Source organism: Sphingobacterium siyangense (assembly GCF_007830445.1).
GTDB classification, from domain to species: Bacteria; Bacteroidota; Bacteroidia; order Sphingobacteriales; family Sphingobacteriaceae; genus Sphingobacterium; species Sphingobacterium siyangense.
In genome coordinates this window covers 1-57671 of sequence record NZ_VLKR01000001.1, presented here as the reverse complement: position 1 = coordinate 57671, position 57671 = coordinate 1, and the positions used below count along the sequence as shown (strand labels likewise).

The following is a 57671-nucleotide window of genomic DNA, read 5'->3' as shown; positions in this document are numbered from 1 at the left end:
CAGGTATTCTGCCAAAGCAGCTGAACCATACCAAGGGTAAAATGAAGCTTCTAAGAGACCATTCTTTATCGCTGGATCGTTTTCTAAAATATGCTTTGCCGCATCAATAGAAGCCATGTTATTTAAGATAAAAAGCCCCCGGAAGTTATTGTCATTTTTCCCAAACGGGCCAGCAACAATCAGTTGCCCATTTTTTACGAGAAGATTGATATTTTCCATGTGACCTTTGAAACATTCATTAATAAATTGTTTGTCTGTTGTTTTATTCTCGCCAGTTTTCAGGAGGACAAAGATGTAGGATTTCATTCCATAATCATCGGCCCCTAATTTTTTTGCGAGTTCCTGATCGTAATTTGGGTTCGCTACGGTCGGTGTGGGTACGATTTTCGTCGCATAAAAAGATCTGACTTTTCCCGATTTTCCTTCCACTACAATATGAAGTCGGTTTGTAGCGACGCGTGTATATCGAATGTAATTAGGGAAATCATGGGCCTCATTGACAAAAGAATAGGTACTATCCCGATAATTTAGCTCAAAATTGACTTCTTTCCCATTGTTTTGTCCGATGACTAGTGCTGTATATATGATTTTATCCTTTATTTTGGTCAATTTTAGGTATTCACTAACTATCTTTTGGCCATTTTTCAACGCATAGGAAAGGCCTTTTAATTCATGTTCGTTTATACGATCCCATTGTTCGTATTCCTCTTTATTGTCCACCTTCCACGTCCCTTCCAAGAAAGAAGGAAAAGATACTTGTGAAAAAAGGGGTTGAGCAGCTCCCAAGCAAAAGAGTAGGGTGGCGATTAAAATTGTTTTCATATAGGTTTTATATTATGATGCTTAAGTGCTTTTATTTAAAGAAAAAGTATGGCACGAAAGCCCCGTGCCGCATAATAGGAGATCGCGCCATTATGATAGGTGAAAACTTGGTTGTAACGTCTGTCACCAAATAAGGCGCCACCAAGCTTACGAATACCCGCTGGAGTTTGTATCCAGCTGGAAGTTTTTAAATCAAATTCACCTAACATTTGGAGTTGGCGATATTGTTGTTCAGAAAGCAGCTCGGTCCCCATTTTTTTAGCTTCTTCGACAGCGCTTCCAATAGGCTTGTTTTCCTTCCTGTCATCTAAGGCTTTTTGGTCAAAACAGAGACTTCTTCTTCCTTTGGGACTTTCTTCTGTACAATCCACAAAAGCATACTGCTTTTTGTTTGGATCAATAATAACAAGGTCGGGCTCGCCACCGCTCTTTTCCATTTGGAACAAACTCCATAATTTTTGGGGGCTTTCAAGCAATTTATGCACTACTTCGTCCCAGCTGACCTGTGGGTGTCGTTTGGGGAATTTCTGAAACCTTTCTTTTAGCGTTTCAAGTAGCATTGACTGTTCCTCTTGTGTAAGCAAATTTTTCATAATGGTTGTCCTTGTGGTATTAAAATTACGTATTTAATTCAAAAGTAATGTAGCTTGATATTGCAAATGGATTAAATTCCTTATTTCAAAATTGAATTAAATTTATATTTTTACGTTCAATTTTTATATAAATATGGCTTCAGGAATATTTGCAATTCTAGATGATATTGCAGCGTTGATGGATGATGTGGCAGTAGCGAGTAAAATCGCAACAAAAAAAACTGCTGGAATCTTAGGTGACGATTTAGCGGTTAATGCCGAGAAAGCGACTGGCTTTTTAGCTTCACGCGAGCTCCCGGTTTTATGGGCAATTACAAAGGGCTCACTGCTCAATAAGTTGATAATTGTACCAATAGCATTATTACTGAATGTCTTTTTTCCAATTGCCATCAAATATATTTTAATCTTGGGAGGTTTCTATCTTGCTTTTGAGGGTGTTGAGAAGATTATTGAATACCTGTTCCATCGCAAACATCCTACGGAGGAAACAAAAGTGGAGATTGTCGTTGCTGAAAACTCAGTTGCCGCTGAAAAAGCGAAGGTAAAATCGGCTATTACTACAGACTTTATTCTTTCTGTGGAAATCGTCATTATTGCTTTGGGAACGGTTCTGGGAAAAAGCTTGTCCTTACAAATTATTACGGTTTCGGTTGTTGCTTTTCTGGCCACAGTCGGAGTCTATGGTATTGTAGCACTTATCGTTCGTATGGACGATGCAGGTTATAAATTAATTAAAACCTCCCGTGAAAAAGGTCCTGTTGCGAGCCTAGGTCGGTTTTTAGTCCGTGCGCTACCCTTCGTTATCAAATTATTGGCTGTTGTAGGTACATTTGCTTTAATTCTGGTTTCAGGCGGAATATTTGCGCATTATATTGATTTCTTACACCATGCGCTACCAGCCCTGCCAGGAATGATAAAAGAGCTGTTGTTTGGCCTAGGAGGAGGTATTATCGTGGTGATTTTATTTACGATTGGCAAAAAGCTGTTTAAAAGGAAAAAATAAACTCCTATTGATCTTTGATGATCGGCAACCGTATACCAAAAAAGGCAGCAGATATATCTGCTGCCTTTTTTGGTTTCTGGTTCTTAAATTGTATCTGTTGCCTCTGCCGCGGCATCTATTTCTACACGTTCACCTTTTGTATTAATCAAAATTACATCGTCCGAATCCGCTAATGAGACAGAAGCTACACCATCACTGAAAGAGGTGGCCCCGCTGTATATAAACGGTATGGCCACTTTTCCCTGGCCATCTAAATAACCATATTTTCCATCTTTACTAGCAAGGAAAAGATTAGGTTCTTCTGTAACTGAAATCAAATCGTAGTCGGGAGCAACGATTTTATTGGTTTTTATTTCGGTAAGATTATACGTGTCGTTTTCAATACTGATGAAATGCGTTGAATTATTTTCAGAAATATAGCTATAGGTCGCCGGGACAATTATTTTGCCCGCCTGATTCAATATACCATATTTATTTTTCTGCTGAAATACGGCATAACCACCGTTAATGAACGATATCATATCATAATTTGCGGAAATTAAAATTTTGCCAGATTTATCCATGACCCCATATTTTTCGTTTAGTCCAAAAACCAGTTGTCCAAGGTGATCATCGTATCCTAAATAATCGTATTGGAAGGGAATGATTGGTTTACCGGCCAGATTAATGGCACCATATTTTTCATTTTTATATTGAACTATACTAATATCGCCAACAAATGGTGCGATGTATAGATATTGTGCTGGTACAATTGTTTTTTCTTCACCGTCTTGTACCCCTAGGAGATTAGTTGCAGCATCTTCAAATAAATACAGGTTTTCAGCAATCTGGTTGCTTTCTTCCGAATCTTCCTCGTCGTCATAAATGGATGCTACTTGCTCATAATCCTCAGGAACGATAAAATCTTTATCGTCCAGTTGGCTATCGGCGATGTTCTGGGCAATCATATCCATTCCAAGAGGTGTTGTTAACTGCAGCACCGCCCCGGGGATTTTTTTAAACAGATCAAATCCCTCCCAATAGGTGGCTGGCAATTTATCGCTATACCAGATCGATAAGGTGCTGTTTTCGTCGTTATCTTCTGAAATAGGAATTTCGACCTGAGCTAGTTTGCAGGGATAACCGGCAATCATTTTCGTCTGGTTAGGGACGAATTTGATCGCATGTGGGCTGAGCGCATTTTCTTTAACGACGTATTTTGCCAGTCCTGGGTACAATATAATTGATTGCTCTTCATTTTTTTTAATGAGAAAGATTGACTCTTCGCCGTCTCCGGAAGCCGATATGACTTTTATTTTATCATTGTTAACATACGCTTCGTACACAGAAACTGGAGCTGCTTGTGCTTCTTCACTGGGATCGACAGCATACGTAATAGCATAGTTGATCTTGAATGCTTTATTGATCTGTGCAAACGACATTGTGCTGGCCGCTAAGATAGCTGCGAATGATAGGGATATTTTTTTCATCTTCTTAAACTTTGAATGACAAATATCCTGATTCAAAGTGGGGAGTTTTATCCCTGAAATCCGTTATTTAACGATAAATCAAAATGTTTCAAATGAATACATTGATTTGGGGAGTTAGTTGAACGGTCTTCCCCATATTTAATCAATAACCAGCTGATATTTAAGTAGTAGGCCAGGCAGTTGTTCCGGGCCAAATTTACTTTTTTTCATACGATTGACCTCTGGATCTAGCTGGATATTGATCGAAGACCGAAAATCGCAGCCCTCGAGATTGCATTGTACAAAGCGGGCATTTAGCAAATTCGTTTTTTTAAACAGCACCTGTTGAAGATTGGCCCGTTCAAAATCCACATGTTGCAAAGAGCATTGTTCAAACTGGAACTTCTTTATATTTCTTTCAAAAAAAGAGGAGTAATCCAGAACTGAGTTGCTGAAATTGGCATGAAAGGAAAATGAACTACATTCATTAAAGTGTATGCCGAGCATTTTGCAGTCATTAAAAACAACATGATCTAATTGTGTGCCCTTTAGACTGACATTAGAAAGATTACATGATTTAAATTCACAATTTGTGAATAGTAGATCTACGAGTTCTGCGTTCTGGAAATCACATTGCTCAAAGGTGCATTTGTAGAATTCCTGAACTTGCTTCAGTTCAGCTGTAAATGTTTGTTTAGTGATTGTTTGTTCGACAAGTTCTTCCATTCTGTATCGTGTTAGCATTGATTTTAGCGAAAATAAGCAATTCTGCCGAATGATTTTACTTTAAAATATAGTCAAAGGCGCTATTTCCGCTTGCGAACAAAATACCTGATTTCAGGGATAAAAAGGAGGATTTTTTATAGCTATTTTTGGCATAGCCATAAAACATAATTCTTGGGGTGCTGGGGGTAAGACTGATGTATTGTAGAACTCTGGTAGGTTTTTATATAGTTTGTTAAAGGGCACTGATCAGTGCCCTTTACTTTTTTAGATATTTCGATGCGCTAATTTGGACAATGTTAGTTGTTCTTTAAATACTGACGCAGCACATATTGTAGAATACCGTCATTCTTAAAGTACTCTATTTCAATGGCTGAATCGAATCTTGCTTTCACTTGAAATGTGGTTACTGTTCCATTGTCATGTACCGCCTTTACCGAGAGAAGTTTATGGGGTGTTAAATCGTTCTCAAGTCCCGAGATGCTATAGACTTCTGTTCCATCTAGTCCTAATTTCTCTGCGTTTTCGTCATTGATAAAAACAAGAGGTGCGACGCCCATACCGACAAGATTACTTCGGTGAATACGCTCGAAACTTTCAGCAATAACCGCGCGTACGCCAAGGAGGAATGTTCCCTTTGCCGCCCAATCTCTGGAGGAACCCGAACCATACTCTTTTCCTGCCAGTACGATGAGCGCTGTGTTGTTTTTGCGATATTCCATTGCGGTTTCATATACCGTCTTCACCTCATTGGTGGGGAAGTAACGGCTAAATCCACCTTCACGATCGGTAATTTTGTTTTTAATACGCACATTGGCAAATGTTCCGCGCATCATGACTTCGTGATTCCCACGTCTAGATCCATAAGAATTGAAATCTTCTTTACTTACCTGATGTGATCTGAGGTATTGTCCAGCTGCAGTTTCTTCTTTGAATGAACCAGCGGGTGAGATATGATCTGTTGTCACCGAGTCACCGAGATAAAGTAATACTCGTGCATTCTGAATATCCTGTATTGGATTAGGAATTGCTTGTAAATTTTCAAAAAATGGCGATTCTTTTATGTAGGTGGACGTATTGTCCCACTGGTAATTTTGATCAAGATTCACTTCAAGTTCTTGCCAGTCTGTCGACCCGTCGAAGATGACATCATAGACTTCTTGGAAATCCGATTGTTTGACACAGGCATTGACGGTTTCGATAATATCCTCGCGGCTTGGCCAAATATCTTTCAGATATACGGGCTGACCGTTAGGGTCGTAATCCAATGGTTCCTCCAAGAGATTAATATCCACTCTTCCCACCAGTGCATAGGCAACAACAAGCATCGGCGACATTAAGAAGTTCATTTTTACCTGTGGATGCACACGGGCCTCAAAATTTCGGTTACCGGATAATACCGAGGCAACAATCAGTTCACCTTTTTCTACCGCTTCTGCTATCTGTGGTGGAAGAGGACCGGAGTTTCCAATACAGGAGGTACAACCGTAACCTACAGTGTGAAAACGCAGGGCATCAAGATCAGCACTAAGTCCTGATCTTTCAAGGTATTGTGTGACGACTTTTGAGCCAGGTGCTAAAGAGGTCTTGACCCAGGATTTGGTGCGAAGTCCGCGCTCGATGGCGTTACGGGCCAATAATCCTGCACCGATCATGACAGTCGGGTTCGAGGTATTGGTACAGCTTGTTATAGCTGCAATCGCAATACTGCCATCACTGACTATATACTCCTTATGATTGTGTTTGATGCGAACGGCATGAATAGACTCTTGAATAACTTCATGAGGTGAATCATGTTCGACAGGTACCTTACCAAAGGTAAACTCTGTTCCTGAACCGCCGTCAGCAAGCCAGGCAGATTCCGATCGCTGCAAAACAGGGACATATTGTCGATGGTGTTCGCTGTCTAAGAGTTGTGAAAATGTGGTTTTTAAATCCTTCACTAGAATTTTATCCTGAGGCCTTTTGGGGCCAGATACAGTTGGTTCTAGGCTTGATAAATTGAATTCAACCACCGACGAATATTGAATTTCTTCCTTGCCCGTGCGCCAGAGTAAGTTGCTTTTACAATAATCTTCAACAATTTTAATCTGCTCTGCGCTTCGATTGGTGCTATGCATGTATTCAAGGGTTCGGTCATCAATCGGAAAATAGGTAACCGTACAGCCAAATTCTGGGGACATGTTGGATATTGTCGCGCGGTCTGTCACCGAAAGGCTGTCCAATCCTTCGCCAAATACTTCAACAAATTTGCCCACAACACCTTTATCGCGAAGTATTTTTGTTATCGAAAGGACCATGTCTGTCGCGGTGCAAGTCGCGGGTATTTTGCCGATAAGTTTAAGGCCGATAACTTCAGGACAGGTGAAAAAGATGGGTTGTCCAAGCATGGCAGCTTCAGCCTCAATACCACCAACTCCCCAACCCAGTACACCAATACCATTCACCATTGGTGTATGAGAATCCGTCCCTACTAAGGTATCCGGAAAAAGCCAATTGTCGCGTTCAATTACTCCTTTGGCAAGATATTCCAAATTAACCTGATGGCAGATACCCATACCCGGAGGAACAACAGTGAAATTTTTCAATCCTTTCTGTGCCCATTTAAGGAGTTCATAACGCTCGCGGTTGCGTTCATATTCCAACTCGACATTCCTGTCATACGAGTAGTCTGTGCCAAAGTAATCGACTTGAACGGAATGATCAATAACTAGATCCACAGGTATAGCTGGATTTATTTTTTGTCCATCCTTGCCATGACGGATAAATTCGGCACGTAGGGAAGCCATATCGACTACAGCAGGTACTCCGGTAAAGTCCTGCATTAAAATTCTAGCCGGCTTGAAGGGTATATCTTTGTCAACAGGTTGCGGAGTCCAATGAATCAGGGTATTGACATGCTCGTCCGTGATACTGAATCCATCATGGTTACGCAATACATTTTCCAGTAATATCCGGATGCTGAATGGTAGGTGCGTGATATTACCTTCAGGAAGATCTTTAATAGAACTATACTGGTAAATTTTTCCGTTAATTTCAATTTCTCGTATTGATTTCTCTTTGCTCATATTCATTTACTTATTTTCATACTATATAATACACATATCCCCAAATTTGTTTGTAATATCTTTTACACATATCTTTCCGCTTTTGTATTCCAAAACGGAATTTATGCCTATATCGGCGCTAAAAAATGAATTAAAAAACAGAATAAAAAAAAGATTGTTTTTTCTGATTTAGAGACAATCAAATTAGGATGCAAACGTTATGTTAATGTTTATGCTTAGAAACAGTGTTGTATGAGAATAAGAGTAAATTATAGTGTCCTTTTCTTGATTAGTTTGTTGTTTTGCAGCCCATTTCCGGGTAAAGCAAATACGCTTTCTGTTACCAAAGGGGAGGGTAATGGCTGGACCGAAGGGTATGATCTTAGCTTTAGGGACAGTAAAAACAATGTGTTGAGCCTAAATCAATTCAAGGGGAAAGTTGTGGTTATTAATTTATGGGCAACATGGTGTCCACCTTGTCTTGCTGAGATGCCTTCATTGGATCAACTCTATCAGGATTTTAAAAGCAACGATAGGATTATTATTTTGTCTGTCGATATTGATGGAAATCTTAGTGCTTCGAGGAAATTTATGGCGAAAAGAAAATATAGTCTACCTGTGTATCAGTTAAATTCGGCGTTGCCGAATGAATTGAGTACCACAAGCATACCCACAACAATTATTTTGGACAAGGCTGGTAAGCTGGTCATTAAGCATGTAGGTGGAATGAATTTTGGGTCGCAGAAATTCAGAAAATCCCTATTGGATTTAAGTAAGGAATAGATTTTGGTGTTGGAGATTATAACAATATAATGGAAGATAATTTATGTTTCATTTAGCATTTATGGCATTTTCTTGCTAATTTTGCATGCTAATTGTATAAGGAGAAATTATCTATGCCGGTCAAACTTCCTAATAACCTTCCTGCCATTGAGCTGTTGAAAAAGGAGAATATATTTGTCATGAGTGATTTAAGAGCAAATGAGCAGGACATTAGACCGCTTCGCGTTTTAGTACTGAACTTGATGCCGCTTAAAATCACGACAGAGACAGATTTTATTCGTTTGCTGTCAAATAATCCTTTGCAGGTGGAAATGGAATTTTTGCGACTTGAAACGCATGTTTCAAAGAACACTCCCGAAGAGCATTTGGAGATGTTTTATAAGAGCTTGACTGAGGTTAAGGAGAATTTCTACGACGGGATGATTATTACGGGGGCTCCAGTTGAAATGGTTGCATTCGAGGAAGTGACCTACTGGGCAGAAATTCAGACCATCTTCGATTGGGCACGAACCCATGTAACATCAAGTTTGTATATCTGTTGGGCGTCTCAAGCTGCATTGTATCATTTCTATGGTGTAGAGAAGAAGCCACTAGCGGAAAAGCTTTTTGGTGTATTTAAGCATACTACGTTAAACAAAAGACATCCGCTATTCCGTGGATTTGATGATGAGTTCTTTATACCGCACAGCCGCCATACAACCATTGAGAAGGATGATCTACTGGCGAAAGAGGGTTTGGAAATTCTTTCGGAATCGCCGGAAGCAGGTATTGCTATTGTTTCTTCACGAGGTGGACGAGAATTTTATTTGACGGGACATTCAGAATATGCTCCTTTTACATTGGATGAAGAGTATAAAAGAGACTTAGAAAAGGGGCAGGAGATTGCTATGCCAGCAAATTATTATGTCGATGACAATCCCGAAAACCGTCCTCTAGTGCGCTGGACAAGCCATGCGAACCTGCTTTTCAATAACTGGTTGAATTACTTCGTGTATCAAGAAACTCCTTTTGATCTAAAAGATGTGGTTTACTTAGGCGAAATCAAACAAGGATAATTTAATTCATTTCAAACAAAAACGGCTAAAAAAGCATTCTATTCATGTTAAGTGATTAAATATGAAAAAGACTGCTTTACTAGTTGGTTCTGTTCTTTCATTTTTTTTATTGAAAGCACAGGTTACGCTAGAAGAAAATCAAAAACTGAAAGAAGCGAATGGTACTTTATGGTATGCTAATCCGTGGATCTGGATCGCAGGTATTGCCTTGTTCTTACTGATTTTTATCCTTGTACTACGTAAATCAACCCGCAATAAAGCATAGACCCAACTATGCTTCTTAATTTTGGTTGTCATTAGAACCATATTTGTTGCATCAACAATAGAAGAACTTTTCTTAAGTTTGTGTATAGCGATAAACAAACTAAATTTTTATATGAAGAAAAATCTACTTTTTGCAGCCTTGTTAGCCTGTGGCTCATTGACAGGCCATGCGCAAAACAATGCAATCAATGTGAGTTACATGGATAAGAGTGTTCGTCCTCAAGATGACTTTTATAACTTTGTGAACGGGCAATGGATGAAAACAGTCAAAATACCTTCCGATAAAGCACGTTGGGGTTCTTTTGACGAATTACGTGAAAATACTGATATTGCTACTTTGAAGGTTTTGCAAGAATCATTATCTGGACAGTTCCAAAAGGGTACAGACAATCAGAAGATAGGTGATTTGTATAAATCATTTGTGGATATGAAAACGCGCAATAAGCTTGGTTTAGCGCCTGTTAAACCTTATCTTACTAAAATTGCAGCCATTAAGAATTTCGATGATTTATATAAATATCTTGTTGAGGTAGCACCCATTGGTGGAAATCCTTTTTTTAGTGGCTATGTATATGCGCATCTTAAAAATTCCGATGTTAATACGGTATACCTTGGTGGCGGAAGTCTAGGTTTAGGACGTTCATATTATCAAGTAAAAGACAAGAAGAACGAAGAAACCTTAACTGACTATTCAAATTATATTTCTGCACTTTATGCTAAATCTGGCCAAGTTACGAAGGATTTAAAAGGTCAAAAAATTGTTGCCTTTGAAAAGCAGATGGCCGCAAACCTTAAAACTGTTGAGCAATCACGTGATGCTAATGGTCGATATAATCCGATCGCTGTAGCTGATCTAAAAAAAATGGTGAAAAACGTGGATATTGCAAAGTACCTAAAGGATGTCGGTTTTAAGGCCGATACTGTGATTGTGCCGGAAATAAAGTATTATGAAAATTTGGATCGAGTTTTCAATCCTGAAAATTTACCGGTAATCAAAGAGCTATTGACATTTCATATTTTAAATAATGCAGCGTCATATACTACACAGGAGCTTAATGATCTGTATTTTGACTTCTGGGGTCGTAAGTTAAAAGGACAAAAGGAGCAGCGTGCTTTAGATAAGCGTGGTGTGGAATTTGTCAATTCGATCGCAGGGGAGCTATTGGGGAAATTATATGTGAAAGAAAACTTTCCTCCGAAGGCCAAAGCTGAAGCTGAAGAACTTGTAAGCTATCTTGTTAAAGCTTTCGGGCAGCATATCAAGGGATTAACTTGGATGTCGGATGAAACGAAAGTAAAGGCATTAGACAAACTGGCTAAGTTTAAAGTTAAAATTGGTTATCCGGATAAATGGAAAGATTATAGCAAACTTGATGTTGGTACATCGTTGTATGAAAATGTATTGGCTTCGAGTAAATGGGCATTTTACCAAAATTTGGCGAAGCAAGATAAGCCAGTAGATAAGTCAGAATGGGGGATGACTCCACAAACTGTAAACGCTTATTATAGCCCATTGTTTAACGAGATTGTCTTTCCGGCAGCGATTCTTCAGCCACCATTCTATGATTATAAGGCTGATGCTGCAGTTAATTTTGGTGGTATCGGTGCGGTAATTGGTCATGAACTTTCACATGGATTTGACGACCAGGGTGCGAAATACGATGGAAACGGAAACCTGAACAACTGGTGGAGCGACAGTGATAAGGCGAAATTTGAAGCAGCGGCTGATGCTTTGGTACGTCAATTTGAATCCTATGAACCTGTACCAGGCGTTTTTGTGAACGGTCGCTTTACATTAGGGGAGAATATTGGGGATTTGGGAGGTTCATCAGTTGCTTTTGATGCATTGCAACTTTATCTGAAAGATAAGGGAAATCCTGGATTAATAGATGGTTTTACGCAGGACCAGCGCTTTTTCCTTTCCTGGGCTACAATATGGAGAACGAAGACAACAGACGAGTTTGTGGTCAATCAAGTGAAAACTGATCCGCATTCTCCGGCACAGTACCGTGCTTTTGCGCCGATCATTAACCTAGATGCTTTCCATAAAGCTTGGGATACAAAGAACGGTGACAAAATGTTTGTTCCGGTCGATAAACGTATCAAAATTTGGTAGTTTATCAATCATTTTACAAAAAGCGGGTGTATTTAAAATTAAATACACCCGCTTTTTTTTATTTAGTTTATACTATTTCATCCATTTTAGAACCAAATAGAACCCGATTGCTGTTGCAGATAAGGTCAATGCCGTCGCCCACCATAGTGTTGTAAAACCAAAGGAGTCGACTATGCTTGTTCCTAAAAGTGGTGAAAATATATTTGCTGCTGAAAAAGCAAGGGAATTGAAGCCCATGTATGCTCCTTGTGTTTTGGGTGTCGAGCGGTTAACAGAAACCGTTGCCATGAAAGGTAATGTCAGCATCTCACCTAAACCAAAAATAAAGAATGTGAAATATAACCAACCGAGCCCGCCTGTAAAATTTAGCATGGCATAAGAGCTGGCGCATAAAAATGTTCCAAAGACGAGCGTGCTAATTAACGAGAATCTTTTTTCAGCTATATGGACAATAAACATCTCCAGCAATACAATAACGAAACCACTCCAACCGAGTAGAAATCCGATTTGATGGTCGTTCAAATGATGAACCTCACGGTAGAAAAGCGGTAAAGTCGTAATCAACTGAAAGAAACAAAAAGAGAAAATACAACAAAAGATATTGAATAAGACAAATGGTAAGTCTGTATAAGGGTTTCGTCCTTTTTAAGGCAATTCGTTTTCAGGAATAATCTCTTTTTTTGATTTGATATCGCTTCTTTTTTCTCGTTTATGAAAAAAGACAAAGAAAATCACTGCAGCGCAAAGGACGGCAAAAGAATTTCCATAAAAGATCCAATTGAATGAGATGGTGGCCAAAAAGCCAGCAACCGCTGGGCCGATTGAAAATCCCAAATTTATCGCTAGGCGATTCAATGAAAAAGCACGCGTGATATTTTCTGGTTTAGCATAACTCGCCACTGACACCGAGTTTGCAGGTCTAAAGGCATCGAAGATTAAGCTTAACGTAAAAATCATGATGGATAACGACTGCACCTCTTTGAAATGTGGAATCAGTAAGAATAAAGGAGCGGCCAATACGAGACTTCCGAACTGAACCTTGAAGCTGCCAATCCGGTCAGTCAGCCAGCCACCTATGTAAGAACCACAAACGGAGCCGAATCCATAACTCATCAATACCACACCAACTTGTTTAATGTCAAAATGTAGAACCTGGGTCATGTAGAGTCCAAGAAAGGGAATCACCATGCTTCCCATTCTATTGATGAGCATAACTATGGCAAGTAGCCATGCGGCTTGAGACAGTCCCTTAAAGGAGTCGAGGTATATCGATAAAATTCTTTTCATTGAATGATGAATCAGCTTGTATAGATCGTATAAGTTTTTTAATTCATACGTCTTCTTGTAGTATTGGTAAAAAAAATGCCAAATTGATTAGTCAACTTGGCATTTATTAAAATTAGATCATATTATGCCAACATGGACTCTGGAATTGAAGGATTGACCTGATAGGTACTTGCGACCATTTGTTTCTTCTCAGACCCCGGTTCCATAATAAAGTCAATACGTCCCAGATTAATCCCGGCAAAACCGACTTGGTTCACAACGGTTTTTGTTCCTTTTAAATTAGTAACCAGTGTTGGTTCATTTAAGAAGGTGTGGGTATGGCCGCCGATAATTAGGTCGATATCTGAGGTTTTAGCGGCAAGGATGAGATCTGACACTTTATCGTTTTCATATTGATAGCCCAAATGCGATAAACAGATGACCAAATCACATTTGTGTTTTTCCTTCAATATGCGGACCACCTTGTTGGATACTTCAATAGGATCCAAATATTTCATTCCCTTGAAGTTATTGGGGTCAACCAATCCTTCAATATCTACTCCTAGTCCAAACACACCTATTTTTATTCCACCTTTATGGAATATGGTATAATCCTGGGTTTTCCCCTCCAATACAGTCCCTTTGAAGTCGTAATTGGCCGTTAAGAATGGAAATTTAGCGTGATCCAGGTATTTTACAAGACCGTTAAGACCATTGTCAAATTCATGATTTCCGAATGTCCCCGCATCATAACCCAGTTTTGTCATGAGATCAAGTTCAAGTTTTCCTCCAAAAAGATTAAAATAGGGGGTACCTTGAAACATATCGCCCGCATCCAGTAATAGAAGATGTTCTTCTTCTTTACGGATTTTATTGATAAGCGTACTTCTGCGTGCAACACCAGCCAATCCCTGATATTTACCGCCGTCCATTGGAAACGGTTCAATACGGCTATGAACATCGTTGGTATGTAAAATTGTAAGTTTTACCTTTTTGCTCTTCGCGTCGACTTGAAAAGGAAGTGATCCCAAAGCAACTGCAGCAGAAAATCCACCAACTTGCTTGATAAATGATCTTCGGTTAATTGATTTTAATTCTTCCATCTAATTCTGCATTTACTTTTTTGCCTTCTTTCGTTAATTCACTCACATATTCAATCAAACCTTCACGCATACGTTGCGGATAATCTGCCCGCGATACAGGTTGTGTCAACAGGGTAAGGTTGTCACCACCATTGGCAAGATAATCATAGGTCACTAGTTTATATAACTTATCGTCTTCAATAGCTTGACCTTTGATCTTGATGTCCTGAACTTTGTTGCCTGTAATTGTCAAAGTCATTCCAGCAATAGGTTGACCATGTGTTGTTGCAATATAGTCAGCAAGCTGACGAATCTGACTACCCTTTAGTTCGAGTATAGTCAACGTGTTCTCAAAGGGCATAACCTCGAAAATATGTCCTACGGTAATATCTCCTGCTTTAAGGTCATTTCGAATCCCACCCTTTGTTGCGAAAGCTAAATCCGCAGGGTTATGGGCATTATGTTCACTCATCCACAACAAGGCTTCACAAAAAAAGTTGCCCATTAATGTTTCCGCTGTTTTCTCTTTTGTCAATGCCTTGTCCGCATGTCCAATCACACGGTTCATTTCCGCTTCCATTTTGTGCTTGAAGGGCTCGTAGATTGATACGACCGCAGGATCAGCTTGCATATCGCTATTGATATGATATTGTTGGAAATCTTTCTGCGTTGGATGGAGCTGTTTTGTACAACCTGTAACCATCAAAAGCGAAGCGACACCAAGGCTACCAATAAAGGCAATTTGCTTCGATATATTCATTCTTTTTAATTTAACCAAATACTTTGCAAAGTTAGCCAATTATATATGAACAAATCTTATCCAATGTTAGCTAATTTTTAAAAACAACAAAAGCTTAACATTGTTACACATTAAGCTTTGTCCATATAATTAGAAAAATAACAACCTAGTGAACCAATTCCGTGTCAGGAATAGTATTGGCATCCATTTGGCGATCTGCTGTTTTCAAGTTCTCCAGCTTATTACCTTGTTGGATGATCTTTTTCCTTTTGCTGCGCGACGACAGTTTGGTGCGATACGCTTTCCAGTTCATTAACAAGACTGAAAATAGAATAACGGCTAAACCGACAATTTGCAAGGAGGTTACCACGTGCGAAGTGAAAAAATGACTTAAAATAAGTGCAATAATTGGGTTCACATACGCATAGGTACTTACTTCCATTGCTGGACGCACCTGCAATAACCAAATATAAGAGCTAAAAGCAAGAATTGAGCCAAATGTAATTAAATACCCCAAATTGAACCAATCTACAGGCGCCACACTACGCAGTGTAAATGACGCATATTCGCCGGTAAAAAGCGCCGTGATATTAAAGAGTACACCCGCGGTAACCATTTGCCACGCGGTCTTCACCATAACATGTAGATCCTCTTTTTCTTCTTTTTCAGATTTTTTAAAATACTTGGAAATCAATGAACCTACAGTCCAAGCGATAGAACCCAATACTAAAATCGATAAGGCAATCACCTTAAGGGTGCCATCTGTATTGTCATTGGTCGCCATGATCTGTTCAGCAAATAGCATCACAACACCACAGAAACCTAATGCTACACCAGCAACTGTGCTAATGCTGCTAAAGTTTTCTTTCCATTTTGGTTTGTCCAATAATATAAACCAGATTGCAGCAGCAGCAGCAATAATAGCGGCAACACCACCAGATACATATTGCTCAGCCCAGATAACCCCTGCCATATCGACAAAGAGCAATAAAAAACCTACGATTGCGGCCTCCTGAATAGAACGCTTGTTAAATAATTTATATCCTTTTATGGCGCAATATGTCATTAGGATTGCACTGGCTGCAACAAATCGAAACGAACCCAAAATAAATGGGGGGAAACTATGCAATGCTTTTTCTATAAAGAAAAAGGTAGAGCCCCATACCACATAAATAATGAAATAAGCAACAACAACCATTACTGGGCTAGCTGCCTTTTTTTGTCCTTGCAACATAATTAAACCTCCTTTCTATTACTCAGGTATCACAACCTGCTGATCTTCCTTGACTGTCTGAAGTACAATTGTTGTTCGCGTTGAAATAATACCTTCAACTTTACTTAAGGTATTTCGCATGAGATCCACTAAACCTGTAGAATCTGCAGTTCTTACTTTAATAAGGTAACCATCATCACCTGCAATGTCATGTACTTCTTGAACTTCGGGGATTTCGGCAAGTGCCAACCCTACACCCTGTTCGCCAATAATATCATTGGCTTTGATAAAAATAAACGATAAAAGTTTCTGATCGACAGCGGCAGGATTGATCTTGGCACTATATTTTAAAATCACATCTTTTTGCTCAAGCTTCTTTACGCGCTCGAGAATTGCTGATGGTGCCATGCCTAACTCTCTTGCGATATCGGCATTGTTGATCCGTCCATTATCCTGCATTAAGCGCAAGATTTTATAGTCGACTTGGTCTAAATTATATTCTACTTTTGTCATTTCGACTGCAAAGGTAGGTAAAAAAGTATAATATTCAAAATTATTTATACAATTCTGAATATTATTCTGATAAAGCGGAATGATATATGAATTTTATTCGAATTTATTGTAAAGAAATCATAACCATCTGGGTTATGGTGTTGAAAGTAAGTATATTGCTTTTTAGGTTGCCTAGCGATATAATTCAACAATTATACCTTTTTCTTAATTTCAGAATAATATTTCTTGTAGACAGGATGACCCCCAATCCAATCAGACAACCTAAACAGACACAGCCAAAGCGATCCAAGGCAGCGAAGTAGGAGCGGCTTTGCTGTTCATGAAGGTAGACGATAATTAGTGCGACCATAGATGTTCGCGCCACAGCCATGATGTTGAGTAGCTTACATGTGATCAACGACGCGACAATGCCAATAATCATGGCGTACAGTTGTGAAATAGGTACAAAATATAAACTAAGCCCGATTGCCGAACCTATAAAATTGGATTTAGCGCGATCGATAGCTATTTTTTTTGATTCATTCTCTTGCGGCGAAATGACCAGGATAATCGATATGAGTGTCCAAGAAACAGAATACTGGGGAAAGGATACAAAGAGTGGGTAGCCTATAAGGAAGCCAATCAATACCCGAATGGTGTATATAATAAAATCAGAATGAAGCGTATAGCGAAGGAATAGATTACGCATATAAGGAAGATATCAATCGTTAACTAAATGATGTAGCGCCACAAAAATACACGCATTGTTTGAAGGAACGAAATAAAATTGACTTTTGTGGTAAATTACCCTGTTTTGCGTTTTTATGCGTTTTTTGTTTTTGATTTGTGCGTTTCTTGCATTCATCTCTTTTTCCGATGCATAAATTTGACTAAATTTGTTTCATACATTAAATGCAGATTAAGTGAAAGATCAAAATCAATTAGCCTTATTAGCGTCTCAACTCAAGGGGGAGCTCTTTTATACCAATGAAACCAAGGATCAAACAATGTTGCTTGCTTATTCGACCGATGCGTCGGTTTATCAGGAAAAGCCGTTGGCTGTAGCAATACCAGCTGATATTGATGACATTAAAAAATTAATTGATTTTGCGCAGCAGCAGAGGATAACTATAATACCACGTACTGCCGGTACCTCTTTGGCGGGACAGGTTGTAGGCTATGGTATTATTATGGATATTTCTCGTCATTTTAACGGTATTATTGAACTTAATGTCGAAGAGCAGTGGGTTCGGGTGCAGCCAGGTGTGATTCGTGACGACTTAAATAGTTATCTTAAACCATTCGGACTGATGTTTGGGCCTGAAACTTCGACGGCAAGCCGTGCCATGGTTGGTGGAATGATTGGCAATAACTCTTCGGGTTTGCATTCAATTGTCTGGGGAGATACACGGCACAATTTGATTTCGGCCAACGTACTTTTGGACGACTGTTCTGAAGTGACTTTTGAGGCGATTGATGAAGCAGCATATTTTAAGAAATTATTATTAGCTGGTCGTGAGGGGGATATCTATCGTAATATGAATGAATTATTGACAGATCCACAGCATTTAAGTGCCATAGAAGCGGGCTACCCCAAACGATCCATCACAAGAAGAAATACCGGTTATGCATTGGATATTCTTGCTGATCATTCGGCCCCTTTCAATATGTGTAATTTATTAGCAGGATCCGAAGGAACTTTGGCTATCGTTACAGAAGCGAAACTCAAACTGATGTCCTTACCACCTCAGGAACTAGGTTTACTCTGTGTCCACTTTGCTGATATGGTGGAGTGCATGCATGGCAACGTGATTGCCTTGGAACATAAACCAGAAGCATCTGAATTGGTAGACAAATACATCTTGGATTTCACGGTTGGGCATCCAACCTATAAGTATAATCGTTTTTTTATTGAGGGGGATCCACAGGCTTTATTAATTGTTGAGTTTAGGGGGCTTACAGCTGCCGAAACAGAGGCGAAAGCGATGGCATTGAAAGCAGATCTAATTGCTCGTGGCTTAGGATATGCCTATCCTTATATTACCGGTATTGAACAGACGAATTTAGTTTGGGATGTGCGCAAAGCGGGCCTTGGTTTAATCCGTAATTTGCCTGGGGACAGTCAGCCTGTAAATTTGATTGAAGATTGTGCTGTTTCGCCTGAGGATCTACCTGCTTACGTGCGTGATATTCAAAAGCTTTTGATAGAAGAGGGAGTACATGCATCTTATTATGCGCATGCAGGAGCGGGAGAGCTGCATATCGAACCCTTTGTAAATCTGAAAACAGCGGCCGGTAAACGTACTTTTCGTTCAATCCTCGAGAAAACGAGTGATCTTGTGTTAAAATATAACGGTTCGCTGAGTGGTGAGCACGGTGATGGTCGTCTGCGCGGAGAGTTTATTGGTAAAGTGCTTGGCGAAAAAGTTTACAAATTACTTGAGGAAGTCAAATTCATCTTTGACCCACAGGGAGTTTTTAATGCAAATAAGATTGTCAACACACCGCCGATGGATTCTCATTTGCGTTATGACAACGATAGCAACCGAACTGAAATAAAGACCTACTTCGATTTTTCTAAAGATGAGTCTATCCTTCGGTTGGCGGAGAAGTGTTCTGGTTCGGGAGATTGCCGAAAGACTGAAATTACAGGAGGAACAATGTGTCCGTCGTTTATGGCTACACGTGATGAAAAAGATACAACACGGGCACGGGCAAATATGCTGCGTCAGTTTTTGACGAATTCTACAAAGAAAAACCGTTTCGATCATGAAGAGATCAAAGAGGTCATGGATCTCTGTTTAAGTTGCAAAGGCTGTAAAACGGAGTGTCCTTCCAGCGTAGATGTTGCTAAAATGAAAGCAGAATTTCTACAACACTATTATGATGAGCATGGTGCGGGGTTTAGAACAAAATTAATTGCTAATTTCACCCAGTCTCAGAAACTCGGATCGTGGGTTGCACCTCTTTATAATTTTGTGGTCAAAAATGATTTCTTGTCAGGAATGGTCAAAAAAACAGTCGGATTTGCGCCAAAGCGTTCCTTGCCAACCGTCAATGGCACGACCTTAACCCAATGGGTAAAAAAACAAGCAGTGGTAAGTGATGCCAAGCGTCGTGTTTATCTTTTTTCGGATGAGTTTACGGAATATAATGATGCAGAGATCGGTATTACAGCATATAAATTATTGACGGCATTGGGGTATGAAGTAATCATTCCAAAACATGTGCAAAGTGGGCGGACTTATCTTTCCAAAGGGTTTGTGAAAGAAGCAAAGAAGATTGCGAATCAAAATATCCATTTCCTAAAGGGGTTAATTACGGATGATACGCCACTTTTAGGCGTTGAACCATCAGGGATAATTACATTTAGAGACGAGTATTTGAGTTTAGTAGACGATGATTTGCGGGTTGACGCACAAAAAGTAGCCAAAAATGCGTTGATGATTGACGAATTTCTGTTGACTGAAATGAAGGCTGGGCGTATTCATCCGGAACAGTTTACTGGAACAACAAAAAAGATAAAGCTGCATGGTCACTGTTACCAAAAGGCTTTTCACCTCGTGACTGTGACAGAACAGGTTCTATCATTCCCGACGAATTTTAGCGTAGAAACTATTCCTTCGGGCTGTTGTGGTATGGCAGGATCATTTGGTTATGAGGCTGAACATTATGATGTTTCGATGAAAGTGGCCGAGCTGGTTTTGTTACCAACCATACGTAAAACATCATCCGATACGCTAATTGCTGCGGCGGGTACTTCCTGTAGGCATCAGATTAAAGATGGTGTAGGAAGAAAATCTTATCATCCTGTGGAAATTTTATACGATGCTTTATTGAAATAAAATAAAAACATTGATAATAGTTGTTTGTTATCAGTAATAATGGTAATATTATAAGAGCAATATTCATTAATAACTGATAACAAACAATTCAATATGTACAAGATTCAATCTATAGCATTTCTTGCAACCGCTACGGTGCTGATGGCTAGTTGCGGAAATTCCAATCAGAAGAAAACTGATGGAAGTGATACAACAACGGTTAACAAAATTGAAGGTGTAAAAATCGAACAATTTACGAATGGTACACCGGGCGCAGAAAAGAAGAACTTTTTTCTACGTATCACAGATGAGATCTTAACCGATTCAAGTCGGATTTATATCACAAAATCTCTTTACAAACAAGATACTGTTGGAGCGAAGTTTGAGATTATAGATTTTATACCCGCAGGTATAATAGACGGCCAGCCGAGTGATGACGTCGGTTTTACCAAAGGTAAAATTAGAATCTCGTCATCGGGTCAACAGTCTGATAATTTAATTAGAGCGTTAGGTGACTTATTTCAGACGCCTACAACTGATTCTTTTACAAAAGATGTAATTCTTCCGAATGTCTTTTCATCCAATAAGGTGAATGCTGACTTGTCCAAAAAAACAGCATATAGCTTTAAACTATTTTTGGACAATAAAAAAGCTGCTCCAGCGGAGCTCTTCTTTAATGTAGACACGTATAAGCATTCTATTGAATTTTCAGAGAAAGATCCTTCGTTCCGAGCTGGATTTTTATCAGCGTTAACCGGTAAATAGTGAAGCTGTGACATGTGCCACTACTTCGATGAGCCCTAAGTTATATGCTCAGGTGTAGTATATAGATTGATTATAAAATAAAAACGGCTAGAAATTATCTAGCCGTTTTTATTTTATATGAAAAAGAGATAGATTTGTGCTAATATATTTAGTTTACAATGAAACGGTCCGGCATTGCAGATCTCCCATTACACTATGGAAAAGTACCAGCGTGGCTTTACGAACGTATGGCTTCTCTAGGTCGTTCAATAGTTGAAGTTATACTCATGGATTATGGTAAAGATGAAGTTTTAAGAAGACTGGCGGATCCATTCTGGTTTCAGAGTTTTGGTGCCGTTCTCGGGATGGATTGGCATTCTTCGGGGATCACAACGGCTGTTATGGGAGCATTAAAACGCGCTATTAATCCAGATGCGAAGTCGCTGGGGCTTTATATCTGTGGGGGGAAAGGCAAGTTGTCTATGCAGACTCCACAGGAGCTACTTCGGTTGTCAGATCGAATTGGGTTGGATGGCAACGGCTTGATTCGCAGCAGTAAGCTTGTCGCTAAAGTGGATAACACAGCCATTCAAGATGGTTACCAACTGTATTTACATAATTTTATCGTAACAGATCAGGGAAATTGGTCTGTTGTCCAACAAGGTATGCATGAAAAGGACGGTACTGCTCGTCGCTACCATTGGCATTCTGAAAAGGTAAAATCGTTCGTTGAAGAACCTCATGCTGGTATCAGTGGGCCTTCGCAAGGTATAATCCTCAACTTGACAGCTGCAGAAGCGGCAGCCAATAGAGCAGGTATCATGACTATAGTGGGAGAGGATTCAAGTAAAGTAATGCAAGATTTCGCTAAACTTATTATGCCAGCTCATCACGATGTACGTGCTTCGGATGTTGACTTGAAAAGATTGGGAGCGATGTTGTACGTCGCCCGAGAAAGTCAACCAAGCCATTTTGAAGATCTGCTGCTGTTAAAAGGAGTTGGCCCCCGCACGTTACAGTCATTGGCCTTGGTTAGTGAGGTGATCCACGGTGCGCCTTCACGGTTCAACGACCCCGCTCGATTTTCCTTTGCTCATGGAGGAAAAGATGGACATCCTTTTCCGGTTCCATTGACCATTTACGATGAGAGCATTCAGATTTTACAAAAAGGTGTTGAAAAATCTAAACTGGGTTATGGTGAAAAGTTAAAATCAATCAACAAGTTGCACCAGATCGTCCTGGATAGCGAAAAAGATTTTCAGCCACAGTTTGATATTCAGCAAATTATAGCAGAGGAACGAAGGGATTCTTGGAAGTATGGAGGCAGGACAGTCTTTGGAGATGCAGCACCTTTGCGAACAAATGGACGGGGTTTGCAATTATCACTTTTCTAGCGGAAATCTGTAGATTGTAATTGTTTTGTTAAAATGTGTTAAAGATGGTTAAAATTATTTGTACGCTAGTATATTTGCTCCGCAATGAAAGCGGTTATTACCATACTCCTTTTCCTATGCTTCTTATTTATCAGAAGCAGTAATAGCCATGCTGTGCTCATTGAATCCGATCGACCAGCTGTCAGTTTTATGTATCAGCATAATCATGCCGACGTGCAGAAGTATATTGATGCATCGGTTAATCACATCGATCCGCTATTTTATGGTAATATACACAGTGATAATCCCGTTATAGAGGAGTTTGATGCCGAGAATTTTCAATTGACCAAGGATTTGCAGGTAACGTCTCAATTTGTTGCGCTGCTGCTTTTTGCAATTGTCCTTTTTGTTTTTGTTTTTCGATTTGCAAAGAAGATTCCTTTTCGCAATTTCATAGCCTATCTTTTCCCTCAAAGATACGTTCTTCAACAAAACTGGAGAATTTAAAATATACCCTTCGAAATTTCATATGCTTTGGTGGATATCCTAAGGGATGCTCCATTGCGTTGTAATCGATTTGTACAATCTATTAACAAGTCGAAACGGCCATAAACCAAAATAGAGGTTATTTCACCAACCAGCACAACAAACAATCAAACTTATTTTTTTAATTAGACGCTTACAAATGAAAAGAGTATTTATGCTCGCTAGTTTGGCTATTAGCTTATGCCAAATCGGGTGTACTTCCAAAAAGGAAGAAAAGGAAGAAAAAGAGAAATTTACAGCGACCTCTCCGGTACAAATGGATACAACTATCCGTAAGGATTTTGTCTCCCAGATTAGATCTTTCCGAAATATTGAGCTTCGGGCTCAAGAGAAAGGCTATCTTGAGCAGATTTTCGTGGATGAAGGACAATTTGTCCATAAAGGGCAACTCCTTTTTCGGATTATGCCGAAGATGTATGAGGCCGAATACCGCAAATCTTCTGCAGAAGTTAATGTAGCAGAAATTGAAGTTCAAAATACAAAAACATTAGCTGATAAAAATGTTGTATCGCCCAACGAACTCGCTATGGCTAAAGCGAAGCTTGAGCAAGCCAAAGCTGAGGCAGCGATTGCAAAATTACATCTCTCCTTTACAGAAATCAGGGCACCTTTTGACGGAACCATTGATCGGATTCCATTGAAATTGGGAAGTTTGGTGGATGAAGGCGAATTATTGACAAGTCTGTCCGATAATAGTGAGATGTTGGTTTATTTCAATGTTTCCGAACCAGAATATTTAAGTTATCAAACTAACGTTAGTAAACGCGGGGATACCCATGTGGGCCTGCTACTGGCCAATAATGAGCTATTTGCTCAAAATGGTCTTGTAGAGACCATAGAAAGTGAATTTAACAGTGAAACTGGAAATATTGCTTTTAGAGCGAAATTCCCCAATCCAAACCGTCTATTAAAACATGGCGAGAGCGGCAAGGTGGTGATGAACTTTCCGTTGAAACAGGTTTTAATTATTCCACAGAAAGCGACATACGAAATGCAGGACCGTAAATATGTGTATGTAGTCGATAAGGATGGCAAATTAAAAGCTCGTCATATCACAATCGGTAACTCCCTACCAGATCTGTATGTGGTAACGAGTGGACTTCAAAAAGATGATAAATTTTTGTTGGACGGTATTCAGAAAGCGAAAGAAGATGATAAAATCAGCTACAGCTTTGTGCAACCTAAAGACGCCATTTCAAATTTGAAGTTAAAAACAGAATAGACCCCTTACACTTAAATTACTATGTTTAGTCGTTTTATAAATAGACCAGTACTTTCGATCGTTATATCACTGATCATTGTGTTTTTGGGTGTGCTTTCTATGGTACAGCTTCCTGTAACACAATTTCCATCTATATCGCCACCGAAGGTGAATATCACTGCCGAGTATCCTGGAGCAAATGGTGAGTTGATGATTAAATCAGTTATCATACCGCTAGAGCGGGCGATAAATGGGGTTCCGGGCATGAAATACATGGCTTCTGACGCCGGTAACGACGGGGAAGCAAGTATCCAGGTGGTATTTAACCTAGGAACAGATCCGAATCAGGCTTCATTAAATGTGCAGAACCGTGTGGCTTCTGTGGTGAATAAGCTTCCTCCAATTGTGGTACGTGAGGGGGTGAAGATTACACGTGAAGAATCCAACATGCTCATGTACATCAATCTCTATAGCAAAGACAAAGAGCTTGATGGAAACTTTATGTATAACTATGCTGACATGAATATTGTCTCCGAATTACGTCGTGTAGACGGTGTTGGGGTGGCTAATATTCTTGGAACGCGCGAATTGGCGATGCGTATCTGGTTGAAACCAGATCGTATGACAGCCTACAAGATTTCTGCAGAAGAGGTGATGAAAGCCTTATCAGAGCAGAGTTTGGAAGCTTCACCAGGTAAAGCCGGCGAGTCGTCTGGTATGACCTCCCAATCTTTCGAATATGTATTGAAATACCCCGGACGTTTTACGACAACTGAAGGCTATGGCAATATCGTGTTACGTGCGGGTGAAAATGGTGAAATGTTACGCTTAAAAGATGTTGCGGACATCAAATTCGGTTCGGCGATGTATGATATCTATTCTACACTGAATGGAAAACCATCCGCAGCGATTGTCTTAAAACAATCCTATGGAAGTAATGCTTCTCAGGTAATCCAAGACGTTAAAAGCAAAATGAAGGAATTGAAGGCATCTTTTCCTAAAGGGCTGGATTACGAAATTAGCTATGACGTTTCAAAATTTTTGGATGCATCCATGGAAAAGGTAGTCCATACTTTATTGGAAGCATTTGTGCTTGTTGCTATTGTCGTTTTTCTATTCTTAGGAGATTGGCGCTCGACCTTAATTCCAACCATTGCAGTGCCGGTTTCATTGGTGGGATCATTTTTGTTCATGCAATTTTTTGGAATTACCATTAACTTGATCACCCTATTTGCATTGGTGCTTGCCATTGGTGTGGTCGTGGATGATGCGATTGTGGTTATTGAAGCCGTCCATGCCAAAATGGAAGAGCTTCATATTTCGGCCTATAAGGCAACCAAAAAAGCAATGCATGAAATCAGCGGTGCCATTGTTGCGATCACCTTCCTTATGGCGGCGGTTTTTATCCCCGTTGCCTTTATGTCGGGTCCCGTAGGGATATTCTATCGGCAGTTTTCCATTACCATGGCGACATCTATCATCTTATCGGGTGTTGTGGCATTGACACTGACTCCTGCATTATGTGCGATCATGCTGAAGAATAATCATGGCAAGGCAAGAAAGAAATCCATTATCGACAAGTTTCTTGATTCCTTCAATAGATTGTTTGATAAGATGTCCAACAAATATGTTTACTTGTTGAAAGGGATAGTGGATAAACGGGTGTTTACATTTTTAGTATTAATTGGTTTTTGTATTGGAGCCTACTTTTTGAATAATGCTGTTCCTGCAGGTTTTATCCCCAATGAAGACCAGGGGATGATTTATGCCATTATTCAAACGCCGCCAGGATCGACATTGGAACGAACCAATTTAGCGGCCCAGACATTGCAAAAAGAAGCTGAAAACATTGATGGTGTACAATCGGTATCGTCGTTAGCTGGTTATGAAATCCTGACTGAAGGAACTGGAGCAAATACAGGTACTTGTTTGATCAACTTGAAAAGCTGGGAAGAACGTAAAGAATCCTCGCAAGAGATTATTGAGCAACTAGAGGCTGCTGCCAAAAATATCCCCGGGGCGTCTATCGAGTTTTTCCAACCACCAGCCGTACCGGGCTATGGTGCCGCGGGTGGGTTTGAGCTTCGTCTTCTGGACAAAGCAGGTTCTGGTGACTACAAGAAAATGGAAACGGTAAGTAAGGATTTTGTGCGTGAGTTGAACAAGAGACCTGAATTATCGTCTGTATTTACCTTTTACAGCGCGAGTTTTCCGCAGTATATGTTGCATATAGACAATGACCTGGCGCAACAGAAGGGTGTTACCATTGATAATGCGCTGAATACGCTTTCGACTTTGGTTGGTAGTAATTACGAAACGAACTTCATTAAGTATGACCGCCAATATAAAGTTATGGTTCAGGCTTTGCCCCAATACAGGGCTTTGCCGGAGGATATCTTAAAGCTATATGTGAAGAATGAAAAAGACGAAATGGTCCCATTTTCAGCATTTATGCATATGGAAAAGGTTTATGGTCTTTCTGAGATCACTCGGCACAATATGTATATGGCGTCCGAAATCTCAGGCTCTGCCGCACCAGGTTACAGTAGTGGTGAAGCAATTCAGGTGATTAATGAAGTCGCTGCCAAAACGTTACCTCGAGGTTATGGCATTGACTGGGCTGGTATCTCCAAAGATCAGGTAGGTCGTGGAAATCAGGCAATTTATATCTTCTTAATTTGTCTTGGTTTCGTTTATTTGATACTTTCCGCTCAGTATGAGAGCTTTATTATGCCTTTTGCGGTATTGCTTTCTTTACCAATAGGAATCTTCGGTGCCTTTCTATTATTGAAATTATTGGGATTGGAAAACAACATTTATGCACAGGTCGCTTTGGTCATGCTCATAGGTTTACTCGGTAAAAATGCTGTGTTGATTGTTGAGTTTGCTGCTCAGCGGCATTCGCAAGGATTGAGTATTATTGAAGCTGCCTTGGATGGTGCAAAAGTTAGGTTTAGACCTATTTTAATGACATCTTTTGCCTTTATCGCAGGGTTGATTCCCTTAGTTATGGCGTCTGGCCCAGGTGCAATAGGAAACCGTACGATCGGTACGGCAGCAGCGGGAGGTATGTTGTTTGGAACAGTGTTCGGTATTTTAGTGATACCAGGCTTGTACTATATCTTCGGAACTATTGCCTCTAGACGTAAGCTTATTAAACACGAGGATGAAAATCCATTAACTGAAGAACTTGATAATAATGACTAATCGCAGAAAAATACAATGGGTCATTGCATTTTCGCTTTCAGCAGCAGTGACGGGATGTAAGGTTCCGAAAGCGACACAAATACAGGAGAATAAATTTGTTCCGCAGCAATTTACAGACGTAGATAAATCTGACACAACAAATTCAGCATCGGTTAAGTGGCGTGAATTTTTTACTGATCCAAATCTAGCTGTATTAATAGATACAGCCTTAAAAAACAATCAGGAACTGAATGTTACTTTGCAGGAGTTGGCAATTGCAAAAAACGATATTCTTTTACGAAAAGGGGCGTTAAAACCTACCGTTGGTTTACGTGCCGGAGGAGGTGTTGAAAAAGTCGGACGATATACCAGCCAGGGGGCGGGTGATGCCAGTACAGAAATTGCTCCTGGAAAGGAAATGCCGGATCCACTAGGAGATTTGACAATTGGTGCGTATGCAAGCTGGGAAATCGACGTTTGGAAAAAACTTAAGGACTCCGAGCAAGCCGCACTCAACCGTTATCTTGCTACTGTGGAGGGGAAAAATTTTGTCCTGAGTAGCCTTATTGCCGAAGTTGCCCGTTCGTATTATGAATTATTGGCATTGGACAATCAGTTGACCATTATCAAACAGAATATCGAGCTACAGGACAATGCGCTTGCGGTAATCCGATTGCAGAAACAGGCTGCTCGTGTAACAGAACTGGCGGTTCAAAAGTTTGAGGCTGAAGTGTTGAAAACCAAAGGTATGGAATTTGAGACCAGGCAGCAGATCAAAGAAACTGAAAACCGTATTAATTTTCTGTTGGGGCGTTTTCCACAAGAGATCAAACGTGACAAAAGCAATTTTGTCGATTTGATCCCGGCGAAGGTTCAAACAGGCATACCGAGCCAATTACTGAGCAATAGACCTGATATTCGTGAGGCAGAGTATGAGCTCGCTGCCGCGAAGTTGGACGTACAGATCGCACGGAAAGAGTTTTACCCTTCGTTGGAGATTTCGGCTGCTTTGGGTTTGCAGGCCTTCAAGCCTTCCTATCTATTTAAGATGCCTGAATCAGTTTTATATAATCTAATAGGGGAGCTTGCAGCACCATTGATAAATAAGAATGGGCTTAAAGCGGAATTTAATACGGCCAACGCGAAACAAATACAGGCTGTATATAATTACGAGAAGACAATTCTGAATGCTTACTTAGAAGTCTCTACACAACTTTCTAATATTGAAAACCTAGGGCGCAGCTACGATTTCAAAACAAAAGAAGTTGAGGTTCTGAATAATTCCGTGTCTGTGTCAAATGATCTCTTTAAATCAGCGAGGGCAGACTACATGGAGGTTTTGATGACACAACGCGATGTGCTGGATTCGAAACTTGAATTGATAGAAACGAAGAAGCAGCAGCTCAATGCTGTTGTCAATATCTATAAAGATTTGGGAGGAGGCTGGAAATAAGTTGTTTGTTTGAATGGACCCCGCTAGGCGGGGTTCTTTTTTTATAAGCCTATGCAAACTTCTTTCTTGTGGAAATAGAATTAATGCTTATTTTTAATCCTTATTTAATCAATCGTATTTGTTTTATGGAATCACAAGAGTACATTCTAATCAATGAAGATGCTGAAAGGGGAGTGTTTTATAAAAAAACTTATCTTCATGTTGCGCTTTCGATTTTAGCATTTATCGTTTTGGAAACTTTGCTGATCAAATTGATCCCTTATGATTTTATCGTTTGGATGGTTAGCGGAAAATTTATTTGGTTATTCTTATTGGGATGTTTTTGGTTAGGGTCCACACTTTCATCAAGATGGACGCTTTCGCAAAGCCGTCAAACCCAATATCTTGGACTAGCTTTCTATATTGTACTGGAAGCAATTATCTTTCTGCCAATGATTTTTATGGCGGTGTTTATGACAGAAGGAATTAGTGTCATTTATCAAGCAAGTATAATGACTTTGGCATTGTTTACCGGGCTTACTGTCGTAGCATTTGTATCCAATAAAGATTTTTCATTCCTCAGGAATATCCTGGTAATTGGAGGCTTCTTATCCTTGGGGGCAATTGTGGCTGGTGCTATTTTTGGTTTTGAGCTTGGATTATGGTTCTCGGTTGCAATGATTGGCCTCGCTTCCGGAAGCATACTCTATCAAACTCAAAATCTGAAGTATAGTTACAGCAACGAGCAATATGTTGGGGCGGCCCTACAGCTATTTTCATCAATAATGTTGCTGTTCTGGTACATTCTACGAATTTTAATGCGCAGAAGATAAATTTTGTTCCTTTTAAAAATAAGAAAAGGTGGTTAAAGTAAAGTTTATTTTAACCACCTTTTTTTGCTTTGTATAGTCTCTATTTTAGTCTATTTTTCAGATTTTTCAGTCCCTGATCGAAATCTTTGTTCATATTCATAAATAAGTTCATAAAGTTCCATGGATAGGGCGATTTTCCTGAAATCCCCCAAGTCACCGAGGTTTGATTAGGCGAGATCTCTTTTAAGATGAAATAACCCTTGGCTGGTTCACCCATGCCGAAATCGAGGGATGTTTCGATCATTTCGCCATCGACTATTTTTGTAATAGTCTGTGAACCTTTACCAACTTTCTTACCATCCCAGCTGGATTTATAGCCAACTTGACCATCTACACCCTGTTCAGTTTTTTTCATTTCCGGGTCTGAAAGCTGCCATACACCAAAGTTGTCTTGGTTCTTAAGCATTTTTACATAGTTGAACATTTCCTGCTTTGGCTTATTGATCGTGATCTCACTTTGGGCCGAGAAGTCTTTACTGACAAAGATCGCTGTAATTAAGGGGATAGCGATGATGACCGCTAAAACAATGAGGATTTTTTTTATGATTTTCATAATCATGTATTTATATAGGTTTTCCTAATAAAGATAAATGATAATTGGGATTTTAACAGGAAAATAAAAGGAAATTATTTGTAAATGAAAAAGCTTCTCCTAATCGTAGAAGAAGCTTTTTAACGAAGTCTCTAGCACTATTTTAATAGTTCCAAATGGGTACTGATACCAATTCTATTCCATGCATTTATGGTAATAATCGCCATAATAATCTGTGCAATCTCCTTTTCTTCAAATATTTCTTTTGCTTTTTGAAAAGTGCTTTCTGTCAATCCCTTTTGATGTATCAATGTGATCTCTTCTGTCATCTCCAACAATATCTGTTCTTCCTCGGTGAATAGATCCGTTTCTCGCCAGGCATTTAATAAAAATATCCGTTGTGGAGTTTCACCACACTTCAGTGCATCCTTCGTGTGCATATCTAAGCAAAAGGCGCAGCCATTGATCTGTGAAGCACGTATTTTTATGAGTTCCTTCTGAATAGGATTTAAAAAAATATCGTTGAGATATGTTTCCAATCCCATCATCGCCTTATAGGCGGTTGCATCTACTTTTGCAATATTAAATCGTGTGGTCATTGTTTTAAATTTTGATAAGACAAAGTTGCATCAAACATTCAATACAAAAGTTAAACTGGTTTAAGAACGGAGATTTTACCGATGAATACAATCCTGTATGCGATTGACAAACAAATAGATCTGACTAGGCTGATACAATCAGGTAATAGTTGTCGGGGTCACGTAGAATAAATTGATCCTTCAAAGAATTCTCATTGTAATGTATATCTTTCTCTATGACTGCATTTAGCAAAGTAGCGTTTTCGAAAATTTGCTTTAAATTGTCTACTCTAAAGAATAATATGAATCCATTCCCTGCATGTATTTGATTCCGCATAGTAGGGTGATCATGTTCACCCCATTTGTGTAAACAGAGAATAACAGTTCCGTTATCCGTGAGAATTTCAAATGTTTCTCCTCCATGTTGACTCGCACAGCCTAAAAGCTTTTGGTAGAATTGTGAGCTTTTGGGAACGTTATCCACTGCGATGATTGGTTCTGTCCGTATCATGTTATAGTTAACTAGAATTTACTAAGGTTAATAAAAGAGGCTTAGTGATTTCTCTTTCACCAAATCTAATATCATGCGATAAGCGGCTACCGAGTTACCGTGTTGATCCAAGGCTGGACTATAGGCCCCTATACCCATTTTATTCGGTACACTTACCGCGATTCCACCACCCACGCCCGATTTACTTGGAAGTCCCACAGTTCTGGCATATTCGCCGCTAAATTCGTACATACCTGCAATGAGCATTTGCGATTGAACTAGCTGAGATAGACTTGGATTATTGTATTGCTTATTTCCGTCATAACGCACGCAGTGATTGGCAAAAAAGAAACCTATTTTAGCTAGATCCTCTGCGGTTATCTCAATTGAGCACTGTTTAAAATAATTATTTAGTTTATCTTCACCTTCACCATCAATGAGTCCATTGTTGCGCATCAGATAGAACATACCTCTGTTTCGATTTCCAGTCTCCCGTTCCGAATTATATACGGGTTTACTATACTCAATCTTTTCATTATTTGTTATAAAACGAATCATATTGAGTATTTTAAGAAAAGGTTCCTCACCTGTTCCTTTAATAAGCGATGTCGTTAAAATGGCACCAGCGTTCATCATTGGATTGAGCGGTTTACCCGATGTTTCCAAATTCGCAAAATGATTGAAAGGTTTGTCTGTACCAAAGTACCCCATTTTATCAAAAATATTTCGTTCTCCGTTTTCCAATACAGCGACCATTAATGAAACAATTTTTGAAATACTCTGAATTGTAAATCTTTGTTGCACATCTCCGATACTAACGATTGTTCCATCACTATTTACAACCGAAAGAGCGATGGACGATGCGTTGGCTTTACCCAATTCCGGAATATAATCGGCTACTTTACCTTCTTTGAACGACTGTCTATTTTTATCCAATATTTTATCCAATAATGCTTTATCAATAATTGCGGTTTTAGCATCCTGCTGATTTTGAATGCCATTTTGAGCAAAGGCTACAGGAATTGATCCACAACATATCAAGCCTATAACACAGGCTACCAACCTAACATTTTTTCTCATTTTTTAATTATTTGTTCGTTCCAAAGATAGGGAACAGTGTATTAAAAAGAAAAGAGGTCCTAAATAGATAACATTTTAGCACCTCTTCCTAGTAGGTCATCCCTTAGGCTGCATTTGGAGCTGGATCAACATTCCAACCGGAAAGTATACCGCCATAGAAAAAGAAGGTGACGTAAAAATTCTTTTTGCTCACTTTATCAGTAACCAGGTATTTTTGAGTCACATCATATGCATCTATTTTTTTATATTTTGATAATGCTATCGGGCTCGCAGCAGGGTTTTCTGAACGGACCAAATCTTGTATCTTTTGGTTGATTAATTTCATAATTCCTTCTTTTTTGAAGGGATTATTTTCGATTTTCACGTGCGCCAAGCGTGTTAAAGTTCCATTATTTTGAGCTTTTCTCGCTTTCGCAGCAGCTGTATAGGCTCTGAATTTTTCCTTGATTTGAGGATCTTTTAGGCTATGGATGGTAAAAATAGAAATTCCCTGCGCACCATTATTTAGCGCTTCATCCATATCGGTAAATATTTCCTCATTATTTTTAGCCATCAACCCACAGTATAAGGTCGTATTTGCACCTTTGTCGCGCACATTTTCTAAGGTACAATCGCTAATAAAGCTTGGATCTTCTGTATAAAAATTGCTGTACACCATCGGAAAAACAACATCTAAATTCCACTTACCCCAATCTTGACGTACCATACGTGAAGCCATTTTGGGGGTCGGGAAAGGGGATGCCGCCATTGTTTTGCCATGAGAATGAACAATTTCTGCAATCATATTGGCGATATCTGTTATCTGATCGCAACGAAATTGGCGCCATTTGAGATCTTTCGATGGATCTTTTTGTGCACGAGGGTCATAGCCATATTGTTTTTTAAATTTTTCTATAGCAATGGGATGGTATCCGTAATCCCAAGCGGGATACTCGCGATCTTGGACAATATTGTATTTAGGCCAAAGGGTTGTGGGGAGGACAACATCCACATAACGGTTGTAGTCAATAGAGATACCCTCCAATCCCTCAACTTCACAATAGGATTCAATTTTCTTTTTGATGTATTCTTTTACTCCTGGTACTACAGGCGATAAAAACTTATAATAACCAACGTATGCAGTGGTATCTGCGAGACTTTTTCCGTTGCGATTGACGCTGAACCAATCTGGATGTTCTTTGAGTATTTTATCTCTATCATGTTCCAGGTTCATCGTCCAAAGCCAGGCGATAACTTGAATGCCATATTTTTTTGCAATGGGAATCGCTACACGATACTCATCTGGACTAGCAGCATTTAACATCACGCCATCGATCCCCAGATAGTTCATCTCACGGCAAATAGAATCAAAGTTTGTTTTGGCGTTGTAATCTAGCCAGGTCCAAAACATAGCGGGTTTTTCTTTGTCTGTGGCGTGAACGCCTGATACTGAAAAGCTTTGGATCAAAAGGAGCGCAAGGCCAATAAAGCATGTTCTGATTAGTTTTTCTTTCATAATATATTTATCGATTCTAAAATGTATTACATATTTAAATGATGAAGTTTTTTCATGAAGAACAAAATTCATAAAAAGATCAATCTATAGGTTTTAAATTTAGATTGTATTGAAATTCGCTTGTGAAATTACATAAAAACGTGGAATTTATACCTGATCTTTTTTTAATCTGTTTGATTTTCTTACAGTTATTAAATTTTATTAGAATAACAAAACATTTTTTTAAGCTATGTGTTGTACCTACAACATTAGATTTAGAACGACAAGATTATTAACAATGAGAAGTAAGCTGGGCTACTGGCTAAGAAAAAAATTGTTTAAGTATGAAGAAACGCTACATTCCAATTTCTATTGCATGTTTATTGAGCTATACCTTGGTCAAAGGGCAAGAACCAGGTACTGTACAAGAGCATAAAGTTGATTCTGTGCAACAAAAAAAAGATGACACGACTTATCCCAAGCTTCAGGTGAAAGGTTTGTTTCAGGCCCGTTACCTTGTTAGTGCTACAAAAGATGTCGATGTCAACGGGCTACATCACAGTGATGGCTCAGGTACGGATAACAATTTTATGGTGAAATATATGCGGGTACAGATGCGCGCTCAAATTAGTAAGCGTACTGAAGTTGCCGTATTAGCTAACCTTGCCGATTTCAAAAGTGATCCCAAAACAAAAGTGCTCGAAAATGCCTACTTGAAATATACATTTAGTCCCAAATTGGCAATCACAGTGGGCCAATTTCGTCCTTGGTTTGGCATCGAGGAAACTTATCCTATTGACATCATCAAATCTTTGGACTGGTCGAACCAGTATCTTGAATTCGGTAAATTAGGTTGGGCAAGTTTTCAAATCGGGGTTGCTGCGACAGGCGAGACTACGCTAGGCGATATGCCCTTTAGTTATTCCCTATCTGTGGTGAATGGGAACGGGAAGAATCAAGTTGTTGATAACGATAATGGTAAGCAATATGCCACTCGTCTGGTTTTTGGACTTTCAAAGAAGTACGGTGTCAATTTAGGACTTAATGGTGGCGTTGGCGATGTGATGAAGAAACAGGTACATGCATTGGGGGTAGATCTAACTGGTAATGTCAGTTTTGGCAAACGATGGAATCTTGATATGCAACTGGAAGCAAAGCAGGCGATCAATCATAACCTGTATTATTCTTTGGAAGAAAGTGCGCGAACATCCAAGTTGAGTGACTATTTGGTCCGCGGCATCTACTTTCTACCAAACTTAAGGTATGAAGTAAATTATTTCAATTTAAGCGCTTTCGAGCTATCTTGTCGATATGAATACATTGATCCTAATTATAAACTCAATGCAAATGCGCGTCAAACATATACGCCGATGTTTGGTTTGGAATTTTTAAAAAATTATGGTGCAAGGATACAGTTGGGACTTCAATTGGACCGATATAAAAAGCAGACAGAGAATACCAGCGAATTCAACAAAAATTTATTTATTGTCCAAGTACAAAGTCGATTCTAATCTATTAAACTACGTTTATCATGAAAGAAATCAGTATTAAAAATGTTGCCATTACTTTTCTAGTAGCACTCATTTTATGGTTTATCCCAATACCGAAAGGCGTCAGTCCGGAAGCCTGGCATTTATTTGCAATTTTCGCTGCAACCATTCTTGGGATTATTTTAAAAGCAGCTCCAATGGGTACCATGTGTATGATGGCCATCGCGTTTACGGCCCTGACACAAGTATTAGCCCCTGGAGATGCGGGTAAGTCGATTACTAAAGCTTTGACGGGTTTCGGAGATAAGGTAATTTGGTTGATTGGTATCTCCTTTTTCATTGCCCGGGGTTTTATTAAAACTGGACTGGGAAATCGAATTGCCTTTCTTTTTATTCGAGTTTTTGGAAAGAGTTCATTAGGACTTGCTTATGGATTGGGCTTGGCGGATGTTTGTTTGGCTCCGGCGATTCCTAGTAATACAGCCCGAGGGGGAGGGATTATTTACCCCATTATGAAATCGATGGCAATTAGTTTTGATTCTGTTCCAGATAAGCCAGAGACACATCGAAAATTGGGATCCTATTTAACTTTAAATAGTTATTATATGAATCTAATTGCTTCTTCGATGTTTTTGACGGGAACGGCCAGTAATCCAATGTGTCAAAAATTTGCTGCGAACCTAGGAATTGATATTACCTGGATGTCCTGGGCGATTGCTGGATTTATACCCGGTATTGTCGCATTTTTTGTAGTACCGCTTGTTCTTTATAAGTTATATCCACCTGAATTGAAAAAAACAGGTGATGCACCTAAGATGGCGGCGCAGAAATTAAAAGAGATGGGACCAATTTCCAGGAATGAATGGTTAATGCTTTTGGCGTTCTTTATCTTATTGGCATTATGGATTTTTGGTGGTTCTTTTTCAATTGATGCTACAACCACAGCCTTCATCGGTTTGACACTACTTTTACTGACCTCTGTCTTGACCTGGGAGGATGTTAAAGCCGAAAAAGGAGCATGGGATACGATTGTTTGGTTTGCTGTTTTGGTTATGATGGCCAGTTCCTTAAATGAGCTTGGCTTTATCGGCTGGTTTAGCGACCTGATCAAAGTACAGATTGGTGATTTAAGTTGGCAAATAGCCTTTCCGGTAATCATTCTTGTTTATTTCTTTAGTCACTACATTTTTGCGAGTGCTACCGCCCATGTTGCGGCTATGTATGCGGCCTTGTTGGGGGTTGGTGTTTCTTTGGGTATTCCGCCAATGTTGCTTGCAATGATGCTTGGATTCCTGGGCTCTATCTATGGTGTTTTGACACATTATGGCCACGGCCCTGCACCGGTATTTTTTGGAAGCGGATATGTCGATTTAAAATCATGGTGGCTGCGTGGACTGGAAATTGGTATCGTGTTATTGGTGATTTATATGGGCGTTGGTGGATTGTGGATGAAGGTTATAGGCTATTATTAAAATTAAGATCTTATTATGTTATCTACATTGTCAAAGAAGATGCTTATGTGTCTGACGGGTTTATTTTTAGCGTTCTTTTTACTGATTCACTTTTTAGGGAACTTACAGCTATTCTTACCGCAGGAACAAGCACATCTACAATTTAATGCCTACTCCCATTTTTTGGCAGGCAATATCTTGATCAAAATTATTTCTTACGTACTCTATGCCAGCATTATTTTGCATGCGTTGGACGGATTGATCATCACCGTAAAGAATAAAAAGACCGGTGCCCACTATGTTTCAGATCATCGGGGAAGAGCAAGTAAGTGGTATTCGCGCAATATGGGGATTTTAGGGACCCTGATCCTCATTTTTTTAGTTATCCATTTCCAGAATTTTTGGTACGTGTACAAATTTGGCGCTCCTCCACTTGATGAACGCGGTAACAAGGATCTATATGTACTTGTAATCGAGGTTTTTCAGCAATGGTGGTATGTCCTTATTTACGTTTTATCGATGGTTGCCTTATGTTATCATCTTATTCATGGGATCCATAGTGCGATTCGAACTTTAGGCTTATTCCATCCCAAATTTGTTAAATGGTTTAAGATTATTGGTATCAGCTATTCGGTCATCATCAGCATTGGTTTCGCTTTGATGCCTATTTATATATTTTTTACAGTTAAATAAGGGGGAGAAGTTATGACATTAAATTCAAAAATACCGGATGGACCATTGGATCAAAAATGGACTCGTTATAAAAAGACTGCCAAGCTTGTTAATCCTGCAAATCGTAAAAAACTGGATGTTATCGTTATCGGAACCGGACTGGCAGGTAGCTCCATAGCGGCTTCTCTTGGGGAGATGGGGTATCAGGTAAAATCCTTCTGCTTTCAGGACAGTCCGAGAAGGGCACATTCTGTGGCTGCTCAAGGTGGTGTAAATGCTGCAAAAAATTATAAAAATGACGGGGACAGTGTTTATCGTATGTTTGTTGATACGCTAAAGGGCGGTGATTTTCGTGCCCGTGAGGCCAACGTCTATCGTATGGCCGAATGTTCGCTCAATTTAATCGACCAGGCAGTTGCACAGGGTGTTCCCTTCGGTCGTGAATATGGAGGTTATCTGAACAATCGATCTTTCGGAGGTGTACATGTAAGTCGTACATTCTATGCGAGAGGTCAAACTGGACAGCAGCTTCTTTTGGGAGCGTATCAGGCACTTATGCGTCAGGTCGGCAAAGGTGCCGTACAGCTTTTCTCCAGACATGAAATGCTCGACATCGTTGTAATAGATGGAAAGGCCCGTGGCGTTATTGTTCGAAATCTTGATACAGGGGAGCTTGAACGACACGCTGCACATACCGTTATATTGGCAACTGGAGGGTACGGTAAAATTTATTATCTATCGACACTAGCAATGGGCTGTAATGGCTCTGCCATTTGGCGGGCACACAAGAAGGGGGCATTAATGGCCTCCCCGAGCTGGATTCAGATTCATCCGACTTCGTTGCCGCAGTCTGGCGATTATCAGTCTAAATTAACACTAATGTCAGAGTCGTTACGTAATGATGGAAGGATTTGGGTTCCTTTGAAAGAAGATGAGAAGCGGGAACCGAACGCTATTCCTGAGGAAGAGAGAGATTACTATTTAGAGCGTCGTTATCCCGCATTTGGTAATCTTGCTCCAAGGGACATTTCATCTCGAGCGGCCAAAGAACGGATTGATGCTGGCTTTGGGATTGGTCCACTTAAAAATGCTGTTTACCTTGATTTTGCGAAAGCTATTAGAGAACAGGGGAAACAGAAAATACAAGAGAAATATGGTAATCTGTTCGATATGTATGAAAAGATTACGGGATATGATGCTTATAAAGAACCGATGATGATTTCACCTTCCGCCCATTTTTCAATGGGGGGATTATGGATAGATTATGAGCTGATGACAAGCCTGCCGGGTTTATTTGCGTTAGGTGAAGCTAATTTTGCAGACCACGGTGCAAATAGATTGGGTGCCAATTCCTTGCTCCAAGCCTCTGTGGATGGTTATTTTATTGCACCCTATACGATTGCAAATTATTTGGCAAACGATATTCACACGGGCAAAATTTCTACAGACCATATTGAGTTTGAACGTGCAGAGGTAGGTGTTCGGGCGCAAATTGATCGATTTTTAAAGATTAAAGGCAGTAAAACCGTGGATTATTTTCATAAAACACTGGGTAAAATACTCTATGACTATTGTGGGCTCGCGCGTAATGAGAAAGGCCTCCGTTATGCTATTGTGGAGATTAATAGGCTGAAGCAAGAGTTTTATAAAGATGTTATTGTTAGTGGTGAAGCCAATACCTTAAATACGGAATTGGAAAAAGCTGGACGTGTAGCCGATTACTTTGAAATTGGAGAATTGATGTGTTATGATGCGTTGACGCGGAACGAATCCTGTGGGGCACATTTCCGGGAGGAATATCAGACTGCAGATGGGGAGGCATTACGGAATGACGCTGAATACCAGTTTATTTCCGCTTGGGCCTGGAAGGGAGAGGGGCAAGAACCTGAGCTAATTCGGGAACCATTAATTTTTGAAGAGATACAACCAACTGTAAGGAGCTATAAATAAATAGAACGATTATGGATTTACACCTTAAAATATGGCGGCAAAAAGATAGCGACGCTGCAGGAAAATTAGTTACTTACACCTTAACAGATCTCAATCCACATATGTCGTTTTTGGAGATGCTGGATACCCTAAATGAACAGCTTATTACGCATGGAGACGAACCTGTAGAGTTTGACCATGATTGTCGCGAAGGGATCTGTGGGCAATGCGGTATGATGATCAATGGCATCGCACATGGACCTCTTAAGCATACAACCACCTGTCAGCTACATTTACGTTCATTCAAAGATAATGATACGATTCTTATCGAACCTTTTCGATCAGCAGCATTTCAGGTTAAAAAGGATTTGAAAGTGGACCGTTCGGCATTTGACCGAATTATTTCTTCTGGGGGATTTGTATCCATCAATACTGGTCAAGCCCCAGACGCGACAGTGATTCCTATTTCACATGAGTTAGCTGAGTCAGCATTTGACTCAGCGGCCTGTATTGGCTGTGGTGCTTGTGTTGCAACGTGTAAAAATGGTAGTGCTGCATTATTTACCTCCGCAAAGATTACCCATATGGCTTTGCTTCCACAGGGAAAAGAAGAGCGCAGTGAACGTGTTTTAAATATGGTGAAGCAAATGGATTTGGAGTCATTTGGTCACTGCACGAATACAGAAGCCTGCGAGGTGGAGTGCCCACAAGGTATATCAGTTTTGAATATAGCACGCATGAATTTTGAATATAACAAAGCACTATTTTTTAAAAAGAAATAGAGACCAACTGTCGAAAAAAGTGGCACGATTGTTTCTTATATCGGATTTATAATAAAAACTGAAGCCATAAAAAGAGGTGTACGGGATTGTTGAAGGTTACTAACCTTATCCCTGAAAGTAGGGATTTGTAAGATTTTATGGTTAATAAATAGGTTTTTGTAGTAATTTTGAAAAAAGAAATTCATTAAAGTTATAGCGATTGATATGAAGTGTAGTAGGTTGTTTGTGGTACTTTTCATTTGTAGTACAATGTTTAGTGTAACCGCATGTAGGGATTTTTCAAACAAGGTCTTGGGAAAAGGCGAGCTGAAGGACACACTTACGGAAAAATTGGTTGTCAAGGAAAAAATACCACATTTGTTAAATAGGTGGGATTCACTTCAGAAAAATCAGATTCAATTTACAGTAGATAGCTTGCATCCTGTTCCGATCAAACAACAAAAACGAGAACTTAAGGATTCCCTGCGGAAAGCATTTGATACGTATCCAAAACATATCTACCTGACTTTTGATGACGGACCATTGATTGGTAGTGCCTTTATTGATTCTATTGCGAAAGAAAAAAACATTAAAGTGAGTGTATTCTTGATTGGTAAGCACGCTAATATGAGCAAAGGGAGGAAACGTGATCTTGCCCGTTATGAATCCAATCCGCTTATAGCCTGTTATAATCATAGCTATACACATGCAAACAATCAGTATTCTCGATTTTATAATAACCCCCAAAATGCTTTTGCTGATTTTGAAAAGAATGAAAAAGATCTCAATCTAAAACATAAGATCGTTCGACTTCCAGGCAGGAATATTTGGATATATGATGATGTTCGTAAGATCGACCTTAAGAATGGATCCAGTACCGCCGATTTGTTGCATAAGAACGGATATACAATTTATGGTTGGGATGTCGAGTGGCGGCTTAATAGCATCACTGGTGCACCTATACAAAGCCAGGAGTCTACTTTGTCACACATTCGGAATTATATGAACAATAAAAGCTCAATGGTGCCTAATAATGTTGTTTTCTTGATGCATGATGATATGTTTCAAACGCAAAAGGGACAGCAGGAGTTGTCTTCTTTAATAGATGCATTGAAAAAAGATGGTTATCAGTTTGAATTTATGCAAGACTATCCGATTAAATATTAAATGGGATTGTTAATTGGCATCAAATCATAATGAAGAGTTTGGTTTATTAAATAACACCAAACTCTTCTGGATAATGGACAGTGCCCTGTATACCTTTTAAGGAATTGTCTGTTAGTTCTTTTATCATACAATTTTCATCAGGAACATCAAATGGAAATTGTATACCATAGACTGATGCAGGTACATATCCAAATTTAGGATAATAGTCTGCATGTCCGAGCACAACTACCGATCCAAAACCCAATTCTTTTGCAATCTGATGGGCAGCAAGAATTAATTTACCGCCAATTCCTTGTCCTTGAAACTGAGGTAGCACAGCGACAGGAGCCAAGGCGAGAGAATCGAATGCTTTTTGATTCTCTTTATCAATAATCTGCACCTTTGTCAGGAGGATGTAGCCTACTATTTCTCCTTCAACTTCTGCTACGATTGACATTTGTGGTATAAATTCCGCTCTCTTTCTTAGTTTTTCTACTAAAATGTGCTCTTGATGATCGCTATACTGTTCGTTTTCAAAAGCGATTCGGATCAGTTCGAATACAATAGTTGGGTCACTTGACTTTTCTTGCCTAATTTTTATGTTCATAGTTTTGTTTGTAGATACAACTATTTCTTTGTTATTAATAGATCCGTATTGAGCTCCATTGTTTGTATATACATAGTTGTTTTAAAAAAATCAATTACAGATCTAATTATAATGGATAAAGATGCATATTATTATTTAAAAAATTGATAATATACTTTCGGTATACTAGAGTTTACTTTTCTTGTAAAAATTTCTCTTAAAGACGAGCTGTTAGGTGTTTTTTGTCCCAAATATCATCCTCATAAGGCCGGATTATACATGATACAAAAATAAGGTTAGCCAGTTTGTTTCTTCAAATAGTTTACTTTCAATTGATTAAAGTTTAAATGTTAAATAGTGTAAAATTAACACTTGCTTTGTATATTTATTTTCGTATTTTCATGTCAGATAAACAATTATAAACCACTCCTGATAAGACACCTAAACCGACATGTCTTTAAGGGGTAAAAAAATAACTAATTAAATACAAAATTTAAACAATTAAACAGTTTTTATGATTAACTGCCATTATTTCTCAAATCAATGGAAGAGAGCGTTTTGGACTGGATCATTGTGCTCTTTAGTGGCCCTGAGTCCTCAAATCGTTGATGCTGCAACCCTCGCAAGCTATGGAATTCTCTTTCAACAGGAGCTAAGTGTTTCTGGAACGGTACATGATGAAACAGGAATGCCGATTCCTGGAGTAACAGTATCTGTAAATGGAACAAGTCTAGTAACAAAAACCGACAATCAAGGTATGTACAAATTGGATAAGGTCCCTATGAATGCGATCATTAATTTTCGTATGGTGGGTAAGCAGTCTATGGATGAATCTGTAAAAGGACGGCATGCGATAGATGTCACGCTTTTGAATTCGGAATCCAATCTCGAAGAAGTCGTTGTTGTTGGTTACGGGAAACAACGCAAGGAAACAGTTACAGGGGCTGTAGCTACTGTTAAGGGAAGTGACCTTGCTCAATCTCCGGCATTGAACGTTTCGAATGCATTAACTGGACGAGTACCGGGTGTAACTGCAACTAACGGAAGTGCTGAACCAGGATACGATGGTTCGAATATCAAAATACGTGGTACAAATACATTAGGTAATAGCAGTCCTTTGGTCGTTATTGATGGGGTTCCCGCGCGCGAAGGCGGGATAGATCGTATTAATCCCCGTGATATAGAAAATATTTCGGTATTGAAAGATGCATCCGCTGCTATTTATGGTGCCCGGGCAGCAAATGGGGTTATCCTTGTGACGACAAGAAGAGGAAAGACAGGGAAGCCACAGTTTTCTTATACTTTTAATCAAGGTTATTCCCAACCGACTGTAATACCTAAGTTAACAGATGCCTCGCAATTTGCGGAGATCCGAAATGAGTTGGAGATTTATAACCTACCTGTTGAAGAATGGTCCGCCGCTTATACGGCAATAAACAACAAAGGAAGCTATAATAAAAAGGATGGTGGGGTATTGGATGCTCCATTTAAACCAGAAGATATCCAAAAGTTTAAGGATGGATCAGATCCCTGGGGACATCCGAATACAGACTGGTATAAGGCAACTTTAAAAGACTGGTCCCCCCAACAACGGCATAATTTGCAGATCAACGGTGGTACTGAAGATGTTAAATACTTGATGTCTCTGGGTTATCAAAACCAAGATGCCTACTATAAGAACTCGGCGACAGGCTATAAACAGTATGACCTAAGAATTAATCTTGACGCCAACATCAGTCAATATGTTAAAACTCAATTTGGCGTTTTGGGTAGGCAGGAGAATAGGAGCTTCCCGACAAAGAGTGCGGGTACAATCTTTAGGATGTTGATGCGTGGAAATCCGACACAACCAGCAATTTGGCCTAATGGGAAGCCTGGTCCAGATATTGAAAATGGTGAAAACCCAGTAGTTATTACGACTAATGCAACTGGTTATGATAGAGACAAACGTTACTACTTCCAAACAAATGGGCAAGTGGATATTACCAATCCTTGGATAGATGGCCTTAAATTAACATTGAATGCGTCAGTTGACAAGTATGTGAAAAATCAAAAAACATGGGTTATGCCATGGACCTTGTATTCGTGGCAGGGGGCTTATGAAGCGGATGGTACAACGCCTTCGCTGGAGGCTGGCAAACGAGGTCCCGCTGATCCGAATTTAAATCAAAGTAATGAAGATCAGTTGAATATTCTACTTGGTGGAATTTTGAGTTTTGAACGGAAATTTGGCGATCATCAATTGAATGTTATTGCTGGTGTTAACAGAGAAACTATCAACAATGATAAATTTAGTGCTTATCGGCGCTATTTTCTTTCAAATATGATAGATTATCTATTTGCTGGTGGCGACGCCGAAAAAAATAATGATGGGACCGCATGGGACAGAGCGCGTTTAAACTATTTTGGACGCTTCGGTTATAATTACAAAAGTAAATACATTGCGGAGTTCCTTTGGCGCCGGGATGGTTCTTACATGTTTCCTGCAGATTCTCGTTATGGTTTCTTCCCTGGAGCGATGGCAGGATGGGTCGTATCGGAAGAAAATTTCTGGAAGGAGAACATTCCTGTTGTTAACTATTTTAAAATACGTGCCTCCTATGGTCAGATGGGTAATGATAATATTTATTATAAAGATCAGTTACAAGAGTATCAATATTTCTCGACCTATTCATTTGGGAACTATGTAATTAACGATCAATTGATGAAAACGCTATTTGAAACTCGTGTTCCAAATGAGTTGATTACTTGGGAAGTTGCCAACAATTATAACCTTGGTTTTGACTTTCAATTTTTCCAAGGAAAGTTAAATTTTGAGTTTGATATTTTTAAAAATAGACGTAATTCAATTCTATGGCAGCGAAATGCCTCAGTTCCTCAAAGCACAGGTATGACACTACCGGCTGAGAATATTGGTAAGGTGGATAATAAAGGTTGGGAGTTTAATCTGGGTTATAAAGGGAAAGTAGGAGAGCTTGGATATACCCTTGGTGTGAATGGAGGCTATGCTAAAAATAAAATTATCTTTTGGGACGAGGCCCCAGGTGCCCCAGCATGGCAGCAAAGCACTGGTAAACCAATCAAGACGGATATTTATTATGTCTATGATGGCGTATTCCGTGATATGGAGGATATTGCCAACAATAAACTGGACTATAGTGCAATTACAAAAACCCTGCGTCCAGGCGATATGAAGTATCAAGATTTTAATGGTGACGGAAAAATTACGCCAGATGATAAAGTCAGACGAGACAAAAACAGTGACCCAACTTTCCAGGGCGGATTCAATTTTAGCTTGAGCTATAAAGATTTCGACCTTTCGGTCTTATTTCAGGGGGCTACAGGTGGAGAGATCCGTGTCGGAACAGATGAATCGGGATCAATTGGTAATTTCCTTGAAGAATTTTATGAAAAACGTTGGAGTATTAGCAATCCAAGTAGTGTCTATCCTAGGTTGACGGACAGAAGCAATCAATATTACTCGTACAATAACACTTATTGGATGCGAAGTACAGACTATTTGCGATTGAAAAATGTCGAGGTCGGTTATAATCTTCCTTCTAGTATTTGTAGTAAAATTGGTATAGGCTCCTTACGAGTATACGCCAATGGCATGAATTTAATCACTTGGAGCAAGATCAAAATGTATGATCCAGAAGCTGTTAATGCTTTAGGACAATATTATCCACAAGCGAGATTAATCAACGCAGGGGTACTATTATCGTTTTAGATCATCTTAGGTAAAAATTTAATGAAGTAAAAAAATGAAAAAAATTGTAAACATATCTGTTTTATTACTCGTGCTGTCATCTGCACTGCAATCTTGTAATGACGACTTTGTCAATACAAAGCCGCTTAATGAGATCCCTGATGAGACAACATGGTCAGACGCGGCGTTATCCGAAGCCTTTGTTACCGAAATCTACAATGGTTTTGGTGTCGGCGGATTTTATGAGCAAGAAATGGCATCCATGACAGACGAGGCTTTATTTACACATCCAAATCGTGGAATAAATACCGTCACTGAATCGCGGTCTAATCCGGCAGATCAGGGTTATATCATGGATACCTATGAATATGGCCGTATGTATTCACGTATTAGAGCCGCAAACATTGCAATAAAGAACCTGGTTGAGCCAAAATTTGATAAAGGGAAAGCGAATAAATTACTCGGAGAAGCCTATTTTTTTAGAGCGTACTATCATCAACAATTGTTGCGTTTTTACGGTGGGGTTCCTTTTGTAAAAAATGTAAGCCGTCTGACGGATAACGATTTTATGGTTTCAAGAAATACCTATGAAGAATGTGTCAATGCGATCGTGAGTGACCTTGATAGTGCTTCACTTTTATTGAAAACTGCGACTTTTATCAAAGGTCGTGTAAGTGAGACAGCTGCATTAGCTTTAAAATCTAGAGTACTATTATATGCTGCTAGTGACCTTCATGATGCAAGTAAAGCAAAAGCAAAGTCTACTTTGTTAGCTGGATATACAAATCCTGAATATTTAATGTACACCAGCGGTAACCAAGCCGAGCGTTGGACGAAGGCAAAAAATGCTGCTAAAGAGGTGCTAAATCATAGTGAATTTGCGTACAAACTTGATTTAAGTGCTGCAGAATCATCAGATAATGGTACGGCAAATTACATGGCTTTATCCCTGGGTGGTGGAAGTAAATCGGCTGATGCGTCAGCTATAAAAGATCTGATTTTAGGAAGGTTTTTTATTGATGAAAAAGATGAGCGGGGTGGTTGGGTAGGACGTGACAATGGGCCAAATGGTTATCACAACTGGGCAGGAAATACACCGATTCAACTTCTTATTGATGATTACGAAACGCAATCTGGTCAACGATTTGATTGGTCCAATGCCACTATGGCGGCTAACCCATATCAGAATCGGGACCCACGATTAAAAGCAACTGTACTCTATGATGGTGCTGATTGGAAACCAAGGACAGCTGATGTTAAAACAAGAGATCCTTATAATCAGATCCAGACTGGTCAATATGAAATTATAAATGGACAGGGACAAAAGACGATTCAATTTGGCTTAGATACAAGAAAGAGTCCGATTGAAGACTGGAATGGATCTCGAACAGGTTATTATATTCGTAAATTTACTGATCCAGATCCAGCGATGGAAGACCAAAATACAAGACAACGTATTCCTTGGCCATTGTTCCGCTATACGGAAGCCGTATTGAACTATGTAGAAGCTTGCATCGAGTTGGGCGAAGATGTGGAGGCTAAGACTTGGTTAAATAAAATTCGTTTCAGAGCAGGTATGCCCGCAATTACCGAAACTGGATCGGCATTAAAAAGCCGTTATAGAAATGAACGTCGGATTGAGCTAGCTTACGAAGAACATCGCTTTTTTGATGCTAGACGTTGGATGATTGCCGCTGAGACATTAGGCCGAAAGGCGAATATTATCAATATTACGGGAACACTAAAAGATGGTAAAAAAATAACCATTTATAAATATGATCCGAGCAATTACACGTATAAATACGTGGTATCCAATATAGATCCAGGAATTGAAAATAGAAGTTGGGACGACAAAATGTATTTTACCTCTATACACAGAGATGAGATAAATAGAAATACTAAACTAATTCAAAATCCAGGTTATTAATACTGAAAAGCCCTTCTTTAATAGTAAGAAGGGCTTTTTAAAGAATTAATTTTTCTTTTGAGTAATATTAGGCAATAAGCCTGTAACTATTCCAATTAGTGGAAGATAAGCACAGATGTTGAATACATATTCAATTGAAGTACGATCTGCGAGCCAGCCCAACACAGCTGATCCAATACCCCCCATGCCAAAGGCAAAACCAAAAAATAAGCCTGCAATCATACCAACCTTTCCGGGGATAAGCTCCGTCGCATAAACCAAGATAGCTGAAAATGCCGAGGAGATGATCAAACCAATTATAATAGCAAGGATAATGGTTAGTCCAAGTCCTACATGAGGTAATAGCAAGGTGAAAGGCGCCGCTCCAAGAATAGACACCCAAATAATTAGTTTACGACCATATCGGTCTCCCAAGGGACCACCCAATATGGTCCCGGCGGCAACAGAAGCAAGAAATATAAATAAATAAATCTGAGATTCCTGAACAGAAACATGGAATTTATTGATCAAATAGAAGGTGAAGTAGCTGGTCATTGAAGCCATGTAAAAATATTTGGAGAAAATGAGTACCAATAAAATCACAAGTGCAAATATTACTTTTGATTTCGGCAGGTCAGCTTTTAGAGCACTAACAGAAGTTGTTTGTGTCTTAGGCTTGAGGTGTATTTGATACCAATTACCAACGTAAGTAAGAATCATAACGGCTATAATGGCCAATACGCCAAACACGCCGATGTATTGTTGGCCCAAAGGGATAACAATAAGCGCTACAAGAAGGGGACCTATTGCACCACCAGCATTACCGCCGACTTGAAAGATAGACTGTGCGAGCCCTTTTTTGCCGCCGGAAGCTAAATGAGCAACTCGAGATGCTTCTGGATGAAAAATAGACGATCCCATCCCAATAAGGCTTACAGAAAGGAGAATGTAAATAAAGTTTGACGCAAATGAAATGCATATCAAACCGGCTAAAGAGAAAAACATCCCAATGGCAAGTGACCGAGGTGTAGGGTTTTTATCTGTATACAAACCAACGAAGGGCTGCAAAATAGAGGCGGTAAGCTGAAAAACTAACGTTATAATACCAATTTGGGTAAAACTAAGGGCATAATTTGACTTTAACATGGGATACACTGCTGGGATGACAGATTGAATCAGGTCATTGAGCAAGTGTGAAAGACTAATCGCAAATAAAATCGGATAGACAGTTTCGGAACTTTTCCAAGATCCACTCGGGTTTAGTGATTGTGTTTTCATAAAGGAAATATTCATCAGGTCATCTGATGTTTTAGTTGATAAAAATAGAATATATTGAGATTGATAGTTTGCATATGCTACAGGAAAATTACAGTTGCTGGATAATTCGGTTCGCAATATCAACAGCTTTTTTCACTTCTTTATCTTTAATTGCCAACATCAGTTCCTCGTGTTGCTGTTGTGAAGTTAAGAAGGGGACTGTATCCTTATAAATAGTCATGAAGAACTTATTGACATGCTCAGACAAGGTTGTATATAAAGCGGTCAAAATACTATTTCCACATGATTCAGCAATTGCACTGTGAAAGGCAATATCAGCATTAACGCATGCGGTCAAATTTCCCATTTCGGCATATTTAGCTCTATTTTTAAGTGCCTGCGCCATATCTTTGAGACCTTTCGAAGTACGATTTAAGGCTGCTTTTTCAATAATTCGCAACTCTAATACGTGTCTAACTTCAAAAATATCGTTAAAATTGGCTTTTTCAATTTTTGAATCAAGGGCATGATGACCCGTACTACTTTTGACAAAAGTACCAAGCCCCTGTTGCACATTTAGATAGCCTGATTGACTTAAATATTTGACAGCTTCACGAATGCTGGATCTGCCCACAGCAAATTGCTTCATCAATTCTGGTTCCGTAGGAAGTTTAGATTCTACAGGAAATTCACCCAATTTGATTTTTTCTTCTATTGCCGCGGCAACTTCCTCCGCCAAGGATCTTCGTACGATAGCTTCAGTCTTCATATAGTCATATCATCTGATGATTGCAAAGGTAGTAGAATTTTTTAAATTCTTATTTATTTTCAAAAATTTGATCAAACTAACCGAATATTGTTACGACTACAACAGATATTTATTACAGGGTTTGCTGAATTAAATTTATTAGCAGTTTTGGATTAATTAACAGAGAGGCTGGTCCTCCAATGTATTTATCTAAAACTTAAAAACATGAAAAAATTAATGATGAGCGTCGTAGCCTTGGCTTTAATGTCATCTGCTACTTTTGCAAAAACAGGTCCAAAAGCGGTCGACAACAGCGTTGTTGAAAAATCAATGATTTACGAATCACAAACTGGAAAAACTAATTTGAATATTGTGAGCGAAGCCAAAGAGATCAAGCTCGGAAAGTCTCGTACGCTATGTAGATTGACGATGAGTATCTATAATACAAGTGGTCAGTTGATCGAAACTCAGGTTCTAACATACACCAGCTATGGAGCCAATGATATGTATTATAGTAGCTGTGGTGCATGGTTTAGCGCTACCATTCAGAATTACCAAAACTACTATGGTAATCCTAATCATTAAGTATCAATTAATCAAATGATGTAGCGGGGCTAGTATCCCCGCTCATATTTTCCGCAATACAACCAAAAGGAAACTTCTATTTACGATCCTACTACGACAATGAAGATGGCTGCTACATGCGAACATGGGATGAGGTAGACAGGTGACGATATTAGAAAATCGAGGTATCCCTTAGCTAATTAAATTGATCGTATTAAAACACTATGATATCAAACTGTATTATAGCGACTTATGTTTTTGGCAATAAAATTGGTATTAGATTAAAATGAAGAATTACAAAGCTAAAGATTGATAGGATAGAAGCTTTGTATTACCATTTAAATGATCATAAATAAAATGAAAGCTTTACCAATTACTGGAATTTTTGCGATACTAGTGTCAACCGCATTTGCTCAAACGACCCATCAAAAAATAAATGAGATTTCTCATGTAGAATCCAGTCTAATACCTCCTGTTCGTTTTGAGGGTGAACCGACATGGAATATTATATCGCGTATGGAATTCTATCAGGTTCCAGGGGTAAGCATCGCTGTGATAAAAAACTCTGAAGTATTATGGAGCAAAACTTATGGCTTTGCCGATCTCGATTCGAAAACGCCTGTCAGGTCAAACACCTTATTTCAGGTGGCCTCCATGAGCAAGCCTGTAAGTGCATATGCCGCACTGAAGGAAGTTGAGCTTGGCAAGTTGGAATCCAATGTCGATGTGAATTTGTACCTAAAATCTTGGAAAATACCTGAAAATGACTGGACCAAAGGGGAAAATGTTACACTAAAAAATATCGTTAGCCATACTGCGGGACTTACTGTAAGTGGATTCCCGGGTTATCGGATAACAGACCCAATTCCTACAGCTGTTGAAGTACTGAGTGGTGTAAAGCCAGCTAATACACCTATGGTTTATGTTGATAAACTTCCTGGCTCAAATTTTCGATATTCAGGCGGTGGGTATACGGTACTTCAACAGATGCTCGTTGACATTGAAGGAAAAGATTATGGCAGTATTATGGAAGAAAAGGTACTCTCACCTTTGGGTATGAAAAATAGCACTTTTGCCCAGCCTCTTCCTGAATCGAAAAGACAATTTGCGGCGACGGCTTATACGATGGATGGCAAAAAGGTCGAAGGAAGATATCATGTCTACCCGGAACAGGCGGCTGCGGGCCTATGGTCAACAGCAGAAGATTACGCTAGATTCGTAATCGATATTCAACGGACCTTAAATGGCAAAAGTAGTCTTGTTATCTCTAAGAAGATGGCAGAAGAATTCACAAGTCCCTATATTGAACCTATTATAGGATTAGGTGTATTCCTAGAAGATTATAACGGCTCATCTTATTTTTGCCATGGTGGATGGAACGAAGGCTTTAGCTCCTATTTTATTGGAAATAAAACAAGCGGTGATGGAGTAGTTATTCTTACGAACACAAACAAACCTGAATTTATCAACGAACTTGTCCGAGCGGTCGCATTAACTTATCAATGGCCAAATTATCTAGCTCCAATAAATAAAATTTTGCCACTAAGTCCTCAAGAACTACATGACAATAGTGGACGTTATAGATCTGGAAGATATGGTGTTATAAGGGTCTATAATCAAAATGGCAAGCTAATGTCAGCCCAAAATCTAGACAAGCCTGTAGAATTGGTTAAAGTGTCGGCAAATACATTTGCTATGCGAGATCGAAACGTAAACGTCATATTTTCAAGGGATACCGAAAGCGGTCAATATGAGCTTGTACAGATTTTGCGCGATAAAAAGATTTATTCCAGAAATCCGAAAGTCAATGCAAATGACCGGACTCCGCTGGAGCTTATTTTAGAAGGGAATTTCGAGGATGGATTAAAAGCTTATCAAAAAGCAAAAGAACAGGATAGTTCCAATGATTTGCTTTCAGAAGGTTTCCTGAATGGCGTAGGTTATGAACTGCTCAATCAGCATAAAATAAGTCAAGCTGTTGATATATTTAAAGTGAATACGATGCTATATCCTAAAAGTGAAAATGTTTATGATAGTTTAGCGGAAGCCTACCTGAAATCAGGACAAATAGATAACGCTAAAGAGAATTATCGAAAAGTTTTTGAAATTAATCCTAAAAATGAAAAAGTCAGTAAGATTTTAGAAACGTTATGACATAAATATATTGAGTTTTTTTTTGCTAATTTGCGACCATGTCAAATCAAGCTAATAATTATCGATTGTTTTCCAAGGAAATTCTCTCACTTTGGAAAAGCCAGGATGTATCATATATTAAAGTTGAAGAATTATACATTGTTGAAGGAATCACTTTTTTTGAACTTATACCAGATTCCGAACTGTTGGATGAAGGTGGGGTAGAAACACTTTATGCTATAGATTCTGAAGATGTGGAGGATATGTTGGTGTTTAGCAAAAATATTCGTTTTGTTGTCCACGACATTTATTTGGATGAAGATTAAGTAAATTAGCTATTAATGATCGACAATTCAAACGGTATTGTCGGTCATTAATGTACAGCATTAGGCTGATCTAGGGATAAACTAACTTCTCATATTCAATCTTTCTTCCTGAAGATCTAGTAAACGAAGGTGTTTTCGAATGATCTCTTCGTCCAATAAAAGTTCCTCACGGTTTTTATTGATAAGCCAAATGCGCTGGGTTTCGAGGATATCGATATAGATTTTACGATATTCGGCGTAATTAATGATGATCTCGGAGCTCCGCAGTTGATTTTCATACTTCTGTAGTTGATCCTTCAAGGTAGGAAAACTTTCAACTTTGTCCGCGTAATCATTACGAATCTTGTCAACGGCGACTTGGGCCAATCTGTTCTGGATTTCATAATCGATCTCCTTTTCACTTCTAATAAAGTCTCTATCTACTAATTTGATTTTTCTTAATATAAAAGGGAGCGTCAAGCCTTGAACGAGTAGGGTTAACAGAATCACAACAAATGTGATGAAAAGAATAAGGTTTCGTTGAGGGAAAGGAGATCCATCAGCTAAAGTTAATGGGATGGATAGTGCTGCTGCCAAAGAAACGACACCACGCATTCCCGTCCAGCCGATAATCATTGGCGTTTGCCAACCTGGTGATTGAGCATCTGCAACCGTTATAAAGTTTCTCATAATCAAGGTGGTAATTACCGCAGCATACCCTGCAAAAATTCGTACAAGAATAAGGACTATTGTAACGGCTACGCCATAGCCAATAGCAGTAGAAATATTGGTATCACCCAATCCAGAAACAATTTCTGGTAAATCTAATCCGATAAGCATAAAGACGATGCCATTCAATAGAAAGCAGAAGCTTTCCCATACGGTTACTGTCCGGATCCGGGATGCACTGCTCAAAAAATCGTGACTACGATAAGAGAGAAATAAGCCGCCACTGACAACCGCAAGAACCCCAGAAGCGTGGAGCTGTTCCGCTACCAAATACATCGAGAACGGTGCAATAAAAGTTAGCAATATATCTGTATTGGAATCGGTTGGTAAAAGTTTGTGCATTTTCAGAAAAACATAGGCAATTGTCAGTCCGATTCCCACGCCACCAATACACATCCAAATAAAGCTTCCGGCGGCTTGGTACCATACATATTGGCCAGTAGCTGCAGCAATCATTGCAAAGCGAAAAATTATTAAAGAGGAAGCATCATTCAACAAACTTTCACCTTCCAGTATGGACGCCAGTCTTTTGGGTACCTTCACAAATTTTAAAATTGCACCGGCACTAACCGCATCAGGCGGGGAAACTATTCCACCCAATAGAAAACCGAGCGCTAAGGAGAATCCTGGAATAAAATAGTTGGCAAAAACGGCAACGGATAATGCTGTAAAAAAGACGACAACAAAGGCAAAGCTGAAGATAATCCGACGCCATCGCCAGAGTTCTTTCCAGGAAGTTGACCAAGCGGCCTCATAGAGGAGTGGCGGTAAAAAAATAATGAATATCAATTCGGGTTCTATCTTTATAAGAGGAACTCCCGGGATAAAACTTATTACAAGTCCCGCTAATACGAGTAAAACAGGGTATGCAACCTGAATTTTCTTCGCCAGCATGATCAACATAGTGATTAGTAGTACTAAAAAAAGGTAAAACTCAAAATTCTCCAACATATGTAAATTTTAGGTACATAAATATAGATCAAATTCTAGAAATATTTAAACTAGCTAGGCGGTATTCATGGTTGCCTGCGAATTGCTACAAGTAAATCATCTACCGACTGGATAATTGAAGACAACATGTTTTAACTTAGATTCCTATGGTAAATGTTCCTAAATTAGGCAAAATTTGTCTTTGACTTCACCCCAAGATTTAAAATATTGGATGGTGTCACTATAAACAAAGCTTCGTCTTTTAGGAGTTTTTACTTAAAATCTTGTTTAAACAGCTGCATAGGGCTATATTTTAGAAGTAACAACGCGAAGTTGTTAGAATACAACGATAAGTGGCATAATTACAACTGGAGGTATTTCTCTTTTCGCCGTAATTACAGATTACCCTGAATATCTTTGTGACGTTGAAAACCATAATAGACAATAATTATGAATAACAAAAAATTAGGCAATAAAATTGCCAAGGTGCGCAAAGAGGGAAATATGTCGCAAGCGCAGCTCGCTGAACTTTTGTTCGTTAGCCCCCAAGCGGTTGGAAAATGGGAGCGGGGAGAGTCTCTGCCAGACTTTATAACACTAAACAGGCTTACGGAAATATTCGCAGTAGATCTAAACTACTTCGCCGAAAATTCAAATGAATTGTTGTATTATAAAGTTATAAATGAAAACACGGGGTATGTCAAAATCAATAATTCATTGGGGAATAACAACTTGATCGGTGAATTTGATAAAGCTCTTGACAGTTTGATTTCTAATAAAAACCTTATTTTGGATTTGACTGAAACTCCTAGCGGCGGAAATTCAACTGTTGCAAGGGCTATTATGGGGCGGTTTGTCAATAAAGTTCTGCCTTATCAGATTCACGAATTTGATGAGAAGGATTATGACACAAAACGACATTGGGTAGAGTATGTAAGTCCACGTAAGAAAACCTACAAGGGTAATGTGTATATCCTCGTGGGACACTGGACAGGAAGTATGGGAGAAGGGATAGCTATTGGTTTTGACGCGCTAGATAGAGCTACAGTTATTGGCACACCTATGGCGGGACTATTAGGCGCAATTTCAAATTTCCGTCTCACAGAAACAAAAATTGGATTCCAATTTCCGACTGAAAGATTGTATCATATCAACGGAATACCAAGAGAGGAATTTATTCCCAAGATTTTATGTAAAAATATCGAAGAAACATTAGAAAAAGCTAAGGAGGTGGCTTTTTAGATTAAGTAGGGGATTCCGACTCAGTTTGTCCTAAAACTTGTGGAGCAATGTTTTGATCAATGTGAACAAATAAAAAGTTTATGCTTAATAAAGTTAACGATACTTTTATCCTTCTTTTGTTTATGCTTCTTTCCAACTACTGCAAAGCACAAACGGAAAATAAGAGCTTAAATATACCTGTATTTGTTAAAGGATCTACCTTTTTTAACGCGGATAAAAAAAACTGCATAGCGCTTCCATTTGGCTATTCAAATATTTCAAAACAACTGCCTGTCGACTCCATATTGTCTGCTATACAAGATCATCGTGGCTTAGAAAATCTTTATGCGCTCAAATTTGAGCAATTACTCAAAAACAATCTCGTGGTGCTACCAGAAGCATATGACGTCTCTTTTCCATTTGAGCAAGCTATCGGCAAAGAATATAATCAGATTGGAATTGCCTCTAATTTTATCCGTTATAGGGGGTATTCGCTGCATTTTTTAGCTGTATATAATGCAGTCCGTTATAACGAGCCATTCGTGGAAAAAATATATCTAATTTCAGTAAAGAATGGGAATCCAGTTGATGTAAAAAGAATATATCTTTATCATGAGGGAGAAATGGGATTCACGAACTATACATTATTTTATATAGATAAAAATTTTATAATCTCATTGCGGGATTATGAGTTTAATGAGAATCCCTTTAGACAAAAACCTGTTTATCAATTTCAGCTTTTACGTAACGGAGTATTTGTCAGATATTATGCTCAGAATGGTTTATATAAAACTGATGAAGAACAGGGCTCAATAAAAAATCACCACAAAGACGGAAATTGGATAGAATTTAAAGCAAATCGGTATGTGGATTTACAAGAATATCCATCATTTACAGATTCGTATACGTACTTGGAAGCAAGGTATAAAGGAGGTCTTCCTGATGGCAAATGGAAGTGTTATAAATTATTACAAGAATATAATGAAGAAACGGGGGAACCAATAATCAACACAAGAAAAAGAGGCCCGTTGGTTTATACTGAACTATACAAAAATGGGGTATTGGAAAAACGAGAGTATGTTCTTGATAAATAGGCCGTCTGTTATAAGTGATAAAACATGTAACTTGTATTTGAAAAGGCAAAAAGGTTCTTAAGTTCCTTTCTACAAGAACTTAAAATATGAAAATAATACTATAGTTGCTATTCGTTTTGTAATTTGCAAACAGTGGATATAGCCAACAAAAGGCAAAATAATAGACGTAGATTCTTAATTATGGAAATAATCATCAGACAAGCAAAAGAAAGCGAAATCAATGTATTAATTGAGTTTGAACAGGGAATCGTTGAAGCGGAACGACCTTTTGATAATACATTAAAGTTAGGCGAAATTCATTATTATGATCTCCTAGAACTGATCAAGTCCAGGGAGGCTGAAGTTCTTGTTGCAATTGTTGACGATCAAGTTGTCGGATCAGGATATGCGAGATTATTGGATGCAAAACCTTATCAAAAATATGAAAAGTATGCTTACCTCGGATTTATGTTTGTTAAACCCGAATATCGAGGTCAGGGTATCAACAAAATGATTTTACATCGATTGATCAACTGGGCAAAAGAAAGAAATATTTCAGAAGTAAGACTTCAGGTTTATGAAGAAAATACGAGTGCAAAAAAAGCCTATGCAAAGGCAGGATTTAGACCAAATCTTCTGGAAATGCGTATGGAAATCGATGACTGATACTAATGAAAATTCATTGGGATAATTTCTATAACAAATTAAAAAAAAGACAGCTTTTAAAAATTTAAAAGAAGGGTAGTGTAAACTGAACTGTGTCACATCACTCCTTTTAGGGTTCGTTCTCAGAGGCTTTCAGCCTCGAGTGCGAACCCTAAAAGGAGTTGCCGAAGGCTTTAATTCTATCCCCAAATTTAATATGTAATTGTTGCATTGTCAATCCCCAATTCCGGACAGGCATGGTCCATTTTTTTGATATTTCTTTAACCGTGAGATAAACCAACTTTAACAGCGCCTGATCAGAAGTAAATGCTCCCTTGGTTTTGGTCACTTTTCGGATCTGACGGTGCATAGCCTCAATAGCATTTGTGGTATAGATAGCTCTGCGGATATCGGGCGAATACTCGAAATAAGTAGAAA

Annotated in this window: 49 protein-coding genes (1 of these 49 running past the window's edge); 27 read left to right on the top strand and 22 right to left on the bottom strand. The window is 39.0% G+C overall.

Features of this window, described 5'->3' with window-relative positions:
* Together IQ31_RS00240 and IQ31_RS00235 are read right to left on the bottom strand one after the other, a co-directional pair.
* Nucleotides 1-822: the 5' portion of a DUF6265 family protein gene (locus IQ31_RS00240; RefSeq protein ID WP_145326761.1), read on the bottom strand. It extends 36 nt beyond the left edge of the window; the window shows 822 of its 858 coding nt (coding positions 1-822); the start codon lies at nucleotides 820-822; the stop codon falls past the left edge of the window.
* Nucleotides 823-857: 35 nt separating this feature from the next.
* A complete protein-coding gene (locus tag IQ31_RS00235; protein WP_145326760.1) occupies nucleotides 858-1415 on the bottom strand; it encodes a DUF4256 domain-containing protein in 558 nt (185 codons plus the stop codon).
* 133 nt (nucleotides 1416-1548) lie between these two features.
* Here IQ31_RS00235 and IQ31_RS00230 point away from each other — a divergent pair, with 133 nt between their 5' ends.
* Entirely contained in the window at nucleotides 1549-2418 is an 870-nt protein-coding gene (locus IQ31_RS00230) for a DUF808 domain-containing protein (RefSeq protein WP_145326759.1), read from the top strand.
* A gap of 83 nt (nucleotides 2419-2501) precedes the next feature.
* Here IQ31_RS00230 and IQ31_RS00225 read toward each other — a convergent pair whose 3' ends face one another.
* The 3 genes from IQ31_RS00225 to acnA all read right to left on the bottom strand — a co-directional run bounded on the left by IQ31_RS00225 (nucleotide 2502) and on the right by acnA (nucleotide 7657).
* A complete protein-coding gene (locus tag IQ31_RS00225; RefSeq protein ID WP_088161608.1) occupies nucleotides 2502-3887 on the bottom strand; it encodes a WG repeat-containing protein in 1386 nt (461 codons plus the stop codon).
* 138 nt (nucleotides 3888-4025) lie between these two features.
* Nucleotides 4026-4610 carry a pentapeptide repeat-containing protein gene (locus IQ31_RS00220; protein ID WP_088161607.1) on the bottom strand — a complete coding sequence of 195 codons (585 nt, stop codon included), beginning with the start codon at nucleotides 4608-4610 and terminating at the stop codon, nucleotides 4026-4028.
* Between the two features lie 278 nt (nucleotides 4611-4888).
* Nucleotides 4889-7657: an aconitate hydratase AcnA gene (gene acnA, locus IQ31_RS00215; RefSeq protein ID WP_232475531.1), complete on the bottom strand. Its 2769-nt coding sequence runs from the start codon at nucleotides 7655-7657 to the stop codon at nucleotides 4889-4891.
* A gap of 231 nt (nucleotides 7658-7888) precedes the next feature.
* On the opposite strand from acnA, the gene IQ31_RS00210 reads away from it, so the two are divergent.
* The 4 genes from IQ31_RS00210 (at nucleotide 7889) to IQ31_RS00195 (ending at nucleotide 11854) form a co-directional block, all read left to right on the top strand.
* Nucleotides 7889-8419: a TlpA family protein disulfide reductase gene (locus IQ31_RS00210; protein WP_145326758.1), complete on the top strand. Its 531-nt coding sequence runs from the start codon at nucleotides 7889-7891 to the stop codon at nucleotides 8417-8419.
* Nucleotides 8420-8532: 113 nt separating this feature from the next.
* Entirely contained in the window at nucleotides 8533-9474 is a 942-nt protein-coding gene (gene metA / locus IQ31_RS00205) for a homoserine O-acetyltransferase MetA (RefSeq protein ID WP_088161604.1), read from the top strand.
* Between the two features lie 61 nt (nucleotides 9475-9535).
* Nucleotides 9536-9739, top strand: coding sequence for a hypothetical protein (locus tag IQ31_RS00200; protein ID WP_088161603.1), 204 nt, complete (start codon nucleotides 9536-9538; stop codon nucleotides 9737-9739).
* A 111-nt stretch (nucleotides 9740-9850) separates the two neighbouring features.
* On the top strand, nucleotides 9851-11854 hold the full coding sequence (locus tag IQ31_RS00195) for a M13 family metallopeptidase (protein WP_145326757.1): 2004 nt from the start codon (nucleotides 9851-9853) through the stop codon (nucleotides 11852-11854).
* A 72-nt stretch (nucleotides 11855-11926) separates the two neighbouring features.
* Here IQ31_RS00195 and IQ31_RS27795 read toward each other — a convergent pair whose 3' ends face one another.
* From IQ31_RS27795 to IQ31_RS00165, 7 genes are all read right to left on the bottom strand, one after another.
* Nucleotides 11927-12442: an MFS transporter gene (locus IQ31_RS27795; protein ID WP_280176841.1), complete on the bottom strand. Its 516-nt coding sequence runs from the start codon at nucleotides 12440-12442 to the stop codon at nucleotides 11927-11929.
* A gap of 57 nt (nucleotides 12443-12499) precedes the next feature.
* The gene (locus IQ31_RS27790) at nucleotides 12500-13141 is read right to left on the bottom strand and encodes an MFS transporter (protein WP_244294263.1); all 642 of its coding nucleotides are present in this window, start codon (nucleotides 13139-13141) and stop codon (nucleotides 12500-12502) included.
* Between the two features lie 122 nt (nucleotides 13142-13263).
* Nucleotides 13264-14223 (bottom strand): bifunctional metallophosphatase/5'-nucleotidase, encoded by a 960-nt coding sequence (locus tag IQ31_RS00185; protein WP_120334364.1) that lies wholly within the window; start codon nucleotides 14221-14223, stop codon nucleotides 13264-13266.
* The gene (locus IQ31_RS00180) at nucleotides 14201-14962 is read right to left on the bottom strand and encodes a 5'-nucleotidase C-terminal domain-containing protein (protein ID WP_232475530.1); all 762 of its coding nucleotides are present in this window, start codon (nucleotides 14960-14962) and stop codon (nucleotides 14201-14203) included. Before IQ31_RS00180 ends, IQ31_RS00185 begins: the two co-directional genes overlap by 23 nt.
* A 145-nt stretch (nucleotides 14963-15107) precedes the next feature.
* Complete coding sequence (locus IQ31_RS00175) at nucleotides 15108-16175, bottom strand: EamA family transporter (RefSeq protein ID WP_145326756.1); 1068 nt, start codon at nucleotides 16173-16175, stop codon at nucleotides 15108-15110.
* A gap of 18 nt (nucleotides 16176-16193) precedes the next feature.
* Nucleotides 16194-16667, bottom strand: a complete 474-nt coding sequence (locus IQ31_RS00170) for an Lrp/AsnC family transcriptional regulator (protein WP_046673335.1) — start codon at nucleotides 16665-16667, stop codon at nucleotides 16194-16196.
* Nucleotides 16668-16851: 184 nt separating this feature from the next.
* Complete coding sequence (locus IQ31_RS00165) at nucleotides 16852-17355, bottom strand: FUSC family protein (RefSeq protein WP_075992664.1); 504 nt, start codon at nucleotides 17353-17355, stop codon at nucleotides 16852-16854.
* Between the two features lie 214 nt (nucleotides 17356-17569).
* Here IQ31_RS00165 and IQ31_RS00160 point away from each other — a divergent pair, with 214 nt between their 5' ends.
* The 8 genes from IQ31_RS00160 to IQ31_RS00125 all read left to right on the top strand — a co-directional run bounded on the left by IQ31_RS00160 (nucleotide 17570) and on the right by IQ31_RS00125 (nucleotide 29785).
* Nucleotides 17570-20491, top strand: a complete 2922-nt coding sequence (locus IQ31_RS00160) for an FAD-binding and (Fe-S)-binding domain-containing protein (protein WP_244294261.1) — start codon at nucleotides 17570-17572, stop codon at nucleotides 20489-20491.
* 93 nt (nucleotides 20492-20584) lie between these two features.
* On the top strand, nucleotides 20585-21235 hold the full coding sequence (locus tag IQ31_RS00155; RefSeq protein ID WP_145326755.1) for a hypothetical protein: 651 nt from the start codon (nucleotides 20585-20587) through the stop codon (nucleotides 21233-21235).
* Between the two features lie 158 nt (nucleotides 21236-21393).
* Nucleotides 21394-22608 (top strand): DUF763 domain-containing protein, encoded by a 1215-nt coding sequence (locus tag IQ31_RS00150; RefSeq protein WP_088161597.1) that lies wholly within the window; start codon nucleotides 21394-21396, stop codon nucleotides 22606-22608.
* Between the two features lie 84 nt (nucleotides 22609-22692).
* Nucleotides 22693-23094 carry a hypothetical protein gene (locus IQ31_RS00145; protein ID WP_145326754.1) on the top strand — a complete coding sequence of 134 codons (402 nt, stop codon included), beginning with the start codon at nucleotides 22693-22695 and terminating at the stop codon, nucleotides 23092-23094.
* Between the two features lie 178 nt (nucleotides 23095-23272).
* A complete protein-coding gene (locus IQ31_RS00140) occupies nucleotides 23273-24355 on the top strand; it encodes an efflux RND transporter periplasmic adaptor subunit (protein ID WP_145326753.1) in 1083 nt (360 codons plus the stop codon).
* A 21-nt stretch (nucleotides 24356-24376) separates the two neighbouring features.
* Nucleotides 24377-27541: an efflux RND transporter permease subunit gene (locus IQ31_RS00135; protein WP_088161595.1), complete on the top strand. Its 3165-nt coding sequence runs from the start codon at nucleotides 24377-24379 to the stop codon at nucleotides 27539-27541.
* The gene (locus tag IQ31_RS00130) at nucleotides 27534-28973 is read left to right on the top strand and encodes a TolC family protein (protein WP_145326752.1); all 1440 of its coding nucleotides are present in this window, start codon (nucleotides 27534-27536) and stop codon (nucleotides 28971-28973) included. The genes IQ31_RS00135 and IQ31_RS00130 overlap by 8 nt, the downstream gene beginning before the upstream one ends.
* 125 nt (nucleotides 28974-29098) lie before the next feature.
* Entirely contained in the window at nucleotides 29099-29785 is a 687-nt protein-coding gene (locus tag IQ31_RS00125) for a Bax inhibitor-1/YccA family protein (RefSeq protein ID WP_145326751.1), read from the top strand.
* A gap of 79 nt (nucleotides 29786-29864) precedes the next feature.
* Here IQ31_RS00125 and IQ31_RS00120 read toward each other — a convergent pair whose 3' ends face one another.
* The 5 genes from IQ31_RS00120 to IQ31_RS00100 all read right to left on the bottom strand — a co-directional run bounded on the left by IQ31_RS00120 (nucleotide 29865) and on the right by IQ31_RS00100 (nucleotide 33999).
* On the bottom strand, nucleotides 29865-30377 hold the full coding sequence (locus tag IQ31_RS00120; protein ID WP_145326750.1) for an SRPBCC family protein: 513 nt from the start codon (nucleotides 30375-30377) through the stop codon (nucleotides 29865-29867).
* A gap of 137 nt (nucleotides 30378-30514) precedes the next feature.
* Complete coding sequence (locus IQ31_RS00115) at nucleotides 30515-30955, bottom strand: carboxymuconolactone decarboxylase family protein (protein WP_145326749.1); 441 nt, start codon at nucleotides 30953-30955, stop codon at nucleotides 30515-30517.
* A gap of 124 nt (nucleotides 30956-31079) precedes the next feature.
* Nucleotides 31080-31445, bottom strand: coding sequence for a VOC family protein (locus IQ31_RS00110; RefSeq protein ID WP_075992655.1), 366 nt, complete (start codon nucleotides 31443-31445; stop codon nucleotides 31080-31082).
* A gap of 27 nt (nucleotides 31446-31472) precedes the next feature.
* Nucleotides 31473-32504, bottom strand: a complete 1032-nt coding sequence (gene glsA / locus IQ31_RS00105; RefSeq protein WP_088161592.1) for a glutaminase A — start codon at nucleotides 32502-32504, stop codon at nucleotides 31473-31475.
* 103 nt (nucleotides 32505-32607) lie between these two features.
* Complete coding sequence (locus tag IQ31_RS00100; RefSeq protein ID WP_208734055.1) at nucleotides 32608-33999, bottom strand: glycoside hydrolase family protein; 1392 nt, start codon at nucleotides 33997-33999, stop codon at nucleotides 32608-32610.
* A 323-nt stretch (nucleotides 34000-34322) separates the two neighbouring features.
* Between IQ31_RS00100 and IQ31_RS00095 the strand changes: the two genes are divergently transcribed.
* The 6 genes from IQ31_RS00095 (at nucleotide 34323) to IQ31_RS00070 (ending at nucleotide 41448) form a co-directional block, all read left to right on the top strand.
* Nucleotides 34323-35489, top strand: coding sequence for a porin (locus IQ31_RS00095; protein ID WP_088161591.1), 1167 nt, complete (start codon nucleotides 34323-34325; stop codon nucleotides 35487-35489).
* A 20-nt stretch (nucleotides 35490-35509) separates the two neighbouring features.
* Nucleotides 35510-36940 (top strand): anion permease, encoded by a 1431-nt coding sequence (locus IQ31_RS00090; RefSeq protein ID WP_075992653.1) that lies wholly within the window; start codon nucleotides 35510-35512, stop codon nucleotides 36938-36940.
* Nucleotides 36941-36955: 15 nt separating this feature from the next.
* Nucleotides 36956-37612, top strand: coding sequence for a succinate dehydrogenase cytochrome b subunit (locus IQ31_RS00085; RefSeq protein WP_075992652.1), 657 nt, complete (start codon nucleotides 36956-36958; stop codon nucleotides 37610-37612).
* A 12-nt stretch (nucleotides 37613-37624) separates the two neighbouring features.
* A complete protein-coding gene (locus tag IQ31_RS00080; RefSeq protein ID WP_145326748.1) occupies nucleotides 37625-39541 on the top strand; it encodes a fumarate reductase/succinate dehydrogenase flavoprotein subunit in 1917 nt (638 codons plus the stop codon).
* Nucleotides 39542-39552: 11 nt separating this feature from the next.
* The gene (locus IQ31_RS00075; protein ID WP_145326747.1) at nucleotides 39553-40302 is read left to right on the top strand and encodes a succinate dehydrogenase/fumarate reductase iron-sulfur subunit; all 750 of its coding nucleotides are present in this window, start codon (nucleotides 39553-39555) and stop codon (nucleotides 40300-40302) included.
* 249 nt (nucleotides 40303-40551) lie between these two features.
* A complete protein-coding gene (locus IQ31_RS00070) occupies nucleotides 40552-41448 on the top strand; it encodes a polysaccharide deacetylase family protein (RefSeq protein ID WP_088161588.1) in 897 nt (298 codons plus the stop codon).
* Between the two features lie 46 nt (nucleotides 41449-41494).
* Here IQ31_RS00070 and IQ31_RS00065 read toward each other — a convergent pair whose 3' ends face one another.
* Nucleotides 41495-42034, bottom strand: coding sequence for a GNAT family N-acetyltransferase (locus tag IQ31_RS00065; protein WP_198386113.1), 540 nt, complete (start codon nucleotides 42032-42034; stop codon nucleotides 41495-41497).
* A gap of 493 nt (nucleotides 42035-42527) precedes the next feature.
* Between IQ31_RS00065 and IQ31_RS00060 the strand changes: the two genes are divergently transcribed.
* Both IQ31_RS00060 and IQ31_RS00055 read left to right on the top strand, forming a co-directional pair.
* Nucleotides 42528-45743, top strand: a complete 3216-nt coding sequence (locus tag IQ31_RS00060) for a SusC/RagA family TonB-linked outer membrane protein (protein ID WP_145326746.1) — start codon at nucleotides 42528-42530, stop codon at nucleotides 45741-45743.
* A 34-nt stretch (nucleotides 45744-45777) separates the two neighbouring features.
* A complete protein-coding gene (locus tag IQ31_RS00055; protein ID WP_145326745.1) occupies nucleotides 45778-47649 on the top strand; it encodes a RagB/SusD family nutrient uptake outer membrane protein in 1872 nt (623 codons plus the stop codon).
* A 45-nt stretch (nucleotides 47650-47694) separates the two neighbouring features.
* Here IQ31_RS00055 and IQ31_RS00050 read toward each other — a convergent pair whose 3' ends face one another.
* Nucleotides 47695-48906: an MFS transporter gene (locus tag IQ31_RS00050; RefSeq protein ID WP_088163552.1), complete on the bottom strand. Its 1212-nt coding sequence runs from the start codon at nucleotides 48904-48906 to the stop codon at nucleotides 47695-47697.
* Between the two features lie 88 nt (nucleotides 48907-48994).
* A complete protein-coding gene (locus IQ31_RS00045; RefSeq protein ID WP_088161585.1) occupies nucleotides 48995-49654 on the bottom strand; it encodes a FadR/GntR family transcriptional regulator in 660 nt (219 codons plus the stop codon).
* 216 nt (nucleotides 49655-49870) lie between these two features.
* Between IQ31_RS00045 and IQ31_RS00040 the strand changes: the two genes are divergently transcribed.
* From IQ31_RS00040 to IQ31_RS00030, 3 genes are all read left to right on the top strand, one after another.
* Complete coding sequence (locus tag IQ31_RS00040) at nucleotides 49871-50218, top strand: hypothetical protein (protein ID WP_145326744.1); 348 nt, start codon at nucleotides 49871-49873, stop codon at nucleotides 50216-50218.
* 336 nt (nucleotides 50219-50554) lie between these two features.
* Complete coding sequence (locus IQ31_RS00035; RefSeq protein ID WP_158638751.1) at nucleotides 50555-52351, top strand: serine hydrolase; 1797 nt, start codon at nucleotides 50555-50557, stop codon at nucleotides 52349-52351.
* Nucleotides 52352-52389: 38 nt separating this feature from the next.
* Nucleotides 52390-52656 carry a hypothetical protein gene (locus IQ31_RS00030; RefSeq protein ID WP_145326743.1) on the top strand — a complete coding sequence of 89 codons (267 nt, stop codon included), beginning with the start codon at nucleotides 52390-52392 and terminating at the stop codon, nucleotides 52654-52656.
* A gap of 81 nt (nucleotides 52657-52737) precedes the next feature.
* Here the strand turns inward: IQ31_RS00030 and IQ31_RS00025 are convergent, their stop codons facing one another.
* A complete protein-coding gene (locus IQ31_RS00025; protein WP_145326742.1) occupies nucleotides 52738-54315 on the bottom strand; it encodes a Na+/H+ antiporter in 1578 nt (525 codons plus the stop codon).
* 429 nt (nucleotides 54316-54744) lie between these two features.
* On the opposite strand from IQ31_RS00025, the gene IQ31_RS27785 reads away from it, so the two are divergent.
* The 3 genes from IQ31_RS27785 to IQ31_RS00010 all read left to right on the top strand — a co-directional run bounded on the left by IQ31_RS27785 (nucleotide 54745) and on the right by IQ31_RS00010 (nucleotide 57254).
* Nucleotides 54745-55536 carry a S41 family peptidase gene (locus IQ31_RS27785; protein ID WP_145326741.1) on the top strand — a complete coding sequence of 264 codons (792 nt, stop codon included), beginning with the start codon at nucleotides 54745-54747 and terminating at the stop codon, nucleotides 55534-55536.
* An 80-nt stretch (nucleotides 55537-55616) separates the two neighbouring features.
* Entirely contained in the window at nucleotides 55617-56609 is a 993-nt protein-coding gene (locus tag IQ31_RS00015; protein ID WP_145326740.1) for a hypothetical protein, read from the top strand.
* Nucleotides 56610-56789: 180 nt separating this feature from the next.
* Nucleotides 56790-57254, top strand: a complete 465-nt coding sequence (locus IQ31_RS00010) for a GNAT family N-acetyltransferase (protein WP_088161568.1) — start codon at nucleotides 56790-56792, stop codon at nucleotides 57252-57254.
* A gap of 151 nt (nucleotides 57255-57405) precedes the next feature.
* Here IQ31_RS00010 and IQ31_RS00005 read toward each other — a convergent pair.
* Nucleotides 57406-57671: transposase (locus tag IQ31_RS00005; RefSeq protein ID WP_145326739.1), on the bottom strand; the 266-nt coding region annotated here is incomplete at its 5' end.

Coding starts and splice junctions, on each gene's coding strand:
- IQ31_RS00235 (WP_145326760.1), bottom strand. CDS start 1,415: ATGAAAAATTTGCTTACACAAGAGGAACAGTCAATGCTACTTGAAACG.
- IQ31_RS00230 (WP_145326759.1), top strand. CDS start 1,549: ATGGCTTCAGGAATATTTGCAATTCTAGATGATATTGCAGCGTTGATG.
- IQ31_RS00225 (WP_088161608.1), bottom strand. CDS start 3,887: ATGAAAAAAATATCCCTATCATTCGCAGCTATCTTAGCGGCCAGCACA.
- IQ31_RS00220 (WP_088161607.1), bottom strand. CDS start 4,610: ATGCTAACACGATACAGAATGGAAGAACTTGTCGAACAAACAATCACT.
- acnA (WP_232475531.1), bottom strand. CDS start 7,657: ATGAGCAAAGAGAAATCAATACGAGAAATTGAAATTAACGGAAAAATT.
- IQ31_RS00210 (WP_145326758.1), top strand. CDS start 7,889: ATGAGAATAAGAGTAAATTATAGTGTCCTTTTCTTGATTAGTTTGTTG.
- metA (WP_088161604.1), top strand. CDS start 8,533: ATGCCGGTCAAACTTCCTAATAACCTTCCTGCCATTGAGCTGTTGAAA.
- IQ31_RS00200 (WP_088161603.1), top strand. CDS start 9,536: ATGAAAAAGACTGCTTTACTAGTTGGTTCTGTTCTTTCATTTTTTTTA.
- IQ31_RS00195 (WP_145326757.1), top strand. CDS start 9,851: ATGAAGAAAAATCTACTTTTTGCAGCCTTGTTAGCCTGTGGCTCATTG.
- IQ31_RS27790 (WP_244294263.1), bottom strand. CDS start 13,141: ATGAAAAGAATTTTATCGATATACCTCGACTCCTTTAAGGGACTGTCT.
- IQ31_RS00185 (WP_120334364.1), bottom strand. CDS start 14,223: ATGGAAGAATTAAAATCAATTAACCGAAGATCATTTATCAAGCAAGTT.
- IQ31_RS00180 (WP_232475530.1), bottom strand. CDS start 14,962: ATGAATATATCGAAGCAAATTGCCTTTATTGGTAGCCTTGGTGTCGCT.
- IQ31_RS00175 (WP_145326756.1), bottom strand. CDS start 16,175: ATGTTGCAAGGACAAAAAAAGGCAGCTAGCCCAGTAATGGTTGTTGTT.
- IQ31_RS00170 (WP_046673335.1), bottom strand. CDS start 16,667: ATGACAAAAGTAGAATATAATTTAGACCAAGTCGACTATAAAATCTTG.
- IQ31_RS00165 (WP_075992664.1), bottom strand. CDS start 17,355: ATGCGTAATCTATTCCTTCGCTATACGCTTCATTCTGATTTTATTATA.
- IQ31_RS00155 (WP_145326755.1), top strand. CDS start 20,585: ATGTACAAGATTCAATCTATAGCATTTCTTGCAACCGCTACGGTGCTG.
- IQ31_RS00150 (WP_088161597.1), top strand. CDS start 21,394: ATGAAACGGTCCGGCATTGCAGATCTCCCATTACACTATGGAAAAGTA.
- IQ31_RS00145 (WP_145326754.1), top strand. CDS start 22,693: ATGAAAGCGGTTATTACCATACTCCTTTTCCTATGCTTCTTATTTATC.
- IQ31_RS00140 (WP_145326753.1), top strand. CDS start 23,273: ATGAAAAGAGTATTTATGCTCGCTAGTTTGGCTATTAGCTTATGCCAA.
- IQ31_RS00135 (WP_088161595.1), top strand. CDS start 24,377: ATGTTTAGTCGTTTTATAAATAGACCAGTACTTTCGATCGTTATATCA.
- IQ31_RS00130 (WP_145326752.1), top strand. CDS start 27,534: ATGACTAATCGCAGAAAAATACAATGGGTCATTGCATTTTCGCTTTCA.
- IQ31_RS00125 (WP_145326751.1), top strand. CDS start 29,099: ATGGAATCACAAGAGTACATTCTAATCAATGAAGATGCTGAAAGGGGA.
- IQ31_RS00120 (WP_145326750.1), bottom strand. CDS start 30,377: ATGAAAATCATAAAAAAAATCCTCATTGTTTTAGCGGTCATCATCGCT.
- IQ31_RS00115 (WP_145326749.1), bottom strand. CDS start 30,955: ATGACCACACGATTTAATATTGCAAAAGTAGATGCAACCGCCTATAAG.
- IQ31_RS00110 (WP_075992655.1), bottom strand. CDS start 31,445: ATGATACGGACAGAACCAATCATCGCAGTGGATAACGTTCCCAAAAGC.
- glsA (WP_088161592.1), bottom strand. CDS start 32,504: ATGAGAAAAAATGTTAGGTTGGTAGCCTGTGTTATAGGCTTGATATGT.
- IQ31_RS00100 (WP_208734055.1), bottom strand. CDS start 33,999: ATGAAAGAAAAACTAATCAGAACATGCTTTATTGGCCTTGCGCTCCTT.
- IQ31_RS00095 (WP_088161591.1), top strand. CDS start 34,323: ATGAAGAAACGCTACATTCCAATTTCTATTGCATGTTTATTGAGCTAT.
- IQ31_RS00090 (WP_075992653.1), top strand. CDS start 35,510: ATGAAAGAAATCAGTATTAAAAATGTTGCCATTACTTTTCTAGTAGCA.
- IQ31_RS00085 (WP_075992652.1), top strand. CDS start 36,956: ATGTTATCTACATTGTCAAAGAAGATGCTTATGTGTCTGACGGGTTTA.
- IQ31_RS00080 (WP_145326748.1), top strand. CDS start 37,625: ATGACATTAAATTCAAAAATACCGGATGGACCATTGGATCAAAAATGG.
- IQ31_RS00075 (WP_145326747.1), top strand. CDS start 39,553: ATGGATTTACACCTTAAAATATGGCGGCAAAAAGATAGCGACGCTGCA.
- IQ31_RS00070 (WP_088161588.1), top strand. CDS start 40,552: ATGTTTAGTGTAACCGCATGTAGGGATTTTTCAAACAAGGTCTTGGGA.
- IQ31_RS00065 (WP_198386113.1), bottom strand. CDS start 42,034: ATGAACATAAAAATTAGGCAAGAAAAGTCAAGTGACCCAACTATTGTA.
- IQ31_RS00060 (WP_145326746.1), top strand. CDS start 42,528: ATGATTAACTGCCATTATTTCTCAAATCAATGGAAGAGAGCGTTTTGG.
- IQ31_RS00055 (WP_145326745.1), top strand. CDS start 45,778: ATGAAAAAAATTGTAAACATATCTGTTTTATTACTCGTGCTGTCATCT.
- IQ31_RS00050 (WP_088163552.1), bottom strand. CDS start 48,906: ATGAAAACACAATCACTAAACCCGAGTGGATCTTGGAAAAGTTCCGAA.
- IQ31_RS00045 (WP_088161585.1), bottom strand. CDS start 49,654: ATGAAGACTGAAGCTATCGTACGAAGATCCTTGGCGGAGGAAGTTGCC.
- IQ31_RS00040 (WP_145326744.1), top strand. CDS start 49,871: ATGATGAGCGTCGTAGCCTTGGCTTTAATGTCATCTGCTACTTTTGCA.
- IQ31_RS00035 (WP_158638751.1), top strand. CDS start 50,555: ATGAAAGCTTTACCAATTACTGGAATTTTTGCGATACTAGTGTCAACC.
- IQ31_RS00030 (WP_145326743.1), top strand. CDS start 52,390: ATGTCAAATCAAGCTAATAATTATCGATTGTTTTCCAAGGAAATTCTC.
- IQ31_RS00025 (WP_145326742.1), bottom strand. CDS start 54,315: ATGTTGGAGAATTTTGAGTTTTACCTTTTTTTAGTACTACTAATCACT.
- IQ31_RS27785 (WP_145326741.1), top strand. CDS start 54,745: ATGAATAACAAAAAATTAGGCAATAAAATTGCCAAGGTGCGCAAAGAG.
- IQ31_RS00015 (WP_145326740.1), top strand. CDS start 55,617: ATGCTTAATAAAGTTAACGATACTTTTATCCTTCTTTTGTTTATGCTT.
- IQ31_RS00010 (WP_088161568.1), top strand. CDS start 56,790: ATGGAAATAATCATCAGACAAGCAAAAGAAAGCGAAATCAATGTATTA.